The sequence below is a fragment of the Vibrio sp. A2-1 genome, assembly GCF_021728355.1.
Lineage (GTDB): Bacteria > Pseudomonadota > Gammaproteobacteria > Enterobacterales > Vibrionaceae > Vibrio > Vibrio splendidus_K.
Genome location: NZ_JAKKCO010000005.1, coordinates 172,473 through 230,143, shown reverse-complemented (window position 1 = coordinate 230,143; position 57,671 = coordinate 172,473). Strand labels below are relative to the sequence as shown.

The following is a 57,671-nucleotide window of genomic DNA, read 5'->3' as shown; positions in this document are numbered from 1 at the left end:
TGCTAATGGCAGCACCATCTGGGTTCGTGAAAATATTCGCCCACTGGTTGAGTCTGATCAGTTGTTGATTGTTGGAGAAGACATTACCGAAACTCGTGAGTTGTCTGAAAAGCTAGAATATCAAGCTCGTTATGACTTGCTGACGGACACGTTTAACCGTAACCACTTTGAGCAAGAGCTGCAAAAGGCGCTCAAAGAGGTTGAGAGCCACATGCGAACTCACGCGATGTTGTTCTTGGATTTAGACCAACTTAAGGTCTTGAACGATACGGCGGGGCATGAAGCGGGAGATGCCGCAATCATGTTTAGTGCTAAGCTGCTGGAAGAGGTTCTGCCATATAATGCCGTGTTAGCGCGAATGGGTGGTGACGAATTTGCAGTATTAATGAAAGACTGTACTGAGCGAGATGCGGTGAATGTGTGTCGCAGTATTATCTCGACGATGAGCGAGAACCCATTCTTGTGGGGTGATATTCGCCTTAATCTTACTAGCTCTATTGGTATCCGATTAATTGACCATACTGCGGCCTCACCACAGATGGTACATGCTCAGGCCGATGCTGCTTGTCATGCTGCTAAAGAGGAAGGGCGTAACCGTTACAACCTTTACCATCAAGATGATGAAGACCTGCGTCGTCGTCACCTAGAGATGGAATGCGTGAATCTAGTGCATGAGGCTTTGGCTAACGATCGCTTAGAGTTGTTTGCTCAGCGCATTCTTGGTTTAGACAAAGACAGCGAGAAAATGCACTTTGAAATCTTGGTTCGCATCAAGAATATCCACGGTGAATACATCTCTCCGGGGATTTTCATGCCAGCCTCAGAGCGCTATAACATAGCGCATTTGATTGACCGCCAAGTTGTCAGTCAAACCTTGAGTTGGTTGGAGCAACGCCCTGAGGTTATTGAGGAACTAGGGATGTGTTCAATCAACCTTTCTGGTCATTCGATGGGTAATCGAGAATTTGTCGAATTCTTGATTGAGAGCTTGAGAGACTCGTCGATACCGTGCCATAAAATCTGTTTAGAGATCACCGAAACGGCTGCGATGAGTAACATGAAGCAGGCGATCAAGTTCTTCACTCGCATCAAAGAGCTTGGCTGTATGATTGCACTGGATGATTTTGGCTCTGGATTATCGTCGTTTGGCTACCTGAAGAAACTGCCGGTCGACATTGTGAAGATCGATGGCTTGTTTGTGCGTGATATTGATGTCAACGAGATGGACCATGTGATGGTTCGCTCGATCAATGATCTCGCCAAGCAGATGGGCAAGCACACCGTGGCTGAGTTCGTTGAAAATACCCAGATAATCGACAAGCTGATCGATCTTGGCGTGAACTATGCGCAAGGCTACATCATTGGCCGACCTAAGCCACTTGAGGAATTAGTCGAAGAGTTACAACAAGAGCGAATTCTATAAGCTCTTTGGTTGCTTATAACCTCTTTGGCTGAGCTCTGGCTTTATCGTGAATACTTTTCTCGGTTAATATGTATTGTTGAGGCGATCAGGTAAACTGATTGCCTCTTTTGTTTTGAATACTACTGTCTGTTGGAGACGACCTTGCAACTACAACTGATTTGCGAAGATGCTACCCAAATCGATCATTTAAATGACTTAGCGACCCGTTGGAATTTATCTCATGATGAAAACAGCGATTTTGCTTTGGTATTGACTAGCGAGCGACTTGAGTTACGTAAAGTCGATGAACCTAAGCTTGGCGCTATCTTTGTTGATTTGGTCGGAGGCGCAGTCGGTCACAGACGTAAGTTTGGTGGTGGTAAAGGTCAGGCAATTGCTAAGGCAGCAGGTCTAAACAAAGGCGCGACACCGACTATCTTAGATGGCACCGCTGGTTTAGGACGTGATGCGTTTGTGCTGGCTTCGTTGGGCTGTAAAGTACAGATGGTAGAGCGACATCCAGTTGTGGCTGCATTATTGGATGACGGCCTGCAGAGAGCACAAAAAGACCCTGACATCGGTGGTTGGGTAACTGAACGTATCAAGTTGATTCACGCTTCAAGTCACGATGCGTTAGATAAACTCAGCAACGATCCAAACTTCGAACAGCCTGATGTGGTGTACCTAGACCCAATGTACCCGCATCCTGAGAACAAGAAGAAATCGGCGTTGGTTAAGAAAGAGATGCGTGTATTCCAATCATTGGTGGGTGCCGATATGGATGCAGATGCTTTATTGCAACCGGCCCTTAAACTCGCATCTAAGCGAGTTGTGGTCAAAAGACCGGATTACGCGGCGTGGTTAGACGAGCAAAAACCGAGCATGGCGATCGAAACTAAAAAGAACCGTTTTGATGTGTATGTGAAAGCATCAATGACCTAGGTAAAGTATTAATTACTCAGTTAAAGCATCAATAACTTAGAGACATGCTAAGAAAATTTTCCGTCATAAATACGATAAATCACTATTTAACACTTGCGATAGTCGCGTTACGGATGTATATCTAACTAAGAATCATTATTATTCTTAGCTGGAGTTGTAGCATGGCTAAACGCTTTTGTAAGTTAAACCGTCGAGATATCACCGAGCATTTGGGAGAAATCCACAGGTTGGTGACTGAACCAAAGTTCGTGTGCCGCTCTTGTGCGCGCTCATCGTCGGATCAAGCGAATCTATGCAAACCAACAGCCATCCCACCGATTGATTGTCAGAATAAACCCGCTGAAGAAAAAGTTGCGTGTGGTCTACTTGCTGAAACATTGCCAACTCCAGAAGTTTCTCTTATCGAGGTAATGGACAGCGTTGAGCCAACGGTACAAATCTTTGATCCTGCTATCGTAGAAAAAGCGGATAAAGTCGCGTTGAAAAAAGCCAAGCTGAAAAAATTGATGGCGAAGGCGAGCGGCGATGAGAAAGCTGAACTCAAACAAGCGAAGAAAGCGGCGAAGAAACAAGAGAAGTACAACAAAAAGCTCGCGAAGATGATTAAGAAGCAGCAAAAGCTGTTTAAGAAAAGCCAAAAACTGGAAAGTGACCTGGAACGCATCAACCTACAACTTGATGACGTTGCCTTTACTGAAAGTAAGACTCAGGTGGTGAGCCACAATCACATTCACTGAAGTTGATTCGAAGAGTTTATTGCTACACAAATGATTTAAAAAGAGCGACCTACGGTCGCTCTTTTGCTTTCTGGGTATTATTTTAAATAAGAATCTTGCTAGTCAAACAAAGCTTATTAGTTAAATACAGCTTGTTAGCTAAATACAGCTTGTCAGCTCAACGCGCTAGGCATTGCTAGCATCTCTCGCAACACGCTTCTTCACCCACGTCTCATTGACGAACAAAGAGAACAAGATAACGGCACCACCAATAGACAATCGAACCAAATCGACATCTCTGTTCCAAATCAGGATGTTCACCACAAGGCCAGCTGGAACTAAAACATTGTTCATCACAGCCAGTGCGCCAGCGTTCACCATGCACGCGCCTTTATTCCACATAAAGTAACCCAGCCCCGAAGCAATCAAGCCAAGGTAGATCAGGATTCCCCATTGAAGAGTGGTGGTTGGCAGCTTCTCTGGATTGCCCAGTAGCATGAAAGCAACGGAAGCGACGCATAACGCCCCTAAGTAGAAGTAACCAAATACGGTTCGCTGAGGTAATTCAGTCGATTCCTTCTCCATCACTACCTTGTAACTCACCTGACCGATAGCAAAGCACAGGTTCGCGCCTTGCACGACGAGGAAGCCAACTAAAAAGTTCTCATTGACGCCTGCAAATTTAATGAATACCGCGCCCAATACCGCAATTGCCGCAGTCACTAAGTACCACGGAGAGAATTGCCCTTTGAGGAAATCATAAATAAGCGTGACGTAAATTGGGGTAAAAACGGTAAACAAAAGGACTTCAGGAACGGATAGCAGTAAGAAAGACTGATAGTAGAAGCAGTACATTAAGCCAAGCTGGATGCCACCAATGGCCATCAATTTAGCGATCAGCTTACGCGAGACGCCACGGAACTTAAGGAAAGGAAGAAACACGATACCGGCAAGGGCAACACGCATCAGTACAGAGAACCAAGCATCAACCTGACCAGCAAGGTAAACGCCGATCAGGCTAAAGGAGAAGGCCCATAGGAGGGTAACACCAGCTAAATAGCTCATAGTAAAACTTCGTTAATAAGATATGAGCTGTATGTTACCTAACCTTAATTCATTAGTCTTCTGAATCTCTTAGAGGCACGACCAGCATATCAACCGGAGAGGCGTTGATCAGTTGTCGTGTTGAAGAAAGCAGCTTGCTCCAGAAGTCTTGATGGTGACCACAAACCACTAAATCAACATTAAACTCGTTGATGGTGTCACACAGCTCATGACTCAAATCGCCACTGCCCACTAAGGTATGGGTGATTGGGTATTGAGCATGCTCAGCAAAATTTTGCAGCTGAACTCGAGATGCTTCCATCGCGTTATGTTGGGTTTCTGCCATGTTGATATCAATCAGGCCGGTATACAGCTCTGCGTAGTTAATATCGATATGGATAAAAGAGACTTTGGCTTCCAATGGCTTAGCCAATGCTACCGCTTTATCCACAATTAATTTGCTGTCTTCTGATAAATCGACCGCGACCAAAATATGTTTGTAACTCATATCGCTACCTCCTTTATTCATTGTCTGATTTAAGATTAGCACTATGCGATGGCTTTTTTTGCTGAAGTGATCTCATATCCACTGTCTTGCGTAATGACAGCTCGAAATATTGGTTAACTAATGGCCTGCGAGATATTCATTAAATAGTGATATAGTAGAGAAAATTGAGGATGTAATTAGGAGTCTTAAATGCTGTCAAAAACTATGGTTGAGCAACTGAATGATCAAATTAACCTAGAATTTTTCTCATCCAATCTATACTTACAAATGAGTGCTTGGTGTGAAGACAAAGGATTTGAAGGTGCAGCAGAGTTTCTGCGTGTTCATGCGGTAGAAGAAATGGAACATATGCAGCGTCTTTTCACTTACGTAAGTGAAACAGGTGCAATGCCAATTCTTGGTGCGATTGAAGCGCCAAAACATGAATTTGATAGCCTTGGTGCAGTGTTCCGTGAAACTTACGAACATGAGCAAATGATTACTCAAAAGATCAACAAACTGGCTCACGTTGCTTTCAGCACACAAGATTACTCAACCTTTAACTTCCTGCAATGGTACGTTGCAGAGCAACACGAAGAAGAGAAGTTGTTTAAAGGTGTATTGGATAAGCTAGAGCTTGTTGGTGAAGACGGTAAAGCACTGTTCTTTATTGATAAAGACCTAGCGCAATTGGCAAAAGATGGTTCATCTTCAATTATGGAAGCTCCTGCCGTTTAGGTAGTACGGGAAAGACACTGATTATCTTTTTCTTTTGAGTTTTCTTATGAAGATGTAGGGAGGAAAGGATGATCAGCGGCGACACTATTCTATTTGCACTAATGGTTGTGACTTGCGTGAACTGGGCGCGATATTTTACTGCGCTAAGAACACTCATTTATATAATGCGAGAAGCACATCCTCTACTTTATCAACAAGTAGACGGAGGTGGATTCTTCACAACTCATGGCAATATGACCAAACAGGTTCGCTTGTTTAGTTACATCAAAAGCAAAGAGTATCACCATCATCACGACGAAGTGTTTATGTCGAAGTGTGATCGCGTAAGACAGTTGTTTATACTTTCTTCCGCTCTGTTGGGTGTAACATTGCTGTCTTCTTTCATCGTCTAAGTTATTTAGTACGCGTGAAGTAGAGTTTAGGTTTTGGTGCAAAGCTTCGGTTGTTGGTTCGCTAAGCCAAGTAGTGGTTTTGCTGCTGTCTGCAAATTGTACAATTGAACATCAATTGCAAAGTTTAAAATTGTCGCTAGAATAGCGAGCAATTAGTAAGGATGTGCTGTTTATGCACATCCTTTTTTATTGATGGCATTTCGAGAACAGGGCGTACTCGAGGTGCAAAAGTGAAGAAAGCAGAACCCCAATGAGTGAAAAGTTTGATGTAATCGTAATTGGCGCGGGCGCCGCGGGCTTAATGTGTGCTGCGGAAGCGGGTAAACGTGGCCGACGAGTGCTGGTGGTTGATCATGCAAAGAAACCAGGCAGAAAAATTTTAATCTCAGGTGGCGGCCGTTGTAACTTCACTAACTATGATGTTTCAGCCAACAACTTCCTATGTAACAACCCTCACTTCGTGAAGTCAGCTTTATCTCAATACACCAACTGGGATTTTATCTCGATGGTGAGCAAGTACGGTATTGAGTTCGAAGAGCGAGACCACGGCCAATTGTTCTGTGTGAATGACCACACTGCAAAAGACATCGTGAGCATGTTGCTTGAAGAGTGTAAGCAGGCGAAAGTTGAACAGCGCTACCGTTGTGATGTTCACTCCATCGAAAAAACAGACGCTGGCTTTAAAATGCATCTTAATACCGACGAAGTTGAGTGTGACTCACTTGTCGTAGCGACGGGCGGTTTATCGATGCCGAAACTAGGCGCGACGCCATTTGGCTATAAGATTGCCGAGCAGTTTGGTTTGTCTGTGATGCCGACTACAGCGGGTTTGGTGCCATTTACTCTGCATAAAGAAGACAAAGAAGCCTTTGCTGAGCTTTCAGGAATCGCGATTCCTGCCGAGATCACCGCGCAAGACGGCACCTTATTCAAAGAAGCGTTGCTGTTTACTCACCGCGGCCTATCTGGCCCTTCGGTATTGCAAATTTCTTCGTTCTGGAAAGCGGGTCAATCGGTTTCGATTAATCTAGTACCAGAAGTGGACGTTGCTGAACTACTTGAAAACTCTCGTGAGAAACACCCAAATCAGAGCCTGAAAAACACCTTAGCGAAAGCATTACCAAAGCGTTTCGTTGAGGTGTTGATTGATCGTAAAGAGCTGGAAGACAAGCCGCTCAAACAGTTCAACGAAAAGCAGCTGAATGACATTGTAGAGCATCTAGAGAACTGGAAAATTGCGCCAAACGGCACGGAAGGTTACCGAACGGCCGAAGTGACTCTAGGCGGTGTGGACACCAATCACCTATCTTCAAAAACCATGGAATGTAAGACGGTCTCTAGCCTCTACTTCATTGGTGAAGTCATGGACGTAACAGGTTGGTTAGGTGGCTACAACTTCCAATGGTGTTGGAGCTCTGGCTTTGCAGCAGGCCAGTGGGTTTAAGCTTTGAGCTTATCCATTAGATTTTAAATGACATAAAAATGGCGAGTCATATGACTCGCCATTTTTGTATCTATAAGCTGTAATCTAGCTCTAGATTCGAATTTATCGATAGCTTTTCGTGCTCAATCGAGTCTTTTAGCTCATTTACTCATTTACTCATTTACTCATTTACTCAGTCACGCAGGTTTGTTTTTTGAAAATTTGACCTGTTGAATCACCAAGCCGGCAATGATCAGTACCAAGCCAAACAGTGTCGCTGGGTGAATCTCTTCACCAATGATGGTTGAAAGTAGCATTAGCGAAATAAACGGTGAGGCAAAAATCAGATTGCTGATACGCGCTGTGTTGTTGGTCAGCTTCAGTGCTGATAGCCATAAGACAAAGGTAATGCCCATCTCAAACAGGCCTACGTAAGTCACAGCCATCCAACCTTTTGCTGTGATTTGGCTAAAGCTCTCGCCTTCGTAAATGGTTAAACCGATCGCGAAGGGCAATGCCACTAAGAAACCAAGCAATACGCCAATCACAGGGTCAGCCTTGTTTTTGGTGTTTAGAATCCAGTATCCCGCCCAAAGCAAGGTTGAAAGTAATGCCAGAGCCACACCGAGTGGACTATCGAACTGCATTCCTAGCACATCGCCTTTGGTGGCAATGACCACCACACCCGCATAACTGAAGGTACAAGCAATCCAATCTTGCTTACGAATCTTTTGCCCCAGAAAAACCGCCGCCATCAAGGTTAGCGTAATTGCCCAACTGTAGTTGATGGCCTGAGCTTGAGATGCTGGCAATAGGTCGTATGCTTTGAATAGAATCAGGTAGTAGGCCAGTGGATTGACCAGGCCGAGCAGTAGGTAATACCAAGGGTTTGAAAGAAACGTAGTGCTCAGCTGAGAAAGCTTGCCTTGAAAGGCGCAGATGGCGATCAGTGCCATTGATGACACTATGCTGGCAATGGTCAGCATTTGAATCGGCGAAAACTCAGCAAGGGTCAGCTTAAAAGCAGTAGCAACTGTTGACCACAGTAATACCGCGGAAAGGCCAAAGCCCAAGGCACGACGTTCGTTCATAGCAACTCATTCTAATTTGATGGGACAGAATACGGAGCGCCTAGTCTATCTGTCGAAATTTAATACGGCAAACTGGACATTTATCCAGTATCAAAATACCATTTAATGAGTTACTTCCAATTAGGCTAAATCATTATCATGCAATGGATTATCGAACATCAAGCACCGCTTATTGCTGCAATTTCTGGCGCGCTCGTCAGTGGCGGTGTGGTGGGTTGGTGGATCAAACAGAAGTTCTCTTTTCAACAGCGACTTCTTGAACAGCAGCTAGAGTCCGACCGTTTGCTGCATGAGTCTCAACAATCCCAGCTCAAATCCTCGCTTGCAGAGGCACAACAAGAGCTCAATGAGTTGGATGATGACCGAGACAAAGCGGCATTCGAGCTCAAGCAGGCGCACGGCAAGGTGATGGCCGCAATGGAAAAGCTGCGCTATTTTGAAGCCGTGAAACAAGAGCGCCAGCAGTACGCCGATGATATCAATGTTCTTAAGGAGCATAAGTCTGAGTTAGAGGCTGAACTTCGAGAACAAGAAGCAAGACACGATCAAGAAAACCTCGCCAACAATGAAAAGCTGCAACTGCTAGAACAAGCAGAATATCGACTTAAGCAGCAGTTTGAACTGTTAGCGAATCAACTTTTTGAGAGCAAAACCGCTAAGGTCGATCAACAAAACAAGCAAAGCTTAGAGGGTTTGTTGTCGCCGCTGAAAGAGCAATTAGAGGGCTTCAAGAAGCAAGTAAATGACAGCTTTAGCCAAGAAGCCAAAGAGCGTCATACCTTGGTGCATGAGCTTAAAAACCTGCAGCGTCTTAATGAGAGCATGACTCGTGAAGCTGTGAATCTGACTCAAGCTCTAAAGGGTGATAACAAGCAGCAAGGTAATTGGGGAGAGGTGGTACTTGCGCGAGTGCTCGCTGAATCAGGGCTGCGAGAAGGCCATGAATACCAAACTCAAGTGAACCTGCAAAACGATGCAGGCAAGCGTTACCAACCGGATGTGATTGTGCATTTGCCACAAGACAAGCAAGTGGTGGTGGATTCAAAAATGGCCTTGGTGGCGTTTGAGCGTTACTTCAATGCTGAGACCGATCAACAACGCGACGCAGCACTGCGTGATCATTTGGCTTCATTGCGAGCGCATATTAAAGGCTTGAGCCAAAAGGATTATCATCAGCTTAAAGGCATTCAGAGCTTGGATTATGTGTTGATGTTTATTCCGGTAGAGCCTGCGTTTCAGGTGGCGATTCAAGCCGACCCTAGCTTGGTCAAAGATGCGATGGAGCAAAACATTATCTTGGTCAGTCCTACGACCCTGCTGGTGGCACTGCGCACCATTGATAACCTGTGGCGTAATGACAGACAGAACCAGAACGCGCAAGTTATCGCTGAACGCGCGAGCAAGCTTTACGACAAATTACGCCTGTTCGTTGATGATATGGAAGGTCTCGGCAGTTCATTAGATAGAGCCAACCAAAGCTACCAAGGAGCAATGAATAAGCTAGTGACTGGGCGTGGCAATGTGATTCGTCAGGCTGAAAGCTTCAAACACCTTGGTGTTGAAGTGAAAAAGTCGATCTCGATTGGGATAGCTGAAATGGCGCAAAATGAGGCTTTTTCAGAAAATGTCTCTTTAGTAGAAAGACAACCTACTGAGGATAAAGTAAACTAATCGGCCGCAGTGCCTCTAAATAGAGAGTGTGCTGTCGATGAGAACTTACCATGGTAGATAACAGCATTATGGACACAAGCGTGCAGACAAATTCAGCAGTAGAGTCAGAAACCACACACTTTGGTTTCGAAACAGTCGCAAAAGACGAAAAAGTCGCGAAAGTAGCAGAGGTATTTCACTCTGTAGCCGCTAAATACGACATCATGAATGATCTAATGTCGGGTGGTGTTCACCGCTTGTGGAAGCGATTCACGATTGATTGCAGTGGCGTTCGCCCGGGTCAACGTATCCTAGATCTTGGTGGTGGTACTGGCGACCTGACTGCGAAATTCTCGCGTATCGTGGGTGAAAAAGGCCACGTGGTTCTTGCTGATATCAACAACTCAATGCTGAATGTTGGCCGCGATAAACTGCGTGATAGCGGTATTGTTGGCAACGTACATTACGTTCAAGCCAATGCTGAAGAGCTGCCTTTCCCAGATAACTACTTCGATTGCATTACCATCAGCTTCTGTCTGCGTAATGTTACCGACAAAGACCAAGCGCTGCGTTCAATGTACCGTGTGCTGAAGCCGGGCGGTCGTCTGTTGGTTCTTGAGTTTTCTAAGCCAGTACTTGAGCCTCTTTCAAAGGTTTACGATGCCTACTCTTTCCACCTGTTGCCAAAAATGGGTGAGCTGATTGCCAACGACGCAGACAGCTATCGTTACCTAGCAGAATCTATCCGCATGCACCCGAACCAAGAAACCTTGGAAGGCATGATGCAAGAAGCGGGTTTTGAAAATACGAAATACTTCAACCTAACGGGCGGCATTGTTGCGCTGCACCGTGGTTACAAGTTCTAGTCGAACTTGGTAGCAGGCTCGTAGGGCGTGCTAAAAATAAGAATAAAGACAGAACGGATAGGTTAAGGCTTATCCGTTTTCAAAGGTAAGGACAGTCATGCCATTTGATCCATTGGTAACCGCGGTTATTGAAACCTCTTTAAATACTTTCGTGAACGATGATCCAGCCTTGGTTCGTCGTTTGTCTCGTTTAAAGGGACAGATCATTCAAGTTAATTTGAAAGAGTTGAATAAAACACTCACTTTCGTTTTCAGCCAACAGATCGATGTGTTGTCGGAATACGAAGGGCAGCCTGATTGCTACCTATCTTTGAACCTATCGGTACTGCCTGAACTGCGTGAGCAATCGAACATCACCAAGCTGATCAAGCAAGATAAGCTGATCTTAGAGGGTGATATTCAACTGGCTCAGAAATTTGCTCAGCTGATGACAGACTGCAAGCCGGACTTAGAAGAGTGGCTATCGCGCGTAACGGGCGATGTGGTTGCGCATACCGTGGTACAAGGCGTTAAAAACGTCGGTGGTTTTGTGGCGAAGCAAGCAACTAAGCATCAAAACCATGTTGCTCAGATTCTGACAGAAGAGTGGAAGATTGCACCGGCTCCGTTAGAAGTAGTGCATTTTTGCGATCAGGTTGATGACGTAAAAAGCTCGGTAGCTCGCCTTGAAGCTAAGTTGAACGCTCTGTTGGAGAAAGCATGACCCCAACAGAACTGAAACGTCTTTATCATATTATCAAGGTACAGTTAGAGTACGGCCTTGATGAATTGATGCCTGAGCACCATTTGACTAAAGCCCCATTGTTAGCGAGAAAGTCTCTGTTTTGGCTCAAGAACAAGCATCAAGATAAAGAATTGGGTCAGCGCTTGCGTCTCGCTTTGCAAGAGTTAGGGCCTGTGTGGATCAAGTTTGGTCAAATGATGTCAACGCGTCGTGACCTATTTCCTCCTCATATCGCTGATCAATTGGCTTTATTGCAAGACCAAGTGGCGCCATTTGATGGTCAACTGGCCAAGCAAGACATGGAAAAGGCACTGGGTGGCAGTCTAGATAACTGGTTTACCGACTTTGATATCGAGCCATTGGCTTCTGCTTCTATTGCTCAGGTGCATACTGCAAAGCTAAAAGAGAGCGGCCGCGAGATTGTTCTGAAGGTAATTCGACCTGATATTCGCCCGGTGATTGATGCAGATCTAAAACTGATGCACCGAATGGCGCGTATAGTCGCTAAGTCTCTTCTTGAAGCACGTCGTTTGAAACCTGTTGAAGTCGTTCATGAGTACGAAAAAACGCTAATCGATGAACTGGACCTGCGCCGTGAGGCGGCAAATGCCATTCAGCTACGACGTAATTTTGAAGGCAGCGAAGAGCTGTATGTTCCAGAGGTTATCTCTGATTTAAGCAGTGAAAGCTTGATGGTGTCAGAGCGAATCTACGGTATTCAAGTATCGGATATCGCGACATTGGAAGCTAACGGCACCAGCATGAAATTACTGGCTGAACGTGGCGTGACGGTATTCTTTACCCAAGTATTCCGAGACAGCTTTTTCCATGCGGATATGCACCCAGGCAACGTATTCGTTAACCCTGAAAATCCAGAAAACCCTCAGTGGATTGGCTTAGATTGTGGCATTGTCGGCACGCTAAACAGTGAAGATAAGCGCTACTTAGCAGAGAATTTACTGGCTTTCTTTAATCGAGATTATCGTAAAGTTGCAGAGCTACATGTCGATTCAGGTTGGGTGCCACACGACACCAACGTTAACGATTTCGAGTTCGCGATTCGCATGGTGTGTGAGCCAATTTTTGCAAAACCACTTGGCGAGATCTCATTTGGCCATGTGTTGCTAAACTTATTTAATACAGCAAGACGTTTCAACATGGAGGTTCAACCTCAGTTGGTGCTTCTTCAAAAGACCTTGTTGTATGTCGAAGGCCTAGGCCGTCAGTTGTATCCGCAACTTGATTTGTGGGCAACGGCGAAGCCTTTCCTTGAAACCTGGATGATGAATCAGGTGGGGCCGCAAGCTGTGATTAACGCAGTAAAAGAGCGTGCGCCATTCTGGGCAGAAAAACTGCCAGAGCTGCCAGAGCTACTTTATGACAGCTTGCGCCAAGGTAAAGCCATGAACCACAGAATGGATCAGCTTTATCAAGGTTACCGAGATAGTAAGCGTCAGCAAGCAACAGGAAAGTTTTTGTTTGGCGTTGGAGCTACTTTAGTCGTATGCTCCGCAATATTAGTTTCAAGCCCTTATGAGCAGCTATCTATGGGCTGTGGCATCGCAGGTGTCACATTTTGGCTGCTAAGTTGGCGAGCTTACCGTCGTTAGACAGTAGACTCCCTTAATATTTTTTATGTGTAGACAGACCCGAGGACAATGACAATGGGTGGTATCAGTATTTGGCAACTTCTAATCATTGCTGTGATTGTAATTTTACTTTTCGGAACGAAGAAACTGCGCGGCATGGGCGGTGACTTAGGTTCAGCGGTGAAAGGCTTCAAAAAAGCAATGAGCGATGAAGACAAGCCTGCAGATAAGAAAGACGCAGACTTTGAACCAAAGAACATTGAACAGCAGAAGAAAGAAGCTAGCGCTGAAACGACTGCTGAAACAAAGAAAGACAAAGAGCAGGCGTAAATCGTGTTTGATATCGGTTTTTGGGAACTGGTATTAATATCTGTCGTTGGGTTAGTCGTTTTAGGACCTGAGCGTTTGCCTGTGGCGATTCGCAGTATTTCCAAGTTTGTTGGACAAGCGAAAAGCATGGCAAATAGTGTGAAAGATGAACTTTCTCATGAGCTTAAGGTGCAAGAGCTGCAAGAAAACCTACGCAAGGCGGAAAAAATGGGTATGGAAGATTTATCTCCAGACCTAAAAGCATCAGTTGATGAACTTAAGCAGGCCGCTGCTCAAGTTCAACGCCCGTATGCTAAGCCTGAGTCTGATAAGCCGAGTGAGACTGAACCTAGTGTCACGGAAACTGTGGAATCTGAAACCATTCAGGTTAACAGTGAAGCTTCAGCACCGTCAGATAAGAAAGCCGAATAGTCTCGCAAGGAGGAGTCGCCAGATACTTGAGTCGCTAGATGTTTAAGTCGATAGCTATTTAAGTAGATATCTATTCAAGTGGATACCAATTCAACTGGATAGATAGGTGCGCGGCTCCTTTTCGATCTTCCTGTTTAAGAGGTTTGACATGTCTTCGACTGAGCAGACACAGCCTTTAATTAGCCATCTTCTAGAACTGCGTAATCGCCTATTGCGCGCGATTGTTGCGGTTCTGGTGGTGTTTGTTGGGCTAATTTATTTCGCTAATGATATTTATGAGTTCGTCTCTGCACCTTTGGTAGATCGCTTACCTGAAGGCGCGACGATGATCGCAACAGATGTAGCGTCACCATTTTTCACACCCTTAAAACTGACCTTGATCGCGTCTATATTCCTCGCGGTTCCGTTTATTTTGTATCAGGTGTGGGCTTTTGTCGCTCCGGGCTTATACAAGCATGAGAAGCGCTTGATCATGCCGTTATTGGCTTCAAGCTCATTGCTGTTTTACTGTGGTGTGGCGTTCGCTTACTTCATTGTATTCCCGTTGGTATTTGGCTTTTTTACCGCTATATCATTGGGGGGAGTAGAGTTCGCAACCGACATATCGAGTTATCTTGATTTTGTACTCGCGCTGTTCTTTGCCTTTGGTATCGCTTTTGAAGTGCCAGTCGCCATTATCTTGCTATGTTGGACGGGTGCAACGACACCTAAAGAACTGGCAGAGAAGCGTCCTTACATTGTTGTCGGTGCGTTTATTGTCGGCATGATGCTAACGCCGCCTGATATGATTTCGCAGACACTGTTGGCGATTCCAATGTGTATTCTGTTTGAGATTGGCCTGTTCTTCGCGCGTTTCTATGTGCGTAAATCAGATGCGGATGAAGAGGAAGAAGCGGAGTCTTAATTCGCAGATGCTATGTTCGCAGATGCTAAAGCAGTAGTCATTACGGATGAGCATGATCGTTAGAGTTCTTCAGTAAAAATCACATAATAAAAAAGCGGCCCTAGGCCGCTTTTTTATTATGTCTGTTTATCGAATCTTTAACTGATAACCACAGTTTTGGCATATATAGAGCTCTTTGATGCCCCAAATTTTATGCCATAGAGTTCGATGTTGACGTTGTAAGTGTTGTGAATGGTCACACATAATCAACTACCTCCATATGCAGGCGGTTGATAGTATACATATCACATTGTTTTCTCAAATAAATTGAGGGTAAATCCGTAATATTCACTTATTAATAGATTCATCATAGATTAAATAATGATTTAGCATTGATGGTGGTTATGTTTTCGACTTCTTCAAGGGTAATTCCGCGTAATTCAGCGACGCGTTTTGCCACCAGTTCGGTGTACGCGGGCTCGTTGCGTTTACCGCGATTCGGTGTTGGTGCCAAATACGGGCAATCTGTCTCTAGGATGACGTAATTCATATCAAGATGTGGGATTACCTTATCCATCCCCGAGTTCTTAAAGGTCGATACGCCGCCTAAACCTAAATGAAAGCCTAGCTCGTTGATCGCTTGAGCTTCCTCTAAGCTGCTGCCAAAGCAGTGGAATACGCCGCGTAAGCTTCCATCTTGTTCTTTGCGAAGTAGGGTGAGTGTTTCTTCAATGGAATCTCGCGTGTGGATCACCACAGGTAGATTGAGCTCTTTTGCCCACTGCAGCTGAGTCACAAACGCCATCTCTTGTTCTGCTTTAAAGGTTTTATCCCAGTACAGGTCGATACCTATCTCACCCACGGCGATAAAGTCATGCTTATCGAACCAAGCTCGAATGGTTTTCAGGGTCTGCTCGATATTTGCATCCACATAACAAGGGTGTAAGCCCATCATTGAACGACACACCTCAGGGAATTGTGCTTCCGTCGCTAACATGGGTTCGATAGATTCTAAATCGATGTTAGGTAATAGAATGGTATCAATACCTTGAGCCAGTGCACGCTGCACCACTTGTTCACGGTCTTCGTCGAATTCACTCGCGTAAATATGGGCATGGGTGTCGATCATTATTTTGTCCTGAAAGCGGTTTGTACTGAGTTGTCATGAGTATACGGCAGTGTGAGGAGAAGGTCATTTTTTGCCATTTATCCCTTTTTTTGAATGGGTTTTTCGCTTTACTGCTAGCGTCCTGAGCCATCAGTGATATGCTTTTGCCAGTATTTAGCACTTTTCATATCTAAGCATTTTGGTGTTTAGACTAGGCAAGGAGAATCTAGTGTCTGTTTCAATTCAAGGTCAATTCCCAGGTCGTCGTATGCGTCGTATGCGTAAACATGACTTTAGCCGTCGCTTAATGGCAGAAAATCAGTTGTCTGTAGATGACCTAATCTACCCAATGTTTATCTTGATGGGTAAAGAGCGCCGTGAGCCTGTAGAGTCAATGCCAGGTGTTGAGCGTCTGTCTATCGACCTTATGCTTGAGGAAGCGGATTACCTATCAAAATTGGGTGTTCCTGCAATTGCTCTGTTTCCGGTAGTGAACCAAGATGCTAAAAGTTTATGCGCGGCTGAAGCTCATAACTCTGAAGGTTTGGTACAACGAGCAGTACGCTTACTCAAAGAGCACGTGCCAAATATGGGTGTGATTACTGACGTAGCACTGGATCCGTTCACTACTCACGGTCAAGACGGCATCATCGATGAAGATGGTTACGTGATGAATGACGAGACGACTGAAGTCTTAATCAAGCAGGCTCTGTCTCATGCTGAAGCGGGTGCTGATGTGGTTGCACCGTCGGATATGATGGATGGCCGTATTGGTAAAATCCGTGAAGCGTTAGAAGAAGCTGGCTACATTCATACTCAAATCATGGCGTACTCTGCAAAATATGCATCGTGCTACTACGGCCCATTCCGTGATGCAGTTGGCAGTGCTTCGAACCTGAAAGGCGGTAACAAGAAGAACTACCAGATGGATCCAGCCAACAGCGATGAAGCGATTCATGAAGTCGCGATGGATCTTAATGAAGGTGCGGACATGGTGATGGTGAAACCAGGCATGCCTTACCTTGATATTGTTCGTCGTGTTAAGCACGAACTGCAAGCGCCTACGTTTGCTTACCAAGTATCTGGTGAGTACGCGATGCATAAAGCGGCGATTCAAAACGGCTGGCTGAAAGAGCGCGAAACCGTAATGGAATCACTGTTGTGCTTTAAGCGTGCTGGCGCAGATGGCATCCTGACGTATTTCGCTAAAGATGTCGCAGAGTGGCTTGCTGAAGATAACGCACAAGCTGCTGAGCACTTGCAAGGCAAGTAAGTACGATCAAGCAAACCATATGATCACCAAAGGGTTGGCCGTTGTGCCAGCCCTTTTGTTTTATGAGGATGAAACAAGATGTCTGTCATTGTGCGTGAAGGCTCATTAGAAGAGGTTGTTTCTGTTGTTGAACAGATTGCCGAGTTCGCCAGAAAAGAGAGTGTAGCGTCTTTATCGGAGCGACTAGCGGGTAAAACAAGCCTGATCCTCGTTGCTGAAGAGGCGGGTGTGTTACTGGGTTTTAAGATCGGTTATGAATTGGATGAAAACACGTTTTACAGCTGGTTTGGGGGCGTGTTACCGATCGCAAGGAATAAAGGCGTTGCACAGGCGCAATTAGATATTCAAGAACAGTGGGTGAAGCAACAGGGCTACCAACAGCTGAAAGTGAAATCTCGTAACCTGTTTCCCGCGATGCTGCGTCTGTTATTGAAAAACGGTTACCTAATCGAAAAATTAGAAGAAAAAGAAGACATTAATGCCCATAGAATTCATTTTCTGAAGCAAATTTGAGCACTGTGGCTAACGGTTTATAAATTAAATGAGATTTATTATCATTTAAGTGTTGACTATTAAATGAGAATCATTATTATTAACTTCGTCTTAGGGAATGAGGAAATGTTCACAAGGATGTTAAGTACTCAAGTATTTACTTGGTTACCCAACAGAATTCTCGCGAACTTGTACTAAGTTCTTTTTGACACGACATTGCTCACATTGCTTCCAGTGTAATTTATAGCTTTTAGGTAAAGCTGTGGTATTCAATTTGAATGGCTTTACCGGTTTTTGCTAGGCGACATCTTCGGGTGTCGCTTTTTTTATACCTCCATTTCAACAAGATGCATATTTAGTGGCACGTTTTTTTATGAATAAAACGCCATCAGCATTCTTTTCCACAATGCAAGATCGAGAAAAGATCGTTGATCATATGTTCGATCTGTAATTTTATCCTTTATTTTCAATAGTTTATTTGCGTTTTTTTGGTGGTTTACCTTAGTTCTCAACAGGGTGGGTAAATAATATAAACAGAGTTATCCACAGAACGCTTGTGTCTAAGAACAAAAAATAACAACAAATCGATTATTACGAACACAACCGAGTGAACGGATACAGATCGACAACGTAGAATCCAACCAACAGACGTGGCATTCTTAACAGATAATTTCTGTACTTACTGGATTCACAAACATTATGGCTCGTATTCCTGATAATCCATTGATTCTGATCGATGGCTCTTCTTACCTATATCGCGCGTTCCATGCTTACCCTGGCACCATGAGCAATGGTGATATCCCAACGAATGCTGTTTATGGTGTGGTTAACATGCTACGCAGCATGATGCGTCAATTTGCTTCTGATCGTATTGCGGTTATTTTTGATGCGAAAGGGAAAACGTTCCGTGATGATATGTACCCAGAGTACAAAGCAAACCGCCCACCGATGCCTGACGATCTTCGTTGCCAGATAGAACCATTGCACAACGTGATTCGTGCGATGGGTTTGCCACTTATCTCTATTCCTGGCGTTGAAGCAGATGACGTGATTGGTACGTTGGCTTCTCAAGCTTCTGCGATGGGTATGCCTGTGCTTATCAGTACCGGTGATAAAGATATGGCGCAGCTGGTCGATGACAACGTTACTCTGATCAACACCATGACCAACGTGGTGATGGATCGTGAAGGTGTTATTGAGAAGTTTGGTATTCCGCCTGAGCTTATTATCGATTATCTCGCGCTGATGGGCGATAAAGTGGATAACATTCCGGGCATTCCAGGTGTTGGCGATAAGACTGCGACGGCATTGCTGCAAGGTATCGGTAGTATCGAAAAGTTGTATCAAAATCTTGATGATATTGCGGCGCTTGGTTTCCGTGGTTCGAAAACCATGGCTAAGAAGCTAGCTGATAATAAAGACAATGCTGATATGTCTTACCAGCTTGCGACGATTAAGTTAGATGTTGAACTTGAAGAGACACCAGAGTCACTCGTTAAAGCTCAGCCAAATATCGACGAGCTGATCAAACTATACGGCCAACTGGTTTTCAAATCTTGGTTGAACGAGCTGCTTGAAGGTGGCAGTGGTGTGGTTGAAGCGGATGAAAGATCTGCAGCAACGGGAGCTGGTGCTTCTGCAGCAACGTCTACCGTGGAGATGAATACGTCTGCCGTGACGATTGATCGCAGCAACTACGAAACGATTCTAGATGAAGCGTCATTCAATGTTTGGCTAGAAAAGCTTAAAGCCGCTGAATTGTTTGCTTTCGATACTGAAACAGACAGCTTAGATTACATGGTCGCAAACCTCGTTGGCTTGTCATTCGCAACCGAAGAAGGCGTTGCTGCTTATGTACCGGTTGCTCATGATTACCTAGATGCACCGCAGCAGCTGGACCGTGATTGGGTACTTGAACAGCTTAAGCCGATTCTTGAAGATGATGCTCAAGCAAAAGTGGGTCAAAACCTGAAGTACGATATGAGTGTGCTAGCTCGCTACGGTATCGAGATGAAAGGCATCAAACACGACACTATGCTGGCGTCTTACGTTTTCAATAGCGTAGGTGGCAAGCACGATATGGACAGCCTAGCGCTACGCTTCCTACAGCATAGCTGCATCTCATTTGAGCAAATCGCAGGTAAAGGTAAGAAACAACTTACTTTCAACCAGATTGAGCTGGGTGAAGCGTCTCCATACGCTGCAGAAGATGCTGACGTGACACTACGTCTGCATAACCGCCTGATGGAAAACATCGAGCAAGATGAAAAGCTTAAAACCATCTATGAAGAAATCGAAGTACCACTGATTCCTGTGATGTCTCGCATTGAGCGTACTGGCGTATTCATCGATGACATGCTGTTAGGGGCTCAATCACAAGAGATTGCGGTTCGTCTGGATGAGTTAGAGCAGAAAGCTTACGAGATTGCAGAGCAAGAGTTCAACATGAACTCGCCAAAACAGCTGCAAGCGATCCTGTTTGAAAAAATGGGTCTACCGGTTATCAAGAAAACGCCATCAGGTGCGCCTTCAACTAACGAAGAAGTGTTGCAAGAGCTGGCCCTTGATTACCCGTTGCCTAAGCTGATCATTGAGTATCGTGGCCTTGCGAAACTGAAGTCTACTTACACAGATAAACTGCCGAAGATGATCAACGCTGAAACGGGTCGCGTTCATACTTCTTACCACCAAGCGGTAACGGCAACCGGTCGTTTGTCTTCGACTGATCCAAACCTACAAAATATCCCAATTCGTAATGAAGAAGGTCGTCGTATTCGCCAAGCATTCGTTGCACAACATGGTTGGAAGATCCTAGCGGTCGATTACTCTCAAATTGAATTGCGTATCATGGCGCACCTATCGGCTGATAAAGCGCTGCTGGAAGCGTTCCAACAAGGCAAAGATATTCACGCGGCAACGGCTGCTGAGATTATCGGCGTGGCTATTGATCAAGTTACCACTGAACAGCGTCGTCGTGCTAAAGCCGTTAACTTCGGCCTTATTTACGGCATGAGTGCCTTTGGCTTGGCTAAGCAACTGGGGATTCCTCGTGGTGAAGCACAGCACTACATGGACACTTACTTTGAACGCTACCCTGGTGTAATGCAGTACATGGAAGACACACGCAGCGCTGCTTCAGAGCAAGGCTTCGTTGAAACCATTTACGGTCGTCGGTTGCACCTGCCTGAAATCCAATCTCGTAATGGCATGCGTCGTAAAGCCGCTGAACGTGCGGCGATCAATGCACCGATGCAAGGTACTGCAGCAGACATCATTAAGAAAGCGATGTTGTTAGTGGATGAGTGGATTCAAGCGGAAGGCGATGGTCGTGTGAAGCTATTGATGCAAGTACACGATGAATTGGTATTTGAAGTTCAAGAGTCAGCTTTAGCCGAAATTGAAAGTAAAGTACAAGAATTGATGGAGTCAGCCGCTGATCTAGAAGTACCGTTAGTCGCGGAAGCAGGCCACGGTGACAACTGGGATCAAGCCCACTAATCAGTTTTTGACCTTATTGAGTGAATTAGTATGAGCCAGTGCACAAACACTGGCTTTTTTTTGTCTCGAATAAAGTTAAACCGTAAGAAGAATTTAGGTGTTTTAATAAAACATTCATGAAAAAAAACTACAAAAATTGTTTTCATTTCTGAGCAATTGTTGTACATTAAATCTTGTAGGGTACAGAGGTAAGATGTTCTATCTTTCAGACCTTTTGTTTCACGTTATTGGATTAGGCTGATTCAGCCGCCCCAGTCAGTATTTGACTGGGGCGTTTTTTCTTGTGCGAAAGAAAAATATTTCTAACCTACTATTACTCCCGTAAACTCACCCTTTTTAGTGTCTTTTCTTACGCTTTCTCAAGCACAGTGATAAACACCTGATTTGCCTTAGATCTGGAACTCGATCAGCATTTGGTAATTTAAATCCGTCTCTCATTTGATTGTTTTATCATTTAAAATAACTTTTATTTTACAAGTTGCCGATAAAGGATTGATCGCTTACACCTTACTTATCAGTGTATTGAGTGGGTGAATGCTCAATGTAATCCATGATTTCTTGTTGTTTCTCAGTACTGTATTTCAGCGCTTCGGCGGTGATTTGGATGGATTGCGCCATAGAAGAGATATTGTTGGTCGCTTTCACCAAGGTTTGCTGCATGGGTTTTAGGATAAGTAGGTAGATAGCAGTCAAAGCGATGACAATGACAGCGATAACGGCTGCTAACGCAATGATGATCTTGGTCTGAATATCATCCAACAGCATTTGACTGGTCTTTTTAAAGGCGAGTCGAGATTGGTCTAAGGCTTGTGGGAGCTGATTGAGTGATGTCTTGGTTGAGCTCGCAAGCTTGTTGATGCTTTCAACGGTTTGGTTCAGAGCTTGTTGTTGGTCTTCACTAAGGTTGGGGTTGTTGACGATCGCCTGCAAAGATTGCGATATCACCTCAAGAGACTCACTCGCATCTTGAGCGTATTTTTCCATACCATCCAAGTCCAAGGTCATATCAACATTGATCAGTGGGGCTTGTTCTTGTTCTGCTTCAGAGGCGAACCCTGTCAATGAGACCAGCATTAGTGCAATGATGGCCAACGGTGTTTTCCACATGAGTATTCCTTTCTCATTGTTCTGTTTATTTAGATGTGTCTTTTAGTATGGTTCACTTCTCTCGTTTCTAACTGGTTAATCTTGTCTTTAATTCTCAAGACTTAGGTTTAACTCACTAATTTTTGGGAAAAAAAATACCCCACCTATATGAGGAAGGGTATTAATAAGGCTAAATCACTTGCTGTAAGTGCTTTAACTTCTAATTATAGATAAAGCTATAGATAGAAGAACTACTCTGCGTCGTTGTGCTCTTCGTCAGCCAGTTCATCAAGAATCTGGTCAGCAAAAGCTGGGGCAAACCACTCATCCATCTTGGCTCGCAGTTGATCAACGCCGATGCCCTTCATTGAAGAGAAGACATCAACCGCTACATCACCACCGAAAGATTTCGCATCATTACGGATTTTCAGTAGTTGCGCTTTACGAGCGCCACTTTTCAGTTTGTCTGCTTTTGTTAACAAAACTTGTACTGGGATGCGGCTATCGATAGCCCAGTAGATCATTTGTTGGTCAAGGTCTTTCATTGGGTGACGGATATCCATCAATACCACTAAACCTTTCAAGCTTTCGCGTCGCTGTAGGTATTCACCTAGCGATTTCTGCCATTTTTTCTTCAGCTCAAGAGGGACTTGAGCAAAGCCATATCCAGGTAAATCGACGATATGACAACCGTCCGTTACCTTAAATAGGTTAATTAGCTGAGTTCGACCGGGTGTTTTACTGGTTTTCGCCAAGCCTTTTTGGTTTGTAACGCGATTTAGCGCGCTAGATTTACCAGCATTGGAGCGTCCTGCAAACGCAATTTCGATCCCTTCGTCTTCTGGTAAATGACGAATATCAGGTGCACTGGTAATGAAATGCGTGTTTTGATAATGAATTTTTACGCTCACTGTTAACTCCATCTCGACTTTGTGTAGTCGATTGATTACTTTTTTGTGAATTTGTGTAAAATAACCGTGCTCGGCATAAGGTCGCCTATTGTACCATGAGTGGCAACATAGAGTGGTACTGGAAGCTTGATAATTATAATGGAATGTCATGAAGAAATTAGCGCTAATTTTGAGTCTTTTAGCCAGCTGCTCAGTATGGGCTCAAGGTAGTATTGAAGCTGGTAAAGCCAAATCACAAACATGTGTTGCCTGCCACGGTGCTGACGGCAACAGTCTGATCACGCAGTACCCTAAACTGGCTGGTCAACATGAGAAGTACCTAGAGAAGCAGTTAAAAGAGCTTAAGCTCGGTATGACCAGTGGTGGTAAGCAAGGTCGTAATGAACCTGTAATGGGTGCAATGGCGATGTCTTTATCTGAAGAAGATATGGCTGACCTAGCGGCGTACTACGCATCGCTACCTATCTCTAGTAACTCTACTCCTGAGAATGTAGTAGATGAAGGTAAGGTTCTTTACACCGCGGGTAACGCAGAACGCGGCGTAACGGCGTGTATTGCTTGTCACGGTCCACGTGGTAACGGTACCGAACTTTCTGGTTTCCCTAAGATTTCAGGCCAGCACGCAGATTACATCAAGGCTCAACTTGAGAAATTCCGCGATGGTAGCCGTAATAACGACATGAATGCGATGATGCGTGATGTAGCTAAAAAGTTAACAGACGCAGATATTGATACCTTATCGAAGTACGTTGGTGGTTTACACTAATATGTCGGTTTCTTGCTCTTAGCCAGAGTAAAGAAATGTACGCTCGAGCGAGATTGAAGAGACGCCCCGATCAGTAATGGTCGGGGCGTTTTCTTTTGTATTGGTTTTATTAATATGTTTTGCGCTGATGTCTGATTTACCAATGTGTGATCGATTTGTGTACAAAAGTGTGAACTTGAACTCTTGTAGTCTTTTTGTAACACGGTAAAGTAACGGCCATCAGCTAGGAGCTGACTTAGATACGGATGGTCATCTAGTCTAACGGTATAGACAGAAACGGATCAGGCTAGGACTGCCCAGCAACAAGGTGTTAGAAAAGGATAGCCAAAACTCATCAGGACGATGAACAACAAACAAATTTGGCATGGAAAGCACCAATAACAAATGGAGATTTGTGTACCAAGTTGAGTATGCAAATTTTGGCCGATATAGGCAGATTTAGAGAGCGATAGGTTTTCCTATCGCTTTTTTTATTGATTTGATGAAAAAACACCCAATACCTCTCCACTATAAACTCAGTTTCTGGTATGTTTCGCATCCCTGTTTAAGGATGTGCTATGTATACTTGTCCCTTATGCCATCACCAAGGCGTGAATCACTATTTTGAAGACAAACGCAGAGCCTATCTGCAATGTCAGCAATGTGAACTGGTATTTGTTAAACCTGAACAAAGGTTAGAAGCAAAAGAAGAGAAAGCACACTATGATCTCCATGAGAACGATCCTAGTGATGCAGGCTATCGCCGTTTTCTATCTCGCATCGCGGATCCATTAACAGACAAAATTTCATCTAACTCACACGGGTTGGATTTTGGTTGTGGCCCAGGCCCTACGCTATCTATTATGTTAGAAGAAGCCGGACACACCATGGAGTTGTACGATATCTATTACCACCCAGAAGCTTCTGTGTTGGAAAAAACGTATGACTTTATGACTGCCACTGAGGTGATAGAGCATCTTTATCACCCAGACAAAGTGTGGCAGCAATGGTTGAATTTAGTTAAACCCAAGGGCTGGATTGGTCTTATGACTAAACTAGTAATAGACGTAGACGCGTTTGCTGGTTGGCACTACAAGAATGACCCGACACATGTCGTCTTCTTTAGTCGTCAAACATTCCAGTTTTTGGCAGAGCGGGATAAGCTCGAACTAGAATTTTTTGGAAATGATGTAATTTTACTGAGGAAAGTGCAGTAATGGGTCGTAGTAAGAAATCAAGAAAACCGGGAGCACTTGGCGCTCCGGAACCTATGGTTACTCGTAACCGTAGTGAATCTGATGTTGAAGGTCGTGAACGTAAGCGTGTTAAAAAGCGTAAAGGCCTTAAGTCTGGCAGCCGTCACTCAGATGGTAGCGAAGCAAAACAGCGTAAAGCTGCACTAGCTCGCGACCCTCGTTTAGGCAGCAAGAAAAAAATCCCGCTGATTGTTGAACCAGCGAAGAAGTCGACCAAACAAGAGCGCAAGCTATCTAACGAACAAGAGTTAGAGATGCTTGAGAATGATGCTCAACTGAACACATTGCTAGATCGTATCGAAAATGGTGAAAACCTAGGTGCTGGCCTGCAGAAGTTTGTTGATGAGAAACTTGATCGTATCGAACACCTAATGGGCCGCTTAGGTCTGCTAGAGCCAGAAGACGATGAAGAAGAGATCTTCGAAGAAGCACCAGTTGCATCTAAGAAGAAAGCAAGCTCTGACGAAGACTTGCTATCTCAATTCGAAGATTTCGACTTAGACAGCTTTAAAGGTTAATAGCCAATGAACGTAACCTTATTAGCAATTGCTGGTGGAATTATCATTCTCGGCTTGGGCTCTTACGCAGGTTACCTTCTACTTCAAGTGAAGAAGCAGACGGAGTTGCAAAAGCAGCATCAAGCACTTGCCATTGAAAAACGTAACGCGACGATTTACGAAAACGTAAATACTCTGTGCTTAGCGGGTATTCAAGGCCAGTGTGACTTACCTGAGATCAGTATCCGAGTGTGTATCATTATGGATAACGTTCAGGGTGATGAGCGTGTCGATTTTGATTCTGAGTATCCTGCTCTTTCTGAGCTGTACCATATCGTAAAAGATATGGCTCGCGGAGACGGAAGGCAGGAACTGACGAAGAAAGAGCGCATGCAGCAGAATCTCACACGCCATAAGGCGGAGACTCGCTTGAATGATGCGGTCATTGAAGATTTGAAAAGGTTGCAGGAGAAGGTTAAGCCTCTCAACAACCAAATCAACATTCAGATGATCTAGTCACTAAGACTTTTAAATATAGAGGCTTGTTTAACATTTAGTTTTTAGACGCGCTGCTTTTAATACCTATGCATTTAAGACTTTTTTTCCTAAATGCATCTTGTTTTTAAGTCGCCTTGTCTTTAATAGACGATGTTAAATGAGCCTTCTTACCTTTTGCGTCTCGTTAATCCCGACGCTTTGTTAGTGATCAAGCTAGCAGTTCTGAGTTTTTGTCTGAAAAATTGATTTTGTCTTGGAACGACCTTACTGGTCGTGTGGCAAAATAACCCGTCTATATTTTAATGTATGTAAAATGATTTGAGAGACCTTAGGTTCTCGCGGATCTAAATTGGAATTACCGCTATGTCGAGCAAGCCAGTAACAACGAATCAGCAAATCGTTTGGGATCAAGAGATCTTAAACAAGTACAACTATTCGGGACCTCGTTACACTTCATATCCAACAGCGTTGGAGTTTCATGAAGCGTTTACCGTCGCTGATTACGACATGGCGTGTACTCAGTACCCTGAGCGTCCACTCTCTCTTTACGTACATATCCCGTTCTGTCATAAGCTTTGTTACTACTGTGGTTGTAATAAAGTCATTACTCGTCACTCGCATAAAGCGGATGAGTACTTAGATGTGATTGAACATGAAATCCGCCAGCGCGCCTCTTTGTTGAATGGCCGTCAAGTGACGCAATTGCACTTCGGTGGTGGTACGCCAACGTTCTTGACCAAAACACAAATTACTCGCTTGATGATGATTCTGCGTGAGGAATTTAACTTCACAGCTGACGCTGAAATCAGTATTGAAGTTGACCCACGTGAGATTGAGCTAGACGTACTTGACCACCTGCGTAACGAAGGCTTCAACCGCCTGAGCATTGGTGTGCAAGACTTCAATAAAGAAGTGCAGAAACTGGTTAACCGTGAGCAAGACGAAGAGTTCATCATTGCGATGGTTAAACGTGCGAAAGAGCTAGGCTTCCGTTCAACCAACCTTGATTTGATCTACGGCCTACCAAAGCAGACTCAAGCTTTGTTCGCGGAAACATTGAAGCAAGTGTTAGAAATGAAACCGGGTCGTTTATCGGTATTTAACTACGCACACATGCCGCAACTGTTTGCTGCGCAGCGTAAGATTAAAGATGAAGACTTACCTGAACCAAAAGAGAAAATGGCAATCCTCCAAGATACCATTGAGACTTTAACGGGCGCGGGCTACCAGTTCATTGGTATGGATCACTTTGCTCTGCCTGAAGACGAGCTAGCAGTAGCACAGCGTGAAGGTATTCTGCATCGTAACTTCCAAGGCTACACGACCCAAGGTGAAGCTGACCTAATTGGCTTCGGTGTTTCTGCAATCTCTATGGTCGGTGATGCTTACGCTCAAAACCAGAAAGAGCTGAAGAAGTATTACGCTCAGGTGAATGACCTTCGCCACGCGCTTTGGAAAGGTGTTGCTCTAGACAGTGACGACCTTCTACGTCGTGAAGTGATCAAACAGCTTATCTGTAATTTTAAGCTTGATAAAACCATGATCGAATCTGAGTTCTCGGTTAACTTTAATCGTTACTTCAAAGAAGATTTAGGGCTACTGCAAACCTTCATCAACGATGAGTTGGTTGAAGTCGACGACAAAGAAATCCGCGTGACTTTGCGTGGCCGTTTGTTGATTCGTAATATCTGTATGTGTTTCGATAAATACCTACGTGCTAAGGCTCGTCAACAGCAGTTCTCTCGTGTGATTTAATCGTTCGATTGAGAACAGAAATATAAAAAATGCCAGCATTATGCTGGCATTTTTGTGTCTATCTGTAAGTCAATTCTCTATCTACTTTACATCATGCTTTCTTTACTGCTTTGTTTTACGTTGCAGAGGTCGGTTGGCCATTGCTCAAAAGGAACCGGGCGGCTGTATAAGAACCCCTGTGCCTGCGGGCATTTCAGCTGTTTGAGTAGATCCGCTTGTTGCTGAGTTTCTACACCTTCTGCGACTATGCTTACCTTGAAGCCCTTGGTGATATTGACGATGGCTGCAACGATAGAGCTATCTAGGTTCTCTTTTTCGAGCTTGCTGACGAAGCTGCGATCGATCTTTAAGCAATCAAATGGCAGTTTGTGTAAATAAGCCAGTGACGAATAGCCGGTACCAAAGTCATCAATTGCAATCGAGATGCCTAATGCTTTTAGCGTCAGCATGTTATCGATGATGGCTGGGTCATTGTCGACGATGCGTGACTCAGTGATCTCTAGTGTTAGGTTGCTTGCTGGTAGCTTGGTGTCACGTAGCGTGCCTTTTACTTGTTCAACAAAGCCACTTTCACTCAGTTGATCGACCGAAAGGTTAACGTGAATAGAGAAGTCCTTGCTCCATTTTCCTGACTCAATCGCAATGGCAGTATCTCGACACGACTTATGTAGAATTTGCTTGCCGATATCGTAAATAAGCCCGCTCTCTTCAGCGAGAGGAATGAATTCAAGTGGTGAGACTATTCCTTCATCGGCTATCCAGCGTGCTAAAGCTTCAGCCCCAATGGTCGATCCGGATTCTAGATCAATAATAGGTTGATAGAAGGGTTCGAACTGTTGAAGTTCAATCGCTCGGTTCATCCGCGCTAGCATCTTCGTACGATGTCTTGATGCTTTACCCATCTCAGGGCTGTAAATGCTGACACTGGCTTTGTCTTGTTTTGCGTTGCTCAAAGCAATGCTACTACTACGCAGCAATAGCGCAATGTCGTGGACGTTAGATACACCGACGACGCCCATCGATACCTTAATGACGACACTTTCTGATTCCATTGAAAATGGGGAAGCAAAGGTTTGAAGCAAGCGATTAGTCAGTAGCTGAGCTTCCTTGCTTTGGATGACGTTCGGGGCGTAAATGGCGAATTCATCACCGCCAGTGCGAGCTAATAGGTAATCGGATGGTAATGTGCCTCTTAAACGAGCGGCCGCAATGATAAGCAATTGGTCACCATTGTAATGACCAAGGCTGTCATTGATGTCTCGGAAGCGATCAATACCCACTAAATAAAGTGTGCCTTTTTCGTTTGCAGGGTTTTTCTTGGCAGCGTCGATAAAGCCTTCTCGACTATATAATTTGGTTAGTGAGTCATAGGTAAGCTGAGACTGTAATGCTTGAAAGGAAGCCTTTAAGTTGTTGGCCATTTCATTGAATGACTCCACCAACATGCTGGTTTCATAGATATGCCCTGTCTTTGGCATGCTCGTGCCCCAATCACCTTTAGCAAGACGCTTTGCCGCATCCGCTGTTGAGGTGATGGGTTGGGTAACGCGATTAAACGCAATTAACCCAGCAATGACACCAATGCAACTCAGCGCTAGCCCGAGCAACCAACTGTTTCTTTGGTTTTCAGGTAATTCACCGAGTAGGTTGCTTTCAGGGATCGACATACCAATAAACCAAGTGATGCCGTGCTCATCTTCATAAGGGGTGATCTGGTTGAAGTATCGTTCGTTGTCTAGGCGAAAGCTAAAGCGCTGCACGCCCAAATTATCGATTAGGTGAAATTGGTCTACGTAGCTAGCACTTTCACGTATTACCGGGTTAGCACTCTCTGATGCCAGTAAGCGTTGGCCCTTATTGGTTTTCCCTGTTCCCCAAGAGACCACACTGCCTCCGCCCGAGTGAGCGACCAAGCGTTGCTGCTTATCAATGATATAAACAGAGGCATCCGTTTTATCTTTGAGTTCTTTGAGAAACGCATTAAAGGTATTGATCTTAATGTCGCTAACGACGACGGCTTTGAATTCGTTGTCATCATAGATAGGGGCGAGGGCAGATAAGGTGATCTCTTGTCGTTCATCTGCATTGGCATAAATTGGCGACCATACAGCCTTTTTTTGCGTAGCAACGGGTGTGTACCAAGGGCGGACTCTCGGGTCGTAACCTGAAATCACCGATCGAATGTCTTCGCTGATCTTGCTGCCACGGTAAATGACCAGCTGATCGTTAGTACGGTCGTCTTGTACCATCAAGGTATAGCCGTTGTTAGCCTCTTTACGAAAACCGACATAGTTACCATCTTCAGAACCAAAGCCGATCACATCGAGTTGAGGTATAGCTGTGAAATGGTCTGAAAACGTATAAAGAATGTAGTCTTGGACCTTGCTAAGGTTGCCCGCTTGATAAAGATGGTGGTAGCCAATGTTATGGCTGAGCGAGAGGTTGGCGTGAAATGGTTTTTCTAAAAAATTGGACAGGCTTTGATGAACATGGTCAGTAAGTGATGTTAGTTGGCGTGCACTAACATCACTCACCATCTCTTTGTAGCTTTGCTTTTGAGTGAAAACCATTACGCTCATAGTGAACAGAAAAATCATCACGAATGGCAGAACCACCGCGGTTCTCAATGTAATTTGTGTTTTCCAAGACATCTTTAGCTACAACTTTAGTGAATGGCATACCTTAATTGTACCGACACTATTCAAACCAAGCGACCCTTTTTTGGTTAAAAAGTCGCTGTATCGAAAGTCATATCTGGTCAGTACAGTTCTTTGAGTTTACGGGTTAGGGTGTTTCTTCCCCAACCTAAAACCTTGGCTGCATCCTGTTTATGACCATTGGTATGGTTGAGTGCAGCCTCTAGCAGTATACGTTCAAACTCTGGCAGAGCATAAGTTAGTAGCTCTTTTTCTCCGGAATCAAGCGCACACTTTGCCCAATTAGCGAGCAGTTGTTGCCAGTTATCTCCAGTCCCTGAGGTCGTCACCACTTTTTCTTCCAACAGTTCTGGAGGCAAGTCTGAAGGGAGTATTTCACTGCCGCTTGCCATGACTGTGAGCCAACGACAGATGTTCTCAAGCTGACGTACGTTACCCGGCCAATTTAGCTGATTGAGCTTCATGATGGTCTCTGAGTGCAGTGTCTTCACTTCTACACCAAGCTCTTCAGCGGCTGATGCTAGGAAGTGGTGAGTCAGTTTTTCAATGTCCTGTTTACGTTCGCGCAGTGCCGGAATATGGATTCGGATAACGTTCAGTCGATGGAAAAGGTCTTCACGGAAACCACCGTCATGCACCAAGCGCTCAAGATCTTGGTGGGTTGCTGCAACGATACGAACATCAACCTTAACCGCAGAATGCCCACCGACACGATAAAATTGACCATCAGAAAGCACGCGCAGTAGCCGAGTCTGAATATCGAGTGGCATATCGCCTATTTCATCAAGAAACAGAGTGCCGCCGTTGGCTTGTTCGAATCGTCCTTGGCGAACACTGTTAGCGCCAGTAAAGGCGCCTTTCTCGTGGCCAAACAGCTCTGATTCGATCAAGTCTTTAGGGATTGCCGCCATGTTTAATGCAATGAATGGCTTTTTAGCTCTTGGGCTGTGACGATGCAGAGCGTGCGCGACTAATTCTTTACCAGTACCAGATTCACCATTAATAAGAACCGAAATGGATGAACGAGACAAACGGCCAATAGCTCGGAAAACTTCCTGCATTGCCGGTGCTTCACCGATGATTTCTGGTGCGTTGGTCTCTTCGGCTACTTCGCTGGCTTGTTCTCGCTTTTGCTCTTGGCTGTGTGCGATGGCTCGCTCTACTAGAGTCAGTGTCTCATCAATATCAAACGGCTTAGGTAGATACTCAAAAGCCCCTTTTTGATAAGCATTCACCGCTGCATCGAGGTCTGAGTGCGCGGTCATAATGATCACTGGCAGGTCGGGAGAGCGCTGGTGAACTTGGTGTAACAGCTCAATCCCGTCAATGCCAGGCATGCGAATGTCGGACACCAAAACGTCTGGTGTTTCGCGTTCAAGAGCAAGCAATACGCTCTCAGCATCAGCAAATGTTTCACACTTTATATCCGCAGATGACAGCGTCTTTTCTACGACCCAGCGTATAGAACTGTCGTCATCGACGACCCAAACGTATCCCTTACTCATAATTCAATTCCTTTGCAGCCAATTCTATTGTGATAATCATTGTTGTTTTTATGATGTCTTTAATCTTTGTGTTACCGAGTTAAGCCTTTCATCTCGCTGTCCAATCGCGAGGTTCTGTTGACCTAAATGGGTAGGTAAATCGTGAATGTGGTGTTACCCGGCCAGCTCTCAACATCAATTTTTCCATTGTGCTGATCGATCAGGTTTTGAGAAATCGACAGTCCCAGCCCTGTGCCACCCTCTCGTCCGCTGACCATTGGGTAAAACAGCGTGTCTTTTAAATCATCGGGGATGCCGGGGCCGTTATCGCTTATCTCAATGCGCGCTGCGAGTTTGTGTCGCTGCCCATGAATATTGGCTTGGTGCACCGTTCTGGTGCGAATGGTGATTTTCCCTGATTCTTGGGCCTTTAAAATCTGCGCCGCGTTACTCACGATATTGAGCATCGCTTGTTCAACTTGTGCTGAATCCATCAGAATGTCCGGTAAGCTCGGGTCGTAATCTCGTTCGATGGCGAGCGTTGAACCCGACTCGAGTTCTACGAGCTGCCTGACTTTCTCAAGTATCTGGTGTAGGTTCTCTTCTGACTTGGTCCCCGGTTTTTGAGGGCCAAGCAGGCGATCGACTAACGCTCTTAGGCGGTCGGCTTGCTCAATAATGATCTGCGTATATTCATTAAGAGACTGATCAGGAAGCATTTTACCAAGTAACTGCGCCGCACCTCTTAAGCCACCGAGTGGGTTCTTAATCTCATGTGCTAACCCGCGCACCAACAGCTTAGCTGCTTGTTGTTGTGCGTGTTGGTTGAGCTCTTGGCTGAGGCGTCTTTGCTGGTCTATCTTGCGCATCTCAACCAATAACAGCGTCTCTCGTTGCCAAGAGATTGGGCTAACCGTGACTTCAAGCATCAGTGGGCGGTTATCAACAACGAAGGTAACGTCACTGTCGGTAATGCTCTGGCCACTTTGTAGCGGTTGCGTCAGAAGCGCCAAATCCAGTGAGGCGTGTTGGATGAGTTGGCTCAATGGGTGATCGACGATGCGTCGCGCGCTTTGTGAAAAGAGTTGTTCAGCCGCAGGGTTGGCGTATCGGACATACAGTTGCTCATCGAGCATCAATGTTGAGGTCACCATATTGTCGAGAATGGCGCTGGAAAGATGATGTGTATCTATGCTGTCGCTTTTGGCTGATCGATTCACTATTTCGTCCTTGAACTGGTGTTTTTCTCACTGCACCAAATTGGTGCGTAGCTAAGTTCAAGTATGGCGCATATCAACCAGAAGCTAAAGATAATTCATTAGAGTCGCTGAAAGCTGCTTCGATTAGGTGAAAAGTAGAGGTAATTCAGTCTCTTTTAACACATTGGCCTACTTGAGCGTCGCTCGATGTAAATACACGGTGACTGGACTAGTAGATGCAATAAGCTTGCCGCTTCTATGTGCTTGAATTGCAATGGTGTGAGTACCTCGATCGATACCTTTCAGTTCCCAATTCGGTTGGGTTTGTGGGGCGCCATAGCGACGACCATCGAGCATCAATTGCAACTGTTCTCCAATACCAAGCTTGCGGCTAAGTTCTATTTGAATAGGGATTAAGCCGCGGTTGCTACGGATGGTTTGGTCATGAACGGGAGTCAGCATGATGAGGGCTAGTTGAGCTGGCGCCTCACGTTTCGTGCTTTCTGTTTTTTCCTGATCCTGAGCTGGCATTGCCGTTTTAGTTGTAGATGAAGCAGCAGCGTCAACGGGAGTCGAGGCTTCAAATTTAGGTGCGGGTGCTGACGCTTGCACATCCGGTAGGCGAAGAGATTTGGCATCTTGAGCGCTAGGGTTATCACTAAAGTGGAGAACACCATCCTCATCCACCCAGGTATACACCGTTTGAGCAGAGCACGAGATCGCGACTGTTAACCCGATCAGGAACAGTATATTTTTCATATCTTTAGCCTCTTTTCACCGCTAGGTGATTTCACGTTTGGCGTTGGTTTTGTTATTGATTTTATTGTATTTATAGCAGCAGCCTCTGAGGGCTTTTGTCTAAGGTATGGTACGAGGAAGCAGGGGGAGGGAGTATATAAAAAAGGCCCGCCTGCGAGGCGAGCCTAATATTTAGTCAGCGATTCTTACAAGGTTGCAGTAAGAAATGGCTTATCTCTACAGGAGATTAAACTGAGTAGTACAGTTCAAACTCAAGTGGGTGTGTTGCCATGTTCACGCGTTGTACGTCGTCAGATTTCAGTGTGATGTAAGAATCAATGAAATCGTCAGAGAATACGCCGCCAGCTGTTAGGAACTCACGATCGTCGTCTAGCGCTTTAAGTGCTACTTCTAGAGATTCAGCAACGGTTGGGATTTCAGCCGCTTCTTCTGCTGGAAGGTCGTATAGATCTTTATCCATAGCTTCGCCTGGGTGGATCTTGTTCTTGATACCGTCAAGGCCAGCCATCAGCATTGCTGAGTAACATAGGTATGGGTTCGCTGCTGGGTCACCAAAACGTAGCTCGATACGACGTGCTTTCGGGCTTGGTACTACTGGGATACGGATAGACGCAGAACGGTTACGTGCTGAATAAGCAAGCATTACCGGAGCTTCAAAACCAGGTACAAGACGCTTGTACGAGTTCGTTGATGGGTTAGCAAATGCGTTTATTGCACGAGCGTGCTTGATTACACCACCGATGTAGTAAAGTGCCATTTCAGATAGGCCGCCGTACTTATCACCAGCAAACAGGTTAACGCCGTCTTTTGCTAGAGATTGGTGAACGTGCATACCAGAACCGTTGTCACCAACTAGTGGCTTAGGCATGAATGTCGCTGTTTTACCAAATGCGTGAGCAACGTTGTGCACAACGTACTTGTAGATTTGAGTCTCATCCGCTTTTGTTGTTAGCGTGTTGAAGCGAGTTGCGATTTCGTTTTGACCCGCAGTTGCTACTTCGTGGTGGTGAGCTTCAACTACTAGGCCCATCTCTTCCATTACTAGACACATTGCTGAACGGATGTCTTGAGATGAATCTACAGGAGCTACTGGGAAGTAACCGCCTTTAACGCCAGGACGGTGACCTTTGTTACCGCCTTCGATATCAGAACCTGTGTTCCAAGCTGCTTCTACATCATCAATCTTGAAGAAAGAACCAGACATGTCGTTTGAGAACTTAACGTCATCGAATAGGAAGAATTCTGGCTCTGGACCAACTAGAACTGTGTCTGCGATACCCGTAGAACGTAGGTATTCTTCAGAACGCTTAGCGATAGAGCGTGGGTCACGGTCGTAGCCTTGCATTGTTGCAGGCTCAAGGATGTCACAACGGATGTTTAACGTTGCATCTTCTGTGAATGGGTCCAGTACAGCTGAAGCTGCGTCTGGCATCATTACCATGTCAGATTCGTTAATGCCTTTCCAACCAGCTACTGAAGAGCCGTCAAACATTTTACCTTCTTCGAAGAAGTCTGCATCAACTTGGTGAGAAGGAATAGAGATGTGCTGCTCTTTACCTTTTGTATCAGTAAAACGTAAGTCGATAAATTTAACTTCGTTCTCTTGGATCAGGGATAGTACATTTTCTACTGACATCTTGGATAACCTCCAGTGTTATTAATTCGGTATTAGCTCGATTCGGTTGAAACTAGCATTGATTAATGTCTATAAGTGCATTAATCGATGCTGATTTATCTATAGCCAAAAACGTGCCAAAAAAATTATTCCATTAATTTCAATGATTTACTTGTTTTCTTGTTTCATTAATTCTGGTTTTTGCACCAAAATGATCTTCTAATGCACCTTGTTGGTGCAATTGCTTATCTGTGCACCAATATGAAACATAAGCGAGCACCATTCAGCAATGAATTGCCTAAGTTGTCAATCCACTTTTGTTATTTTGCCGGAGATTTGGCTGTCCATCTTGCGGCGGATGCTTTTTTAGAATCCTACGAATTAGACTGTTAGATACTGTATTGAATCAAAGTTAAGCGGATATGAATCGCTAATAAAGAAAAAAGCCTTGGTTGAGATCACATATTTCTGGGTTTTTGTCTAAAATCTGGTATATTATTGACCGTTTTTTAAATCAAGCTAGCGGTTATTATCCAAACTTTTGAGATAATTGACGGCTACCTTTTATGAGTGAATCGAGAATCCATGTCTACTCCACAGATTGATAAGTTAAGAAATATCGCGATCATCGCGCACGTTGACCACGGTAAAACGACTTTGGTTGATAAACTACTACAACAGTCAGGCACTCTTGAGTCTCGTGGTGAAGCTGAAGAGCGTGTCATGGATTCGAATGACATCGAAAAAGAGCGTGGCATTACAATCCTTGCTAAGAACACAGCAATTGACTGGAATGATTACCGTATCAACATCGTAGATACCCCTGGACACGCGGACTTCGGTGGTGAAGTTGAACGTATCATGTCTATGGTTGATTCAGTTCTTCTGATCGTTGATGCAGTTGATGGCCCAATGCCTCAAACTCGTTTCGTAACGCAAAAAGCTTTCGCACACGGCCTTAAGCCAATCGTTGTTATCAACAAGATTGACCGTCCTGGAGCTCGTCCTGATTGGGTTATGGACCAAGTATTTGACTTGTTCGACAACCTAGGCGCGACTGATGAGCAACTAGACTTTACTGTTGTTTACGCTTCAGCTCTAAACGGTTGGGCAACAATGGAAGAAGGCGAAGTTGGCACAGACATGGAACCATTGTTCCAAGCTGTTGTTGATACAGTAGAAGCACCTGCAGTTGACCTTGAAGGTCCACTACAAATGCAAATTTCGCAACTTGATTACAGCTCTTACGTAGGTGTTATCGGTGTTGCTCGTGTTACTCGTGGTTCTGTTAAGCCAAACCAACAAGTAACTATCGTGAATGCTGAAGGCAAAAAACGTAACGGTAAAGTAGGTACTGTACTTGGTTACCTAGGTCTTGAGCGTCACGAAGTAGAACAAGCTAATGCTGGCGACATCATTGCAATCACAGGTCTTGGTGAACTGAAAATTTCAGACACTATCTGTGACGTAAACAATGTTGAAGCAATGGAACCACTGTCTGTTGATGAACCAACAGTAACAATGACTTTCCAAGTAAACACTTCTCCGTTCGCGGGTAAAGAAGGTAAGTTTGTAACTTCACGTAACATCCTTGAGCGTCTTGAAAAAGAATTGGTTCATAACGTTGCACTACGTGTTGAAGAAACTGAAAGTCCAGACCGTTTCCGCGTATCAGGCCGTGGTGAGCTTCACCTTTCTATCCTGATCGAAAACATGCGTCGTGAAGGTTTCGAGCTAGCAGTATCTCGTCCAGAAGTAATCATCAAAGAAGAAGATGGTCAGAAAATGGAACCGTTCGAAACGGTTACTATCGATGTAGTTGAAGAGCACCAAGGTGCGATCATGGAAAGCATCGGTCTACGTAAGGGTGAGCTAACAGATATGGCACCAGATGGTAAAGGCCGTGTTCGCATGGACTTCATGATGCCTTCTCGTGGTCTTATCGGTTTCCAAACTGAATTTCTTACAATGACGTCTGGTTCTGGTCTTATCTACCACTCGTTCGATCACTACGGTCCTTACAAAGGCGGTATCATTGGTCAGCGTAACAACGGTGTTCTAATTTCGAACGCAACGGGTAAAGCACTGACTTACGCATTGTTCTTCCTTCAAGCTCGTGGTCGTCTATTCACAGAGCACGCTGATGAAGTTTATGAAGGTCAAGTAATCGGTATTCACAACCGTTCAAACGACCTGACAGTAAACTGTCTGAAAGGTAAGCAACTAACGAACGTTCGTGCATCTGGTACTGATGAAGCACAAGTTCTTTCTCCACCGATCAAGCACACTCTAGAGCAAGCTCTTGAGTTTATCGATGAAGATGAACTAGTAGAAGTAACGCCACTAAACGTACGTATCCGTAAGAAACTTCTTACTGAAAACGACCGTAAGCGTGCAGCACGTCCAGCTAAGGCTTAATTGCCAGCTGACTAGCTTCTAGCTATCAAGCAATACGTTTTAGAATAAGTAAGAAAGCCCCGAGTAGCCTAGCTACACGGGGTTTTTGTTTTATGTGGTGTTGGAGTAGATACGGGTAAACGAGATGAGAGATACAAAGAGCGTTCAAGTCTTCGTCATCCTCAAGAGGGAGGAACGACTGAGTTGGGGATCTAGCTTTTGATACCTAGTTGACTTTGAACAAATAGAGCCCGCTCTTCGACTGACATAAATGGCACCTCGACCACCTCATACCCAAGCTCTTGATAGACTCTGACCAACGCGTGGTGAATCTCTAATGCCTCTTCAAGCGGATAAGGCCTAACATCATCTTGTACGTAAATAGATGCCTCAGGGCGACAGAACAAGGCTTGTGAGTGGTAGCCTTGGCTAGCTTCTCGGTAGATTTTGTCAATCTCAAGGTTCGCCTGAGTTAAGTAACCGCAGATATCTGGAATGGCGCGATCGAGAAACGCAACTGGATGCTGGTTGGCCTGTTCCTTTTGCTCATTCATGACAGTGAGACACAGGCGAGCAAAGCCCGGTAGGTCTAACCAAGGTAAGATACCGTTCTCAAGTTGGCTCTGCTGTTCAATTAACTGTCGAGAAGATTCCGCGAAGGTTGGGTAACCCATGTCACCCAAGGCATTGATCAGTGTTGTCTTCCCGGCTCCGGGGCCGCCAGTAATAATGATAGGTTGCATCGTGTTCTTTATCTGTAGCGCTACTTCTGGTTCAGTTGAGCTAGGAACTTATCCGATTCTGCTATTGCAGCATTCATCTGTTCTATCGCGTAGGCGATGTCTTTTTCTAAGCTCATAAATTCGCCCTGCAACGAACCGACAGCACTCGCATTGAGGTTGTGTTTGAGATAAAGCGTATTGTCGCGAAGGGTGTTGAGTACCGGGTCCATTTTCTTCTCAGCGCGTTTCATTGCTGAAAGCATGGTCTTGTAAGACGATTGGGTTTCTCGCAGTTTTTGTTCACTCGAACGGCGCAGTGAAGCACTGGTGTAGAGGTCTAACTCGCTCTGCCACTCTGCAAACAGCGCATCTGACACGTCTTCAATCGCAGCAATGCGATCACTGACATTTTGTGCGGCTTTCTCGCTGTCTTGGTATTTATCGTTGATTTGGTTGTACATGTCTTCAAGGTCGCCGCCACTGAAGTTCGTCAGGCTACTCAAGGCTTCAAGTGCGCTAGTAAACTCTTCCTGAGCATCCTGCTGCGACTCTTTAGCGTCTTCCACTCTATCGACCATAATGTCACGCTTGTGGTAACCCACTTGCTCCATGGCGGAGTAATAAGCGGACTGGCATCCAGTAAGAGTAAAAATAGAGAGGACTATAACTATTAAATAAGGCATCCTAGTTTCCTATAGTTAAATAAAGGAATATTAATTAGGACTATGAACGAGTTACCAGGGAGTTACAAGTTGAAGATAAAAAACGCAGTCACAGGAAGCATCCAGTTTTCCCGCTATCTTTTGGCGCGAATGACGCACGATAGGGTCAATGTGAATGCGGGTTACTTGGCGTACATTACTTTGCTCTCGATCGTACCGATGTTGACGGTTTTGCTCTCTATCTTATCGTCATTTTCAGTTTTTGCTGATGTTGGCCTAGTGATTCAAAACTTCGTTATTACCAACTTTGTTCCAGCATCTGGAGATGCGGTGCATGGTGCTCTACTAGAGTTCGTGGCCAATACCGGCAAGATGACGGCGGTGGGCAGTGTGTTCTTATTCATTGCGGCATTGATGCTGATCTCCAACATCGATAAGAATCTTAACTACATCTGGCGAGTAACAGAAAAGCGTCGGGCCGTGTTGTCCTTTTCAATGTATTGGATGGTGCTAACGCTTGGACCTATTTTGATTGGGGCGAGTATTGCTGCAACGTCGTATGTGACATCATTGAACTTGTTACAAAACGAAGTCGTGTCGAGTGCCTTTAATACCGTGATTCGCAAGCTCCCTTTGATTACCTCATTCTTTGCGTTTTTCGGTCTGTACCTGTTGGTTCCCAACAAAAAGATACACTTTTCTCATGCGGCAGCGGGCTCTCTGGTTGCGGCTCTGTTGTTCGAACTCAGTAAGAAAGGCTTTGCGGCTTACATTACTCAATTCCCCTCTTACCAGTTGATTTATGGCGCATTAGCGGCGATTCCCATTCTTTTTGTCTGGGTGTATTTGTGCTGGTTGATTGTGTTGGTGGGTGCCGAGGTGACGGCCGCGTTGGGCGAGCAGGAACAGTGGAGTGACTCGCAAGAAATGGTACACTCGTCGGATAAAGACAAAATCACAGAGCAAGGAAACAACAGTGATAGCACTGATCCAGAGAGTAAGTGAAGCTGCCGTCCGTGTTGATGGCGAAGTAGTGGGTGAGATTGAGCAAGGCTTATTGGTTCTGTTAGGCGTAGAAAAAGGTGATGACGAAGCCAAAGCCAAACGTTTGATGGAACGAGTGACCACTTATCGTGTCTTTGGAGATGAAGACGATAAAATGAATCTCAATGTAAAGCAGGTAGAAGGTAAGGTATTAGTGGTTTCTCAATTCACTCTGCCAGCTGATACTAAGAAAGGCACACGAGCAGGATTTTCTCGCGGTGCTCACCCAGAAGATGCAGAGCGTCTTTACAACTATTTCTCTGACCAGTGTGAATCAGTGTTACCAACGGAACGTGGCCGATTTGCAGCCGACATGAAAGTGTCTTTGGTTAATGATGGCCCAGTAACATTCTGGCTGCAGGTTTAGGCTTAAAGGAATAAGCATGTTTAAACTCATAACACCGACCACCGAAAATCAACTGAACAAGTATTACCATTTTCGCTGGCAGATGCTCCGTGAACCTTGGCGAATGCCGGTAGGTTCAGAGCGCGATGAATACGATGCCATGAGTCACCATCGCATGATTGTCGATGGTCGAGGTCGCCCGATGGCGATTGGTCGTCTCTATATCACCCCAGATCTAGAGGGGCAGATTCGCTATATGGCGGTGAAGAAATCTCGCCAGAGTAAAGGCATGGGCTCACTTATCTTGGTTGCGCTAGAGTCACTGGCACGTCAAGAAGGGGCGAAGCGTTTGGTGTGTAATGCACGCGAAGATGCGATCTCATTCTATGAGAAGAATGAGTTTGAACGTCGTGGTGAAATTAATGATCAACGCGGCCCTGTGCGTCACCAACAGATGGTGAAACCTCTTGACCCAATGGCTGATGTACTGCGCAAACCAGAATGGTGTAATGAGCTTCAGCAGCGTTGGGAAAATCAGATCCCGATCAGTGACAAAATGGGCATCAAGATTAACCAATACACGGGTTATCAGTTTGAGTGTAGCGCTCAGTTGAATCCCAACCTTAACCCTCATAACACCATGTTTGCTGGCTCAGCTTTTACCTTGGCGACTCTAACGGGTTGGGGAATGACTTGGCTACTGATGAAAGAACGTGGGCTGACCGGTGATATCGTACTGGCAGACAGTAATATTCGTTATCGTCACCCAGTCGAGCAAAACCCAGTCGCATCTACGTCATTGGATGGGATCAGTGGCGATTTAGATCGCCTCGCGTCGGGCAGAAAAGCTCGCATCATCATTCATGTGACCATTAACAGTGGCGATGTGGAAGCAGTCGAGTTTACGGGAACCTATATGCTGATCCCTGACTACAAAAAGCGATTATCAACAGACTCCAACGTAAGCGTATAGCTGACACTGGCTAACAGATACAGATACAGATACAGATACAGATAAAGATAGAAGGCGCTACTCCTGTGGAGTGGCGCTTTTTTGTTGGCAGTCGTTAATCTCGGAATACTCTGCTTGGGTGAGCTTTCCTGATATTTGGTGGCATTGATCCGATAAGGAAATAGAGAGAGTGTGTTGCTCGATCTTAAGCAAATCGAGCTCTCCAGAGACATCACCGTTGAGTGTTTGAACTCTTTGTGTACCTTGCTCTGCTGCGGACGCACCAATAATGTGCATTGGTTCAAGAGTGAAGCGACCACGGTCAAAATTCGCATTAAGCTCTGGGATTTCAAACACGTTATCAGTCGAGGCTTCAGAAAGCTTATCGTTAAAGGTCATCACACCTTGGCGAACACTGCCAGTGAGTTGCCCTGTGGTTGAATAACCGAACATCAAGGAATCGCCATACAAGCCTGCGGCTTGAAGTTCAAATTCACCATAGCCGGTTGCATCAAGCGGTAATTCGAGTTGCTGCAGCATGGGTGCTATGGGTAACCCATCGGCAGAGATATCTAAGCTCCATGGCTTACTGATTTGGTTGAAGTCGAGTGTCGCGTTGGCTTCAATATAGCCGTGCTTTAGTGGCATAAACAGGCGTGTCAGCGTCCATTTTCCTTGTTCGCTATTCATTTCAACTACGGGTTGAACACTGACAATATTTTGATAGCTTGCATCGTTGGCGCTAACCATCAACTTGCCTTGCCACAGCCCTAACTTTCTCTGTTGCAGCAGCTGAACCTGATGTCCTTCTACATGCAGCCCTGAGACCTGCCAGTAGGGTTTGGTTGCGAGTTGGATAAGTTGGCTACGTTCTATATTAAGTCTGTCAATAGAGGCTTGCTGAAGCTGTGTCAGCCAAGGCAATAGGCGAGCGGATGGTAGAACTTTATTTTTGCTTTCCGTAATCCACTTTATGCCTTGCAGGTCGAGCTGCGCTAATTGAATGCTGTTAGGGGTTACTTCGCCATTAAGTTGAATACTGCCTTGTAAGAATTGAGTATAGAAATCTTCAATCAGAATCTGGTTCGGATCTAAATTGAGCTTGATACTTGGCTCTATGAACATGTCATCATCAATGGTCACTCCCTCTGCTTGCAGAGAGAAAATGGCCTTCTGTTGCTTCCACAGCTCAAAAGGCAGTTGGATATTTTCTAGTGACGCATCAAAAGCGGTTAAGTGGCCATCTTGCCATTCCACGTCGCTGCGCAGAATATCTAAGCTATTGATGTGATTGATCTGAATACCTGCTATATCCCACTCTTTGCTTAGTAGGCTTTGGGTCTGTTTCTGATTGAGTCGTAAGCGATCGACGGTCACATTCACCAACGACCAATCTTGCTGATACTGCTCTGCTTGTCCTGAAATCTTGGCACCGCGCCAGTCAAATGAAGCGCCATAAAGCGTGCTATTGCTAGGTTTTAAGTCTAGGTCAAACAACAGGTTATCGAAGGCTTCTCCTTGCCAATACAGCTGCGTGGCTGAGAGTTGGATTTTGCCATAAGGCAGTAATGCGTTGTTGTCATCCCACGTTGGCTCGGAGATCTGGAGGTCGATGCCTCGCGCATTAAAGTCTGGGGTCGAAAAGTCGAGATTATTGATGGCTAGCTGATGGAGCTTGATGTTTGGTTGGGTGAATAACGGCGTGAATGTCTCTAGATCGCTTACCTCCAACTGTAGGCCACTGATCAAGACGGAGTCCAAGACCAGTTTAGCTTCTGTAATCGAGCTGGGACTGAACCAAAGATCGATCTTGTCGATATAGAGAGGTTTTTGTTTATCAGGTTGGCTTTGGGTAATGCCCATCAAGGTGATGTGATAAGGCGCCTGATACTCAACGTCTTCAATGAGTACAGGTTGTTCAAGCGTATGCTTGATAAAAAAGTTAGCAACATCCGATCGGTATTGAGTTTGTAGGCTTAATAACAACGCTGCGATAGTCGCAACGATGATGGCCACCACAATGCCAATCACCATGAATACCTTTTTCATTCCCTGAAAGCCTTAAATTTCAATAGTCTCAAAACAGAGTGGAACAAAAAGGGGCAAGCAGCAACAAAAAAGCCCCTCAAAAGAGGGGCTTGCTACAAAAATATCACTTTAAATTGGGCGTTCGCTTTTGGCTTGGCCCGAGCAGATGTTGGGTTAGTCTAGTTGAGGACCTGCCGCAACCAGTGACTTACCTTCAGCATTGTCTGTGTACTTATCAAAGTTGTTGATGAAGCGCTCTGCTAGATCTTTCGCTTTGCTTTCCCATTGTAGTGGGTCAGTGTAAGTATCACGTGGGTCAAGAATCGCTGGGTCAACATCGTGCAACGCTAGCGGTACTTCTAGGTTAAACATAGGGATAACCTTAGTTTCAGCTTGGTCGATTGAGCCATCTAGGATAGCGTCGATGATGCCACGAGTATCTTGGATTGAGATACGTTTACCTGTGCCATTCCAACCTGTGTTCACTAGGTAAGCTTCAGCGCCAGCTGCTTCCATACGCTTCACAAGCACTTCAGCGTACTGAGTTGGGTGAAGAGTTAAGAATGCTGCACCAAATGCCGCAGAGAACGTTGGTGTTGGTTCAGTAATACCGCGCTCTGTACCTGCTAGCTTAGCTGTGAAGCCAGATAGGAAGTGGTACTTAGTTTGCTCCGGAGTCAGCTTAGATACTGGTGGTAGCACACCAAACGCATCCGCTGTTAGGAAGATAACTTTTTGAGCGTGACCTGCTTTTGATACTGGCTTAACAATGTTGTCGATGTGGTGAATCGGGTAAGAAACACGAGTGTTCTCTGTTTTTGAACCGTCATCGAAATCGATAGAACCATCACCACGAACCGTTACGTTTTCTAGCAGAGCATCGCGACGGATTGCATTGTAGATTTCTGGTTCTGCTTCTTTAGATAGACGAATCGTCTTCGCGTAACAACCGCCTTCGAAGTTGAAGATACCATCGTCATCCCAACCGTGCTCATCATCACCGATTAGCTCACGCTTAGGATCGGTTGATAGGGTTGTTTTACCTGTACCAGACAGGCCGAAGAAGATGGCTACATCGCCTTTCTCGCCAACGTTTGCACTACAGTGCATTGAAGCAATGCCTTGCAGAGGAAGCAGGTAGTTCATCATTGCGAACATGCCTTTCTTCATCTCACCGCCGTACCAAGTACCACCGATGATTTGAACGCGCTCTGTTAGGTTGAAAGCAACGAAGTTCTCAGAGTTTAGACCCTGTTTTTCCCAGTTAGGGTTAGTTGTTTTAGCACCGTTCATTACCACGAAATCAGGTTCGAACGTTGCTAGCTCTTCGTCAGTTGGACGAATGAACATGTTCTTAACGAAGTGCGCTTGCCACGCTACTTCAGTGATAATACGCACACTTAAACGCGTATCTGGGTTAGCACCACAATAACCGTCGATGACAAACAGGCGCTTGCCAGATAGCTGAGTTGTCACAAGCTCTTTCAGCTCACTCCAAACTTCAGTTGTAATCGGTTTGTTGTCATTTTTGCCTTGATCTGACCACCACATGGTATCGCGCGTAGTGTCATCTTTAACAATGTACTTATCTTTTGGTGAGCGGCCAGTAAAGATACCAGTGTCAACCGCAACAGAGCCTAGTTCCGTTACTACGCCTTTTTCGTAGCCTTCCAAACCTGGCAGTGTCTCTTCAACGAATAACTGCTCGTAGCTAGGATTACGAAGAACTTCAGTAACGCCAGTCAGTCCGTGCTTAGTTAGATCAATTTGTGCAGCCTTAGTATGTTCCATAACGGTCATAGGTGCTCCTTGTAGGATATTTTGTAGGGATTTTGTATTAATTTTTTATTGTTATCTGCTCACCATGCTAGCAACGAGACTCTGGGGAAACAGGGATACAGCTCAAAAAGTATCCATATTAATCTTGGGGTTTTAAGCGTCTCGTCACATATTGGCCTAACTAGTCTATCCTGTACGCAAACCTTTGCGCTAGGGGCGAGAACATTATTAATTGATTAAAATTAAGCGGTGATTTTATTACGAGATGTTACGGAGTTTGCGCTATTTTGATCACAAAAAAGGCCAGCTTAGTGCTGACCTTTTTGGGGTAAATTACGTGTTTTTGGCACGCTGTAAATTAATGAACCGTATTGTCGCCTTTATCTGCTGCTTCTGCGTACAGTGCATCAACGTCGCCCTTATCGAACGAGTAGTTTGTGCCACAGTAATCACAGTGAAGAGCAACACTACCTTCCGTACTCAGGATGTCGTAGATCTCCTCTTGAGCAACGGTAATGATAGCGGCACCACTGCGTTCACGAGAACAACCACAGAAGAACTCGACAGGTTGAGGGGTAAATACCTGAACCTTCTCTTGGTTATATAGGCGGTATAACAAATCATTTGCTTCTAGAGAGAATAGCTCTTCGTTTTTAACCGTGTCAGTTAACTGCTCTAGGTGCTCGAAGTCATCTGGCGTGCCGGTGCCGTCTGGCATAACCTGCAGTAACATACCTGCAGCGTGTGCTTTGCCTTCATGTTCACCCGTACGTAGCCACAGACGAGTCTTAAGCTGCTCTGAGTTAGCAAAGTAACCTTCAAGAACGTCAGCAAGTGTTTCGCCTTCAAGACCAACGATACCTTGGTAACGCTCACCTTTTTTAGGATCGATAGTGATCACTAGGTGGCCTTTACCTATAAGGTCGTGCAGGCCAGCGTCGTCAGCAATATCACCGTCAAAGCGCGCAACACCACGAATCTTCTGATCGTTATCGCCATTAATAACAGCTAGAGTTACTGGGCCATCACCTTGCAGTTGCATCGTGATAGAGCCTTCAAACTTTAGGGTCGCCGTTAGCAGCGTCGTTGAAACCAGTAGCTCACCCAACAGCTTTTGTACTGGCGCTGGGTATTCCTTGCTAGAAATAATCTGTTGGTACGCTTCGTCCATCTGTACCAATTCACCACGTACTGATAGGTCTTCAAATAGGTAGCGATTTAAAACATTACTTGTAGACATTGGGTCTGCCATTTGGCTATTCCTTCTAGCTTATTGAGTCTTGAACTTGATGATGTCACGACGTTGCTTTTTATCTGGACGACGTTCTGGTGCTGGGCTATGAGCATTTAGCTTGCGTTGTTGTGCAAACTCTTCTCTTTTTACCAAGCTTTCGGTGGTTTCTTCATAGAGGGTTTGAGCGACTGGCGCTCCGCCGCGGTGTGCGGATATTTTCTCTATGGTGACCGTCTTTTCTTCATTCCCTTGGCGCAGGGTAATCACTGCCCCAAGTTCTACGATTTTGCTGGGTTTGCTGCGCTGACCATTATAGTGGACTTTACCACCATCGACCATGTTGCGAGCAATTGAACGAGTTTTATAAAAGCGTGCTGCCCACAACCATTTATCGAGTCTGACAGCTTCATTAGTCGTTTTCATATAGGACAGTGCCTTTTCAGTTAGAATGAATGCGGTTTAACTGTTATTCACAGCATGCAACTTATGTTGTTTGATGACGCTTATCACACTTAGTAGAAGCTTATGTGGAGGCGATTGGCTTTTTTTTCAAGGAAGATTACAAAATAGCTCAGGTAATGCCGATTTATAGATTTGCTATGATATAGTTCAGGATCTTATGCTTTCAATAAGCAGGAACAGAATGTATGAACAAAAAAGCTGATAGTTTAGTAGGTTACAGCTTTATTCGTTATAGAAAGGGTTAGGGAACGTGAACTTTTTAGAGCTCAAACTTCGCATGGATAACTCTCCGGTGCTGAGCCGATTTTTAGAGAATGGATTTTTACTCCAGCAGAAACTGAGCCTTGTTCTTTGTTGTGTGTTGATCGCAGCTTCCGCATGGATTTTAGGACAGCTTGCATGGTTTATTGAACCTGCTGAGCAAACTGTCGTGCCATGGGCAGCAACGGTTTCATCGTCTTCAACGCCTCAATCGACTCTTGATATCTCTTCTTTGCAGCAGAGCAACATGTTTGGTGCTTATAACCCAACCACGCCTGCTGTGGTTGAGCAGCAAGTTATCCAAGATGCGCCAAAGACGCGACTGAACCTCGTTTTAGTGGGTGCAGTAGCCAGTTCTAATCCAAAACTGAGCTTGGCGGTGATTGCCAATCGCGGCACACAAGCGACCTACGGAATTAACGAAGAGATTGAAGGCACTAGAGCTAAGCTCAAGGCCGTATTGGTCGATCGTGTGATCATCGATAACTCTGGGCGAGACGAAACCCTGATGCTTGAAGGTATTGAGTACAAGCGTTTGTCTGTATCAGCGCCTGCGCCACCTCGTACCTCTTCTTCTGTGCGTGGCAACAACCCAGCTTCTGCAGAAGAGAAGCTAGATGAAATTAAAGCGAAGATAATGAAAGATCCGCAACAAATCTTCCAATATGTTCGACTGTCTCAGGTGAAACGCGACGATAAAGTAATTGGTTATCGCGTGAGCCCTGGCAAAGATTCAGAACTTTTTAACTCTGTTGGGCTCCAAAACGGAGATATTGCCACTCAGTTAAATGGACAAGACCTGACAGACCCAGCCGCTATGGGCAACATATTCCGTTCTATCTCAGAGCTGACAGAGCTAAACCTCGTCGTCGAGAGAGATGGTCAACAACATGAAGTGTTTATTGAATTTTAAAACTTTGCGTCTAACGAAGGACGAAAGTGTAGGAGAAGTACGTGAAGCATTGGTTTAAGAAAAGTGCATGGTTATTGGCAGGAAGCTTAATCTGCACACCCGCAGCCATCGCGAGTGATTTTAGTGCCAGCTTTAAAGGCACTGATATTCAAGAGTTTATTAATATTGTTGGTCGTAACCTAGAGAAGACGATCATCGTTGACCCTTCGGTGCGCGGAAAAATCGATGTACGCAGCTACGACGTACTCAATGAAGAGCAATATTACAGCTTCTTCCTAAACGTATTGGAAGTGTATGGCTACGCGGTTGTCGAAATGGACTCAGGTGTTCTTAAGATCATCAAAGCCAAGGATTCGAAAACATCAGCAATTCCAGTCGTTGGAGACAGTGACACGATCAAAGGCGACAACGTGGTGACACGTGTTGTGACGGTTCGTAATGTTTCAGTACGTGAACTTTCTCCTCTGCTTCGTCAACTAAACGACAATGCAGGCGCGGGTAACGTTGTGCATTACGACCCAGCCAACATCATCCTTATTACGGGCCGAGCGGCGGTAGTAAACCGTTTAGCTGAAATCATCAAGCGCGTTGACCAAGCGGGTGATAAAGAGATTGAAGTCGTTGAGCTAAAGAATGCCTCTGCGGCAGAAATGGTACGTATTGTTGATGCGTTAAGCAAAACCACAGATGCTAAAAACACACCTGCCTTCCTACAACCTAAATTAGTTGCTGATGAGCGTACCAATGCGATTCTTATTTCAGGCGACCCTAAAGTACGTAGCCGTTTAAGAAGGCTGATTGAACAGCTTGATGTTGAAATGGCGACCAAAGGCAACAACCAAGTTATTTACCTTAAATACGCAAAAGCAGAAGACTTAGTCGATGTACTTAAAGGCGTGTCGGACAACCTGCAATCAGAAAAGCAATCTTCAACCAAAGGCAGCTCATCGCAACGCAACCAAGTCATGATCTCCGCTCACAGCGATACCAACTCTCTGGTTATTACCGCTCAGCCGGACATTATGAACGCGCTGCAGGATGTGATCGCACAGTTGGATATTCGTCGTGCTCAAGTCTTGATTGAAGCTCTGATTGTTGAAATGGCTGAAGGCGACGGCGTTAATCTTGGTGTGCAATGGGGTAACCTAGAAACGGGTGCCATGATTCAGTACAGCAACACTGGTGCATCGATTGGCGGCGTAATGGTTGGTTTGGAAGAAGCAAAAGATAGTGAGGAAACCACAACCATAACAGATGATAATGGTAATGTGACTGGTTTTAATACCGTTACGAAAGAAGGTGACTACTCAACTTTAGCTTCTGCTCTTTCTGGCGTGAACGGCGCAGCCATGAGTGTGGTCATGGGTGATTGGACAGCGCTAATCAGTGCGGTAGCTACCGACTCAAACTCAAACATCCTATCTTCTCCAAGTATCACCGTGATGGATAACGGCGAGGCTTCATTCATTGTGGGTGAAGAGGTGCCTGTTTTAACTGGCTCGACCGCAGGTTCAAGCAACGACAACCCATTCCAAACGGTTGAACGTAAAGAAGTGGGTATCAAGCTGAAAGTGGTGCCACAAATCAATGAAGGTGACTCGGTTCAGCTACAAATAGAACAAGAAGTATCGAACGTATTAGGTGCAAACGGTGCTGTGGATGTTCGTTTTGCTAAGCGTCAACTGAATACATCGGTCATTGTTCAAGATGGTCAAATGCTGGTGCTGGGTGGTCTGATTGACGAGCGAGCATTGGAAAGTGAATCTAAGGTGCCGTTCTTGGGTGATATCCCTTTCCTAGGCCACCTGTTCAAATCCACCAGTACTCAGGTTGAGAAAAAGAATTTAATGGTCTTCATCAAGCCAACCATCATTCGTGATGGTATGACAGCCGATGGTATCACGCAGCGTAAATACAATTTCATCCGTGCGGAGCAACTGTATAAGGCTGAGCAAGGGCTGAAATTATTGGCCGACGATAATATCCCAGTATTGCCTAAATTTGGTGCGGAGATGAATCACCCGGCTGAAATTCAAGCCTTCATCAATCAAATGGAACAAGAATAATGGCTGAATTGGTAGGGGCGGCACGTACTTATCAGCGCTTGCCGTTTAGCTTTGCGAATCGCTATAAGATGGTGTTGGAGTATCAACATCCAGAGCGCGCACCGATACTTTATTATGTTGAGCCACTGAAATCGGCGGCGATCATTGAAGTGAGTCGTGTTGTGAAAAATGGTTTCACGCCACAAGCGATTACTCTCGATGAGTTTGATAAAAAACTGACCGATGCTTATCAGCGTGACTCGTCAGAAGCTCGTCAGCTAATGGAAGACATTGGTGCTGATAGTGATGATTTCTTCTCACTAGCGGAAGAGCTGCCTCAAGACGAAGACTTACTTGAATCAGAAGATGATGCACCAATCATCAAGTTAATCAATGCGATGCTGGGTGAGGCGATCAAAGAGGGTGCTTCGGATATTCATATCGAAACCTTTGAGAAGTCGTTGTCGATTCGTTTCCGTGTTGATGGTGTGCTGCGTGATGTTTTAGCGCCAAGCCGTAAACTGGCTCCGTTATTGGTTTCGCGTGTCAAGGTTATGGCTAAATTGGATATTGCGGAAAAACGTGTGCCACAAGATGGTCGTATTTCTCTGCGTATTGGTGGCCGAGCGGTTGATGTTCGTGTTTCAACCATGCCTTCTTCGCACGGTGAGCGTGTGGTAATGCGTCTGTTGGACAAAAACGCCACTCGTCTAGACTTGCACAGTTTAGGTATGACAGCAGAAAACCATGAAAACTTCCGTAAGCTGATTCAGCGCCCACACGGCATTATCTTGGTGACCGGCCCGACAGGTTCAGGTAAATCGACGACCTTGTACGCTGGTCTACAAGAACTCAACAGTAATGAACGAAACATTTTAACCGTTGAAGACCCAATCGAATTCGATATCGATGGCATTGGCCAAACGCAGGTGAACCCTAAGGTTGATATGACCTTTGCGCGTGGTTTACGTGCCATTCTTCGTCAAGATCCTGATGTGGTTATGATTGGTGAGATACGTGATTTGGAGACCGCTGAGATCGCTGTTCAAGCTTCTTTAACGGGTCACTTAGTTATGTCGACCCTTCACACCAATACAGCAATCGGTGCGATCACGCGTCTACGTGATATGGGCATTGAACCTTTCTTAATCTCTTCTTCGCTGCTGGGTGTTTTGGCTCAGCGCTTGGTTCGTACTTTATGTAACGAATGTAAAGAACCTTATGAAGCCGATAAAGAGCAGAAGAAACTGTTTGGGTTGAAGAAGAAAGAAAGCCTGACGCTTTACCATGCCAAAGGTTGTGAAGAGTGTGGCCATAAGGGATACAGAGGCCGTACTGGTATTCATGAGCTGCTGATGATTGATGACTCAGTACAAGAGTTGATTCACAGTGAAGCGGGTGAACAGGCGATTGAAAAAGCAATTCGTGGCACAACACCAAGTATTCGAGATGATGGCTTGAGCAAAGTTCTGAAAGGGGTAACGTCCCTAGAAGAAGTGATGCGTGTGACCAAGGAAGTCTAGTATGGCGGCATTTGAATACAAAGCACTGGATGCCAAAGGCAAAAGTAAAAAAGGCTCAATTGAAGCAGATAATGCTCGTCAGGCTCGCCAAAGAATCAAAGAACTTGGCTTGATGCCGGTTGAGATGACCGAGGCTAAGGCAAAGACAGCAAAAGGTGCTCAGCCATCGACCAGCTTTAAACGCGGCATCAGCACGCCTGATCTTGCGCTTATTACTCGTCAAATATCAACGCTCGTTCAATCTGGTATGCCGTTGGAAGAGTGCTTGAAAGCCGTTGCCGAACAGTCTGAGAAACCTCGTATTCGCACCATGCTACTCGCGGTGAGATCTAAGGTGACTGAAGGTTATTCGTTAGCAGATAGCTTGTCTGATTATCCCCATATCTTCGATGAGCTATTCAGAGCCATGGTTGCTGCTGGTGAGAAGTCAGGGCACTTAGATGCGGTACTCGAACGACTGGCTGATTACGCTGAGAATCGTCAAAAAATGCGCTCTAAGCTGCTGCAAGCGATGATCTACCCAATCGTGCTGGTGGTGTTTGCGGTGACGATTGTGTCGTTCTTACTGGCAACGGTAGTGCCTAAAATCGTTGAGCCTATTATCCAAATGGGACAAGAACTTCCTCAGTCGACACAATTTTTATTAGCATCGAGTGAATTTATCCAGAATTGGGGCATCCAATTACTGGTGTTGACCATTGGTGTGATTGTATTGATTAAGACTGCGCTGAAAAAGCCGGGCGTTCGCATGAGCTGGGATCGCAAATTATTGAGCATCCCGTTGATCGGCAAGATAGCGAAAGGGATCAATACCTCTCGTTTTGCACGAACACTCTCTATCTGTACCTCGAGTGCGATTCCTATCCTTGAAGGGATGAAGGTCGCGGTAGATGTGATGTCGAATCATCACGTGAAACAACAAGTATTACAGGCATCAGATAGCGTTAGAGAAGGGGCAAGCCTGCGTAAAGCGCTTGATCAAACCAAACTCTTTCCCCCGATGATGCTGCATATGATCGCCAGTGGTGAGCAGAGCGGCCAGTTGGAGCAGATGCTGACAAGAGCGGCTGATAACCAAGACCAAAGTTTTGAGTCGACCGTAAACATCGCCTTAGGCATTTTTACCCCAGCCCTTATCGCCTTGATGGCAGGCTTAGTGCTGTTCATTGTGATGGCGACGCTGATGCCGATGCTTGAAATGAATAATTTGATGAGCGGTTAATCAGTCGCTCATAGGACGTTAGTTTTTGGATTATCGAGACGAAGGACATCATTACCTTCAACTCGCTGTCTGTAATTTGGAGAAAATAATGAAAAATAAAATGAAAAAACAGTCAGGCTTTACCCTATTAGAAGTCATGGTTGTTGTCGTTATCCTTGGTGTTTTAGCAAGTTTTGTTGTGCCTAACCTGTTGGGCAATAAAGAGAAGGCGGATCAACAAAAAGCCATCACTGATATCGTGGCGCTAGAGAACGCGCTCGACATGTACAAACTGGATAACAGCGTTTACCCAACAACGGATCAAGGCCTTGACGGGTTGGTGACAAAGCCAAGCAGCCCAGAGCCTCGTAATTACCGAGACGGCGGTTACATCAAGCGTCTACCTAACGACCCATGGGGCAATGAGTACCAATACCTAAGTCCTGGCGATAACGGCACAATTGATATCTTCACTCTTGGCGCAGATGGTCAAGAAGGTGGTGAAGGTATTGCTGCGGATATCGGCAACTGGAACATGCAGGACTTCCAATAAGCTTCGGCTTGTTGTCGGTTGATACGTTCCTGTTGTTTGATTCGTTATTGTCGCTTGATACGTTATTGATGGTAGTACGCAAAAAAATGGAGTCTACAAGGTGAAAACTAAGCAAACACAGCCAGGTTTCACCTTGATTGAGATTCTTTTGGTGTTGGTATTATTGTCAGTATCGGCGGTCGCGGTGATCTCGACCATCCCTACCAATAGTAAAGATGTTGCTAAAAAATACGCTCAAAGCTTTTATCAGCGAATTCAGCTACTCAATGAAGAGGCTATTTTGAGTGGCTTAGATTTTGGTGTTCGTGTTGATGAAAAAAAATCGACTTACGTTCTGATGACTTTGAAGTCTGATGGCTGGCAAGAAACTGAGTTCGAAAAGATCCCTTCTTCAACTGAATTACCGGAAGAACTGGCACTGTCGCTGACATTAGGTGGTGGCGCGTGGGAAGACGATGATCGTCTTTTTAATCCGGGAAGCTTATTTGATGAAGACATGTTTGCGGATCTGGAAGAGGAAAAGAAGCCCAAGCCACCACAGGTCTACATCTTGTCGAGTGCTGAAATGACGCCATTTGTACTGTCGTTTTACCCAAACACGGGTGACACAATACAAGATGGTTGGCGCATTCGAGTATTGGATAATGGTGAGATTCGACTGCTAGAGCCGGGAGAAGAAGATGAAGAAGAATAACCGTTCTCCTTATCGTTCTCGCGGAATGACTCTGCTTGAGGTATTGGTTGCTCTTGCTATTTTTGCGACGGCGGCGATCAGTGTGATTCGTGCTGTCACCCAGCACATCAATACGCTCAGTTATCTCGAAGAAAAGACCTTTGCGGCGATGGTCGTTGATAATCAAATGGCCCTAGTCATGCTACATCCTGAGAAGCTTAAAAAAGCGCAGGGCACGCAAGAGTTAGCGGGAAGAGAGTGGTTCTGGAAGATTACCCCTATCGATACCAGCGATGATTTATTAAAGGCGTTTGATGTGAGCGCGGCAACCAGTAAAAAATCTTCTCCAGTAGTGACGGTGCGCAGCTATGTGGTCAATTAAAAGCGTGTCGCTAAGTAAGAGCATGTCGGAAAATAAGCGTACGCCGCGTAAACAAGGTCTATCTTCCAAAGGGAGAGGCTTTACCCTAATTGAAGTCTTGGTCTCGATTGCTATCTTTGCCACGTTGAGCATGGCGGCTTATCAGGTGGTTAATCAGGTACAGCGAAGCAACGAGATCTCTATTGAGCGCAGTGCTCGTTTGAACCAACTGCAACGAAGTTTAGTCATTTTAGATAATGATTTTCGCCAGATGGCGGTGCGAAAATTTCGTACCAACGGTGAAGAAGCATCATCTAAGCTGATCTTAATGAAAGAGTATTTATTGGATTCTGACAGTGTAGGCATCATGTTTACTCGCTTAGGTTGGCACAACCCGCAGCAGCAGTTTCCTCGCGGAGAAGTCACGAAGGTTGGCTACCGCATCAAAGAAGAAACACTTGAGCGTGTATGGTGGCGTTATCCCGATACACCTTCAGGCCAAGAAGGTGTGATTACCCCTCTGCTTGATGATGTTGAAAGCTTGGAATTCGAGTTTAATGACGGAAGCCGCTGGGGGAAAGAGTGGCAAACCGATAAGTCCCTGCCGAAAGCGGTGAGGCTCAAGCTGACACTAAAAGACTATGGTGAGATAGAGCGTGTTTATCTCACTCCCGGTGGCACCCTAGATCAGGCCGATGATTCTTCAAACAGTGACTCTTCAGGCAGTAGTGAGGGGAATAATGACTCATCGAACTAATAAGCGTTTAGCGACAAGGTCAGCCTTGGGACGTAAACAACGTGGTGTCGCGCTGATCATTATTTTAATGCTACTGGCGATCATGGCCACCATTGCTGGCAGCATGTCTGAACGTCTGTTTACTCAATTCAAGCGCGTTGGTAATCAGTTGAATTATCAACAGGCTTACTGGTATAGCATTGGTGTGGAAGCGCTTGTGCAAGACGGCATTAGGCAAAGCTACAAAGACAGTGATACCGTGAACCTAAGCCAACCATGGGCGTTAGAAGAGCAGGTATACCCATTGGATTATGGCCAAGTTAAGGGCCGCATTGTTGATGCTCAGGCATGTTTTAATCTTAATGCCTTAGCCGGAGTGGCGACCACTTCAAGTAACCAGACTCCTTATTTAGTCACGGTTTGGCAAACCTTATTGGAAAACCAAGACGTTGAGCCTTATCAGGCTGAGGTTATCGCAAATTCAACGTGGGAATTTGTTGATGCGGATACACGAACCACCTCTTCGTCTGGCGTAGAAGACAGCACGTATGAAGCGATGAAGCCCTCTTATTTGGCGGCGAATGGCTTAATGGCCGATGAATCGGAGCTGCGAGCGGTTTATCAAGTCACTGGTGAAGTGATGAATAAGGTTCGCCCATTTGTTTGCGCTCTGCCAACCGATGATTTCCGCTTGAATGTGAATACTCTCACGGAAAAGCAAGCGCCGTTATTGGAAGCGATGTTTGCGCCAGGCTTAAGTGAATCGGATGCCAAACAGCTGATAGACAAACGCCCATTTGATGGCTGGGATACGGTGGATGCTTTCATGGCTGAACCTGCCATTGTTGGTGTGAGTGCCGAAGTCAGCAAGAAAGCGAAAGCATATTTAACTGTAGATAGCGCCTATTTTGAGCTAGATGCAGAGGTATTAGTTGAGCAGTCACGTGTACGTATACGGACGCTTTTCTATAGTAGTAATCGAGAAACAGTGACGGTAGTACGCCGTCGTTTTGGAGGAATCAGTGAGCGAGTTTCTGACCGTTCGACTGAGTAGCGAACCACAAAGCCCTGTGCAGTGGTTAGTTTGGTCGACAAGCCAACAAGAAGTGATAGCAAGCGGTGAGCTGTCTAGCTGGGATCAGCTTGACGAGTTAACGCCTTACGCTGAAAAGCGCAGCTGTATCGCTTTATTGCCGGGAAGTGAATGCTTAATTAAGCGTGTTGAGATCCCTAAAGGTGCTGCTCGCCAGTTTGATTCTATGCTGCCGTTCTTATTAGAAGACGAAGTCGCACAAGATATCGAAGACTTACACCTGACCATTTTAGATAAAGATGCCACTCACGCTACCGTGTGTGGTGTGGATCGTGAATGGCTAAAACAAGCTTTAGACCTGTTTCGTGAAGCCAATATAATCTTCCGTAAGGTGCTACCAGATACACTCGCCGTGCCTTTTGAAGAACAAGGCATCAGTGCGCTGCAGATAGACCAACATTGGTTATTACGCCAAGGTCACTCTCAACGTCAAGGTAACTATCAAGCCGTATCAATCAGCGAAGCATGGTTACCGATGTTTTTGCAAAGTGATTGGGTTGCTGCTGGTGAGGAAGAGCAAGCGACGACTATCTTCAGCTATACCGCGATGCCGAGCGACGACGTTCAACAGCAAAGTGGTCTCGAGTGGCAAGCAAAGCCTGCGGAATTGGTGATGTCTTTATTGAGTCAGCAAGCGATCACAAGCGGCGTAAATTTACTGACTGGCACCTTTAAAACCAAATCTTCATTCAGTAAATATTGGCGTGTTTGGCAGAAAGTGGCGATTGCTGCTTGTTTGCTGGTGGCCGTGATTGTGACTCAACAAGTGTTGAAGGTTCAGCAGTATGAAGCGCAAGCCGAAGCTTACAGAGCCGAAAGTGAACGTATTTTTAGAGCTGTGCTGCCTGGCAAACAACGTATTCCGACCGTGAGTTACCTCAAGCGTCAGATGAACGACGAAGCTAAGAAATACGGTGGTTCAGGCGAAGGTGATTCCTTACTTGGTTGGTTAGCTTTGCTGCCTGAAACCTTAGGGCAAGTGAAGACGATCGAAGTTGAAAGCATTCGCTATGATGGCAACCGCTCTGAGGTTCGACTGCAGGCGAAAAGTTCTGACTTCCAACACTTTGAGACCGCAAGGGTGAAGCTCGAAGAGAAGTTTGTCGTTGAGCAAGGGCCATTGAACCGTAATGGCGATGCCGTATTTGGCAGTTTTACTCTTAAA

General features: G+C 45.3%; 52 protein-coding genes (2 of these 52 cut by a window edge). 35 read left to right on the top strand and 17 right to left on the bottom strand.

Translation table 11 applies throughout. The annotated features are described in order from the left end of the window. The 3 genes from L3V33_RS17580 to L3V33_RS17570 all read left to right on the top strand — a co-directional run. Window positions 1-1,423, top strand: the 3' portion of a protein-coding gene (locus L3V33_RS17580) for an EAL domain-containing protein (RefSeq protein WP_237290916.1). The gene continues 1,688 nt to the left of window position 1, outside the view; only the last 1,423 of its 3,111 coding nucleotides appear in the window; its start codon lies off the left edge, out of view; the stop codon is at window positions 1,421-1,423. A 141-nt stretch (window positions 1,424-1,564) separates the two neighbouring features. Continuing rightward, window positions 1,565-2,344 carry a class I SAM-dependent methyltransferase gene (locus tag L3V33_RS17575; protein ID WP_237290915.1) on the top strand — a complete coding sequence of 260 codons (780 nt, stop codon included), beginning with the start codon at window positions 1,565-1,567 and terminating at the stop codon, window positions 2,342-2,344. 161 nt (window positions 2,345-2,505) lie between these two features. Further along, on the top strand, window positions 2,506-3,081 hold the full coding sequence (locus L3V33_RS17570) for a hypothetical protein (RefSeq protein ID WP_237290914.1): 576 nt from the start codon (window positions 2,506-2,508) through the stop codon (window positions 3,079-3,081). A 165-nt stretch (window positions 3,082-3,246) separates the two neighbouring features. On the opposite strand, the gene L3V33_RS17565 is transcribed toward L3V33_RS17570, so the two are convergent. Together L3V33_RS17565 and uspA are read right to left on the bottom strand one after the other, a co-directional pair. Continuing rightward, window positions 3,247-4,125 (bottom strand): carboxylate/amino acid/amine transporter, encoded by an 879-nt coding sequence (locus tag L3V33_RS17565; RefSeq protein ID WP_237290913.1) that lies wholly within the window; start codon window positions 4,123-4,125, stop codon window positions 3,247-3,249. Between the two features lie 52 nt (window positions 4,126-4,177). Next, a complete protein-coding gene (uspA, locus tag L3V33_RS17560; RefSeq protein WP_004735555.1) occupies window positions 4,178-4,612 on the bottom strand; it encodes a universal stress protein UspA in 435 nt (144 codons plus the stop codon). 189 nt (window positions 4,613-4,801) lie between these two features. On the opposite strand from uspA, the gene ftnA reads away from it, so the two are divergent. The 3 genes from ftnA to L3V33_RS17545 all read left to right on the top strand — a co-directional run bounded on the left by ftnA (window position 4,802) and on the right by L3V33_RS17545 (window position 7,165). After that, window positions 4,802-5,329 carry a non-heme ferritin gene (ftnA, locus tag L3V33_RS17555; RefSeq protein ID WP_004735556.1) on the top strand — a complete coding sequence of 176 codons (528 nt, stop codon included), beginning with the start codon at window positions 4,802-4,804 and terminating at the stop codon, window positions 5,327-5,329. 68 nt (window positions 5,330-5,397) lie between these two features. Beyond that, a complete protein-coding gene (gene uspB, locus L3V33_RS17550; protein WP_004735557.1) occupies window positions 5,398-5,721 on the top strand; it encodes a universal stress protein UspB in 324 nt (107 codons plus the stop codon). Window positions 5,722-5,971: 250 nt separating this feature from the next. Beyond that, window positions 5,972-7,165, top strand: a complete 1,194-nt coding sequence (locus tag L3V33_RS17545; protein WP_171313174.1) for an NAD(P)/FAD-dependent oxidoreductase — start codon at window positions 5,972-5,974, stop codon at window positions 7,163-7,165. 176 nt (window positions 7,166-7,341) lie between these two features. On the opposite strand, the gene L3V33_RS17540 is transcribed toward L3V33_RS17545, so the two are convergent. Continuing rightward, window positions 7,342-8,235 (bottom strand): DMT family transporter, encoded by an 894-nt coding sequence (locus tag L3V33_RS17540; protein WP_017086337.1) that lies wholly within the window; start codon window positions 8,233-8,235, stop codon window positions 7,342-7,344. A 138-nt stretch (window positions 8,236-8,373) separates the two neighbouring features. On the opposite strand from L3V33_RS17540, the gene rmuC reads away from it, so the two are divergent. From rmuC to tatC, 7 genes are all read left to right on the top strand, one after another. Beyond that, a complete protein-coding gene (gene rmuC / locus L3V33_RS17535; RefSeq protein ID WP_114634324.1) occupies window positions 8,374-9,906 on the top strand; it encodes a DNA recombination protein RmuC in 1,533 nt (510 codons plus the stop codon). A 65-nt stretch (window positions 9,907-9,971) separates the two neighbouring features. Continuing rightward, on the top strand, window positions 9,972-10,751 hold the full coding sequence (gene ubiE, locus L3V33_RS17530; protein WP_026012235.1) for a bifunctional demethylmenaquinone methyltransferase/2-methoxy-6-polyprenyl-1,4-benzoquinol methylase UbiE: 780 nt from the start codon (window positions 9,972-9,974) through the stop codon (window positions 10,749-10,751). A gap of 97 nt (window positions 10,752-10,848) precedes the next feature. Beyond that, entirely contained in the window at window positions 10,849-11,454 is a 606-nt protein-coding gene (locus L3V33_RS17525) for an SCP2 domain-containing protein (RefSeq protein WP_102332587.1), read from the top strand. Next, a complete protein-coding gene (gene ubiB, locus L3V33_RS17520; protein WP_237290912.1) occupies window positions 11,451-13,085 on the top strand; it encodes a ubiquinone biosynthesis regulatory protein kinase UbiB in 1,635 nt (544 codons plus the stop codon). The genes L3V33_RS17525 and ubiB overlap by 4 nt, the downstream gene beginning before the upstream one ends. A 54-nt stretch (window positions 13,086-13,139) precedes the next feature. Continuing rightward, the gene (gene tatA / locus L3V33_RS17515; RefSeq protein WP_004735565.1) at window positions 13,140-13,394 is read left to right on the top strand and encodes a Sec-independent protein translocase subunit TatA; all 255 of its coding nucleotides are present in this window, start codon (window positions 13,140-13,142) and stop codon (window positions 13,392-13,394) included. Between the two features lie 3 nt (window positions 13,395-13,397). Next, window positions 13,398-13,805, top strand: coding sequence for a Sec-independent protein translocase protein TatB (gene tatB / locus L3V33_RS17510; RefSeq protein WP_004735566.1), 408 nt, complete (start codon window positions 13,398-13,400; stop codon window positions 13,803-13,805). A 148-nt stretch (window positions 13,806-13,953) separates the two neighbouring features. Continuing rightward, window positions 13,954-14,709: a twin-arginine translocase subunit TatC gene (gene tatC, locus L3V33_RS17505; RefSeq protein WP_171328722.1), complete on the top strand. Its 756-nt coding sequence runs from the start codon at window positions 13,954-13,956 to the stop codon at window positions 14,707-14,709. Window positions 14,710-15,055: 346 nt separating this feature from the next. Here tatC and L3V33_RS17500 read toward each other — a convergent pair whose 3' ends face one another. After that, window positions 15,056-15,817, bottom strand: coding sequence for a TatD family hydrolase (locus tag L3V33_RS17500; RefSeq protein WP_054548002.1), 762 nt, complete (start codon window positions 15,815-15,817; stop codon window positions 15,056-15,058). Between the two features lie 208 nt (window positions 15,818-16,025). Between L3V33_RS17500 and hemB the strand changes: the two genes are divergently transcribed. The 3 genes from hemB to polA all read left to right on the top strand — a co-directional run bounded on the left by hemB (window position 16,026) and on the right by polA (window position 21,059). Then, window positions 16,026-17,069: a porphobilinogen synthase gene (hemB, locus tag L3V33_RS17495; RefSeq protein ID WP_004735569.1), complete on the top strand. Its 1,044-nt coding sequence runs from the start codon at window positions 16,026-16,028 to the stop codon at window positions 17,067-17,069. A gap of 78 nt (window positions 17,070-17,147) precedes the next feature. Continuing rightward, the gene (locus L3V33_RS17490) at window positions 17,148-17,582 is read left to right on the top strand and encodes a GNAT family N-acetyltransferase (RefSeq protein WP_004735570.1); all 435 of its coding nucleotides are present in this window, start codon (window positions 17,148-17,150) and stop codon (window positions 17,580-17,582) included. Between the two features lie 678 nt (window positions 17,583-18,260). After that, on the top strand, window positions 18,261-21,059 hold the full coding sequence (gene polA / locus L3V33_RS17485; RefSeq protein WP_237290911.1) for a DNA polymerase I: 2,799 nt from the start codon (window positions 18,261-18,263) through the stop codon (window positions 21,057-21,059). 507 nt (window positions 21,060-21,566) lie between these two features. Here the strand turns inward: polA and L3V33_RS17480 are convergent. Then, a complete protein-coding gene (locus tag L3V33_RS17480) occupies window positions 21,567-22,166 on the bottom strand; it encodes a hypothetical protein (RefSeq protein ID WP_017081700.1) in 600 nt (199 codons plus the stop codon). 230 nt (window positions 22,167-22,396) lie between these two features. Next, entirely contained in the window at window positions 22,397-23,056 is a 660-nt protein-coding gene (yihA, locus tag L3V33_RS17475) for a ribosome biogenesis GTP-binding protein YihA/YsxC (RefSeq protein ID WP_054547998.1), read from the bottom strand. A 148-nt stretch (window positions 23,057-23,204) separates the two neighbouring features. Here yihA and L3V33_RS17470 point away from each other — a divergent pair, with 148 nt between their 5' ends. From L3V33_RS17470 to hemN, 5 genes are all read left to right on the top strand, one after another. Beyond that, window positions 23,205-23,822 (top strand): c-type cytochrome, encoded by a 618-nt coding sequence (locus L3V33_RS17470; RefSeq protein WP_004735574.1) that lies wholly within the window; start codon window positions 23,205-23,207, stop codon window positions 23,820-23,822. Between the two features lie 557 nt (window positions 23,823-24,379). Then, window positions 24,380-25,018, top strand: a complete 639-nt coding sequence (locus L3V33_RS17465; protein ID WP_004735576.1) for a class I SAM-dependent methyltransferase — start codon at window positions 24,380-24,382, stop codon at window positions 25,016-25,018. After that, on the top strand, window positions 25,018-25,575 hold the full coding sequence (yihI, locus tag L3V33_RS17460) for a Der GTPase-activating protein YihI (RefSeq protein WP_004735577.1): 558 nt from the start codon (window positions 25,018-25,020) through the stop codon (window positions 25,573-25,575). Before L3V33_RS17465 ends, yihI begins: the two co-directional genes overlap by 1 nt. 6 nt (window positions 25,576-25,581) lie before the next feature. Then, complete coding sequence (locus L3V33_RS17455) at window positions 25,582-26,070, top strand: DUF2489 domain-containing protein (protein WP_017079341.1); 489 nt, start codon at window positions 25,582-25,584, stop codon at window positions 26,068-26,070. 345 nt (window positions 26,071-26,415) lie between these two features. Further along, on the top strand, window positions 26,416-27,807 hold the full coding sequence (gene hemN, locus L3V33_RS17450; RefSeq protein ID WP_017095620.1) for an oxygen-independent coproporphyrinogen III oxidase: 1,392 nt from the start codon (window positions 26,416-26,418) through the stop codon (window positions 27,805-27,807). A gap of 86 nt (window positions 27,808-27,893) precedes the next feature. Here hemN and L3V33_RS17445 read toward each other — a convergent pair whose 3' ends face one another. The 5 genes from L3V33_RS17445 to glnA all read right to left on the bottom strand — a co-directional run bounded on the left by L3V33_RS17445 (window position 27,894) and on the right by glnA (window position 35,542). Continuing rightward, a complete protein-coding gene (locus tag L3V33_RS17445; RefSeq protein WP_237290910.1) occupies window positions 27,894-30,458 on the bottom strand; it encodes a GGDEF and EAL domain-containing protein in 2,565 nt (854 codons plus the stop codon). A gap of 107 nt (window positions 30,459-30,565) precedes the next feature. Beyond that, a complete protein-coding gene (gene glnG, locus L3V33_RS17440) occupies window positions 30,566-31,969 on the bottom strand; it encodes a nitrogen regulation protein NR(I) (RefSeq protein WP_017081697.1) in 1,404 nt (467 codons plus the stop codon). Window positions 31,970-32,091: 122 nt separating this feature from the next. Further along, window positions 32,092-33,168: a nitrogen regulation protein NR(II) gene (glnL, locus tag L3V33_RS17435; RefSeq protein ID WP_017079339.1), complete on the bottom strand. Its 1,077-nt coding sequence runs from the start codon at window positions 33,166-33,168 to the stop codon at window positions 32,092-32,094. Between the two features lie 168 nt (window positions 33,169-33,336). After that, window positions 33,337-33,906 carry a DUF4124 domain-containing protein gene (locus L3V33_RS17430; protein WP_054547996.1) on the bottom strand — a complete coding sequence of 190 codons (570 nt, stop codon included), beginning with the start codon at window positions 33,904-33,906 and terminating at the stop codon, window positions 33,337-33,339. Window positions 33,907-34,132: 226 nt separating this feature from the next. Then, window positions 34,133-35,542, bottom strand: coding sequence for a glutamate--ammonia ligase (glnA, locus tag L3V33_RS17425; protein ID WP_004735585.1), 1,410 nt, complete (start codon window positions 35,540-35,542; stop codon window positions 34,133-34,135). Between the two features lie 564 nt (window positions 35,543-36,106). On the opposite strand from glnA, the gene typA reads away from it, so the two are divergent. Continuing rightward, complete coding sequence (gene typA / locus L3V33_RS17420; RefSeq protein ID WP_004735586.1) at window positions 36,107-37,939, top strand: translational GTPase TypA; 1,833 nt, start codon at window positions 36,107-36,109, stop codon at window positions 37,937-37,939. A gap of 191 nt (window positions 37,940-38,130) precedes the next feature. On the opposite strand, the gene L3V33_RS17415 is transcribed toward typA, so the two are convergent. Then, window positions 38,131-38,661: an AAA family ATPase gene (locus L3V33_RS17415; RefSeq protein WP_114634176.1), complete on the bottom strand. Its 531-nt coding sequence runs from the start codon at window positions 38,659-38,661 to the stop codon at window positions 38,131-38,133. A 20-nt stretch (window positions 38,662-38,681) separates the two neighbouring features. Then, entirely contained in the window at window positions 38,682-39,323 is a 642-nt protein-coding gene (locus L3V33_RS17410; RefSeq protein ID WP_017079335.1) for a DUF2959 domain-containing protein, read from the bottom strand. A 42-nt stretch (window positions 39,324-39,365) separates the two neighbouring features. Here L3V33_RS17410 and L3V33_RS17405 point away from each other — a divergent pair, with 42 nt between their 5' ends. Genes L3V33_RS17405 through L3V33_RS17395 form a run of 3 tightly spaced genes read left to right on the top strand, consistent with a single transcriptional unit; the run spans window position 39,366 to window position 41,665 of the window. Further along, window positions 39,366-40,307, top strand: a complete 942-nt coding sequence (locus L3V33_RS17405) for a virulence factor BrkB family protein (protein WP_054542072.1) — start codon at window positions 39,366-39,368, stop codon at window positions 40,305-40,307. After that, the gene (gene dtd / locus L3V33_RS17400) at window positions 40,279-40,713 is read left to right on the top strand and encodes a D-aminoacyl-tRNA deacylase (RefSeq protein WP_004735590.1); all 435 of its coding nucleotides are present in this window, start codon (window positions 40,279-40,281) and stop codon (window positions 40,711-40,713) included. The genes L3V33_RS17405 and dtd overlap by 29 nt, the downstream gene beginning before the upstream one ends. Before the next feature lie 16 nt (window positions 40,714-40,729). Then, window positions 40,730-41,665 (top strand): bifunctional GNAT family N-acetyltransferase/hotdog fold thioesterase, encoded by a 936-nt coding sequence (locus L3V33_RS17395; RefSeq protein WP_004735591.1) that lies wholly within the window; start codon window positions 40,730-40,732, stop codon window positions 41,663-41,665. 57 nt (window positions 41,666-41,722) lie between these two features. On the opposite strand, the gene L3V33_RS17390 is transcribed toward L3V33_RS17395, so the two are convergent. The 4 genes from L3V33_RS17390 to hslR form a co-directional block, all read right to left on the bottom strand. Then, window positions 41,723-43,693 (bottom strand): AsmA family protein, encoded by a 1,971-nt coding sequence (locus L3V33_RS17390; RefSeq protein WP_237290909.1) that lies wholly within the window; start codon window positions 43,691-43,693, stop codon window positions 41,723-41,725. Window positions 43,694-43,846: 153 nt separating this feature from the next. Then, window positions 43,847-45,472 (bottom strand): phosphoenolpyruvate carboxykinase (ATP), encoded by a 1,626-nt coding sequence (gene pckA, locus L3V33_RS17385; protein ID WP_017091441.1) that lies wholly within the window; start codon window positions 45,470-45,472, stop codon window positions 43,847-43,849. 337 nt (window positions 45,473-45,809) lie between these two features. Beyond that, window positions 45,810-46,703, bottom strand: coding sequence for an Hsp33 family molecular chaperone HslO (hslO, locus tag L3V33_RS17380; RefSeq protein ID WP_108194016.1), 894 nt, complete (start codon window positions 46,701-46,703; stop codon window positions 45,810-45,812). A gap of 18 nt (window positions 46,704-46,721) precedes the next feature. Continuing rightward, window positions 46,722-47,108: a ribosome-associated heat shock protein Hsp15 gene (gene hslR, locus L3V33_RS17375; RefSeq protein ID WP_237290908.1), complete on the bottom strand. Its 387-nt coding sequence runs from the start codon at window positions 47,106-47,108 to the stop codon at window positions 46,722-46,724. 316 nt (window positions 47,109-47,424) lie between these two features. Here hslR and gspC point away from each other — a divergent pair, with 316 nt between their 5' ends. The 10 genes from gspC to gspL all read left to right on the top strand — a co-directional run. After that, window positions 47,425-48,321 carry a type II secretion system protein GspC gene (gene gspC / locus L3V33_RS17370; RefSeq protein WP_237290929.1) on the top strand — a complete coding sequence of 299 codons (897 nt, stop codon included), beginning with the start codon at window positions 47,425-47,427 and terminating at the stop codon, window positions 48,319-48,321. A gap of 41 nt (window positions 48,322-48,362) precedes the next feature. Continuing rightward, the gene (gspD, locus tag L3V33_RS17365) at window positions 48,363-50,387 is read left to right on the top strand and encodes a type II secretion system secretin GspD (RefSeq protein ID WP_171312282.1); all 2,025 of its coding nucleotides are present in this window, start codon (window positions 48,363-48,365) and stop codon (window positions 50,385-50,387) included. Then, entirely contained in the window at window positions 50,387-51,889 is a 1,503-nt protein-coding gene (gene gspE, locus L3V33_RS17360) for a type II secretion system ATPase GspE (protein ID WP_054547992.1), read from the top strand. Before gspD ends, gspE begins: the two co-directional genes overlap by 1 nt. Window position 51,890: 1 nt before the next feature. Continuing rightward, complete coding sequence (gene gspF / locus L3V33_RS17355; RefSeq protein ID WP_065207358.1) at window positions 51,891-53,111, top strand: type II secretion system inner membrane protein GspF; 1,221 nt, start codon at window positions 51,891-51,893, stop codon at window positions 53,109-53,111. An 88-nt stretch (window positions 53,112-53,199) separates the two neighbouring features. Beyond that, on the top strand, window positions 53,200-53,643 hold the full coding sequence (gene gspG, locus L3V33_RS17350) for a type II secretion system major pseudopilin GspG (protein WP_004735601.1): 444 nt from the start codon (window positions 53,200-53,202) through the stop codon (window positions 53,641-53,643). A 100-nt stretch (window positions 53,644-53,743) separates the two neighbouring features. Then, window positions 53,744-54,337, top strand: a complete 594-nt coding sequence (gspH, locus tag L3V33_RS17345; protein WP_017079328.1) for a type II secretion system minor pseudopilin GspH — start codon at window positions 53,744-53,746, stop codon at window positions 54,335-54,337. Continuing rightward, complete coding sequence (gene gspI / locus L3V33_RS17340; RefSeq protein WP_237290907.1) at window positions 54,324-54,698, top strand: type II secretion system minor pseudopilin GspI; 375 nt, start codon at window positions 54,324-54,326, stop codon at window positions 54,696-54,698. The genes gspH and gspI overlap by 14 nt, the downstream gene beginning before the upstream one ends. Further along, a complete protein-coding gene (gene gspJ / locus L3V33_RS17335) occupies window positions 54,685-55,434 on the top strand; it encodes a type II secretion system minor pseudopilin GspJ (protein WP_237290906.1) in 750 nt (249 codons plus the stop codon). The genes gspI and gspJ overlap by 14 nt, the downstream gene beginning before the upstream one ends. Further along, entirely contained in the window at window positions 55,418-56,467 is a 1,050-nt protein-coding gene (gene gspK / locus L3V33_RS17330; RefSeq protein WP_102497579.1) for a type II secretion system minor pseudopilin GspK, read from the top strand. The genes gspJ and gspK overlap by 17 nt, the downstream gene beginning before the upstream one ends. After that, on the top strand, window positions 56,436-57,671 hold the 5' portion of the coding sequence (gspL, locus tag L3V33_RS17325; RefSeq protein ID WP_237290905.1) for a type II secretion system protein GspL. It continues 12 nt past the right edge of the window; 1,236 of the gene's 1,248 nt are visible here — the first part of the coding sequence; its start codon is at window positions 56,436-56,438; its stop codon lies off the right edge, out of view. Before gspK ends, gspL begins: the two co-directional genes overlap by 32 nt.

Excerpts from the sequence above, each read along its gene's own strand:
- L3V33_RS17545 (WP_171313174.1), top strand. The coding sequence starts at position 5,972 with ATGAGTGAAAAGTTTGATGTAATCGTAATTGGCGCGGGCGCCGCGGGC.
- glnA (WP_004735585.1), bottom strand. The coding sequence starts at position 35,542 with ATGTCAGTAGAAAATGTACTATCCCTGATCCAAGAGAACGAAGTTAAA.
- L3V33_RS17525 (WP_102332587.1), top strand. The coding sequence starts at position 10,849 with ATGCCATTTGATCCATTGGTAACCGCGGTTATTGAAACCTCTTTAAAT.
- typA (WP_004735586.1), top strand. The coding sequence starts at position 36,107 with ATGTCTACTCCACAGATTGATAAGTTAAGAAATATCGCGATCATCGCG.
- gspF (WP_065207358.1), top strand. The coding sequence starts at position 51,891 with ATGGCGGCATTTGAATACAAAGCACTGGATGCCAAAGGCAAAAGTAAA.
- hemN (WP_017095620.1), top strand. The coding sequence starts at position 26,416 with ATGTCGAGCAAGCCAGTAACAACGAATCAGCAAATCGTTTGGGATCAA.
- L3V33_RS17395 (WP_004735591.1), top strand. The coding sequence starts at position 40,730 with ATGTTTAAACTCATAACACCGACCACCGAAAATCAACTGAACAAGTAT.
- hslR (WP_237290908.1), bottom strand. The coding sequence starts at position 47,108 with ATGAAAACGACTAATGAAGCTGTCAGACTCGATAAATGGTTGTGGGCA.
- ubiB (WP_237290912.1), top strand. The coding sequence starts at position 11,451 with ATGACCCCAACAGAACTGAAACGTCTTTATCATATTATCAAGGTACAG.
- L3V33_RS17480 (WP_017081700.1), bottom strand. The coding sequence starts at position 22,166 with ATGTGGAAAACACCGTTGGCCATCATTGCACTAATGCTGGTCTCATTG.
- L3V33_RS17455 (WP_017079341.1), top strand. The coding sequence starts at position 25,582 with ATGAACGTAACCTTATTAGCAATTGCTGGTGGAATTATCATTCTCGGC.
- L3V33_RS17540 (WP_017086337.1), bottom strand. The coding sequence starts at position 8,235 with ATGAACGAACGTCGTGCCTTGGGCTTTGGCCTTTCCGCGGTATTACTG.
- tatA (WP_004735565.1), top strand. The coding sequence starts at position 13,140 with ATGGGTGGTATCAGTATTTGGCAACTTCTAATCATTGCTGTGATTGTA.
- L3V33_RS17445 (WP_237290910.1), bottom strand. The coding sequence starts at position 30,458 with ATGTCTTGGAAAACACAAATTACATTGAGAACCGCGGTGGTTCTGCCA.
- L3V33_RS17410 (WP_017079335.1), bottom strand. The coding sequence starts at position 39,323 with ATGCCTTATTTAATAGTTATAGTCCTCTCTATTTTTACTCTTACTGGA.
- L3V33_RS17565 (WP_237290913.1), bottom strand. The coding sequence starts at position 4,125 with ATGAGCTATTTAGCTGGTGTTACCCTCCTATGGGCCTTCTCCTTTAGC.
- gspJ (WP_237290906.1), top strand. The coding sequence starts at position 54,685 with ATGTGGTCAATTAAAAGCGTGTCGCTAAGTAAGAGCATGTCGGAAAAT.
- L3V33_RS17500 (WP_054548002.1), bottom strand. The coding sequence starts at position 15,817 with ATGATCGACACCCATGCCCATATTTACGCGAGTGAATTCGACGAAGAC.
- ftnA (WP_004735556.1), top strand. The coding sequence starts at position 4,802 with ATGCTGTCAAAAACTATGGTTGAGCAACTGAATGATCAAATTAACCTA.
- gspC (WP_237290929.1), top strand. The coding sequence starts at position 47,425 with ATGGATAACTCTCCGGTGCTGAGCCGATTTTTAGAGAATGGATTTTTA.
- L3V33_RS17470 (WP_004735574.1), top strand. The coding sequence starts at position 23,205 with ATGAAGAAATTAGCGCTAATTTTGAGTCTTTTAGCCAGCTGCTCAGTA.
- uspB (WP_004735557.1), top strand. The coding sequence starts at position 5,398 with ATGATCAGCGGCGACACTATTCTATTTGCACTAATGGTTGTGACTTGC.
- L3V33_RS17405 (WP_054542072.1), top strand. The coding sequence starts at position 39,366 with ATGAACGAGTTACCAGGGAGTTACAAGTTGAAGATAAAAAACGCAGTC.
- L3V33_RS17570 (WP_237290914.1), top strand. The coding sequence starts at position 2,506 with ATGGCTAAACGCTTTTGTAAGTTAAACCGTCGAGATATCACCGAGCAT.
- polA (WP_237290911.1), top strand. The coding sequence starts at position 18,261 with ATGGCTCGTATTCCTGATAATCCATTGATTCTGATCGATGGCTCTTCT.
- rmuC (WP_114634324.1), top strand. The coding sequence starts at position 8,374 with ATGCAATGGATTATCGAACATCAAGCACCGCTTATTGCTGCAATTTCT.
- L3V33_RS17490 (WP_004735570.1), top strand. The coding sequence starts at position 17,148 with ATGTCTGTCATTGTGCGTGAAGGCTCATTAGAAGAGGTTGTTTCTGTT.
- gspI (WP_237290907.1), top strand. The coding sequence starts at position 54,324 with ATGAAGAAGAATAACCGTTCTCCTTATCGTTCTCGCGGAATGACTCTG.
- gspK (WP_102497579.1), top strand. The coding sequence starts at position 55,418 with ATGACTCATCGAACTAATAAGCGTTTAGCGACAAGGTCAGCCTTGGGA.
- hslO (WP_108194016.1), bottom strand. The coding sequence starts at position 46,703 with ATGGCAGACCCAATGTCTACAAGTAATGTTTTAAATCGCTACCTATTT.
- L3V33_RS17390 (WP_237290909.1), bottom strand. The coding sequence starts at position 43,693 with ATGAAAAAGGTATTCATGGTGATTGGCATTGTGGTGGCCATCATCGTT.
- L3V33_RS17430 (WP_054547996.1), bottom strand. The coding sequence starts at position 33,906 with ATGAAAAATATACTGTTCCTGATCGGGTTAACAGTCGCGATCTCGTGC.
- uspA (WP_004735555.1), bottom strand. The coding sequence starts at position 4,612 with ATGAGTTACAAACATATTTTGGTCGCGGTCGATTTATCAGAAGACAGC.
- L3V33_RS17415 (WP_114634176.1), bottom strand. The coding sequence starts at position 38,661 with ATGCAACCTATCATTATTACTGGCGGCCCCGGAGCCGGGAAGACAACA.
- gspG (WP_004735601.1), top strand. The coding sequence starts at position 53,200 with ATGAAAAATAAAATGAAAAAACAGTCAGGCTTTACCCTATTAGAAGTC.
- L3V33_RS17465 (WP_004735576.1), top strand. The coding sequence starts at position 24,380 with ATGTATACTTGTCCCTTATGCCATCACCAAGGCGTGAATCACTATTTT.
- tatC (WP_171328722.1), top strand. The coding sequence starts at position 13,954 with ATGTCTTCGACTGAGCAGACACAGCCTTTAATTAGCCATCTTCTAGAA.
- gspE (WP_054547992.1), top strand. The coding sequence starts at position 50,387 with ATGGCTGAATTGGTAGGGGCGGCACGTACTTATCAGCGCTTGCCGTTT.
- pckA (WP_017091441.1), bottom strand. The coding sequence starts at position 45,472 with ATGACCGTTATGGAACATACTAAGGCTGCACAAATTGATCTAACTAAG.
- yihI (WP_004735577.1), top strand. The coding sequence starts at position 25,018 with ATGGGTCGTAGTAAGAAATCAAGAAAACCGGGAGCACTTGGCGCTCCG.
- glnG (WP_017081697.1), bottom strand. The coding sequence starts at position 31,969 with ATGAGTAAGGGATACGTTTGGGTCGTCGATGACGACAGTTCTATACGC.